The following is a 55,092-nucleotide window of genomic DNA, read 5'->3' as shown; positions in this document are numbered from 1 at the left end:
TTCTCCAGGCTGGCTTTGACGATGGTGACGGGGGTCTGCGGAACGTTCTGGTGCATGCCGCGGTTGCCGGTGGGCACCGCGCGAATCTTGTCGACCACGTCCATGCCGGCGACCACCTTGCCGAACACGGTGTAGCCGTGGCCGTCGGGCGAGGGCGCGTTGAGGCCCGGGTTGTTCACGACGTTGATGAAGAACTGCGAGGTGGCCGAGTCGGGGTTGCCGGTGCGCGCCATGGCGATGGCGCCGCGGTCGTTCTTCAGGCCGTTGCCGGCCTCGAGCGGCACGGGCGCGCGCGTGGGTTTTTGCTGCATGTCGGCCGTGAAGCCGCCGCCCTGGATCATGAAGTTGCCCATCACGCGGTGGAACACCGTGCCGTCGTAGTGCTTGTCCTTGACGTACTGCAGGAAGTTCTCGACCGTCTTCGGCGCCTTGGCGGGGTCGAGCTCGACGACGATGTCGCCGAGCGAGGTGGACAGGCGCACGCGCGGTGCCTTGCTGTCCTGGGCCCGGGCGGTGAAGGCCAGCGCGAGCGCCAGACTGGTGGTCAGGGCGGTGGCCAGGCGGGCGAAGCCGCGTCGGTGCAATGTCATGGGAGAAATCCTCAGCGGGGGGTGGTGGCCAGCAGGCTCTGCACGGCTTTGAGTTTGGGTGCCAGGCGCGGGTTCTGCGCGTCGACGTCGCGCGCGCGCTGCCAGGCGCGCTCGGCCAGCCGCGCATACACGTCGCCCAGGTTCTCCAGCGCCACGGCGTAGCGCGGGTTGGCGCGGATCGCGGCCTCCAGCGCGACGCGGGCTTCGTCGTAGCGGCCGGCCGCGGCGTGCAGCACGGCCAGGTTGTTGTGCGGCTCGGGCAGCTCGGGGTTGTCCTGCGTGAGGTTGGTGAAGGTCTCGAGCGCGGCCGCGCTGTCGCCCTTCTGGTTCTGCGCCACGCCCAGCAGGAAGCGCATCTGCGGGTCGCGCGGGTTGCCGCGCAGGTAGTCCTGCGCGCGGCTCAGGGCCTGGTCCAGCTGCTGGGCGCGCATGAGGCGCGAGACCTCGTCATAGGCCGAGGGCGCGGGGATGCTGGGCGACTGGGCCTGCGCCAGCCAGGGCAGGGCGGCGGCCAGGCCGACCAGCAGCGCTCGGGTGAAACCACGGAAACAAGCGAGGACGGCGCGGTCCAGCGGTGAAGCTCGGTGAGACATGGAACCTCATGGGATGCGCCGGGCGAAGCGGATGCCCGACCAGTGGCGCCCTTCGGTGCGTGCGTGCGCGGGATGGGCGTCGATATACTGACGCATTGTATCTGAGGGGTACCGGCGAGCCGGTCGTTTCAGACCGTGCCTGCGGGGCGCCGGACCCGTGAGGCGCCGCGCTGGCGAGCGTGGTTGGAAGCGGTCGGCACCGCGCCTGCCCTGCGCCTTGCGATGACCCTGCATATCCACAACACCCTCACGCGCCGGCTCGAGCCTTTCGCGCCCATCGAGCCCGGCCACGTGCGCATGTACGTTTGCGGCATCACGGTCTACGACCTGTGCCACGTGGGCCACGCCCGCTCCAACATCGCCTTCGACGTGGCTCGCCGCTGGCTCGAGGCCAGCGGCTACCGCGTCACCTTCGTGCGCAACATCACCGACATCGACGACAAGATCATCCGCCGCGCGGTGCAGAACGGCGAGACGGTGCGCGGCCTCACCGACCGCATGATCGCCGCCATGTACCAGGACTTCGATGCCCTGGGCATCGCGCGCCCCACGCACGACCCGCGCGCCACCGACTACGTGCCGCAGATGCTCGACATCGTGCGCACGCTCGAAGACAAGCAACTGGCCTACCGCGCGGCCGACGGCGACGTGAACTACGCGGTGCGCCGCTTCCCTGGCTACGGCAAGCTCTCCGGCAAGACGCTCGACGAACTCCAGGCGGGCGAGCGCGTGGCCGTGGCCCAGGGCAAGGGCGACCCGCTGGACTTCGTTCTCTGGAAGGCCGCCAAGCCCGACGAACCCGCCGACGCCCAGTGGGACTCGCCCTATGGTCGCGGCCGTCCGGGCTGGCACATCGAGTGCTCGGCCATGGCCTGCGCGCTGCTCGGCAAGACCTTCGACATCCATGGCGGCGGCGCCGACCTGCAGTTCCCGCACCACGAAAACGAGATCGCGCAGAGCGAGGGCGCCAACGGCGTGCCGCTGGCCGCGGTGTGGATGCACAACGGCTTTGTCAACGTCGACAACGAGAAGATGTCCAAGAGCCTGGGCAACTTCTTCACCATCCGCGAGGTGCTGCAGAAGTACGACGCCGAAACGGTGCGCTTTTTCATGCTGCGGGCCCACTACCGCAGTCCGCTCAACCACAGCGACGCCCACCTGGACGACGCGCGTGCCGCGCTCAAGCGCCTGTACACCGCGCTGTCGGTGGTGAACGCGGCGGACGTTTCCATCGACTGGAGCGAGCCCTTCGCCGCGCGCTTCAAGGCCGCGATGGACGACGACTTCAACACGCCGGTGGCCTTGAGCGTGCTGTTCGAGCTCGCGAGCGAGGTCAACCGCGGCAAGGACCCGCGCCACGCGGGCCTGCTGCGCGCGCTGGGCGGTGTGCTGGGGTTGTTGCAGGCCGATCCGATGGCATGGTTGCAGGGCGGGCCATCTAGGCATCATGAAGCGTCTGGCGCCCTTGTTGGTCAGGGCGCCTACGTCTCTGGCAATGCCCATGTGACATCGGGCTTGGACGAGCCCGCGATCGCCGCGCGCATCGCCGCGCGCGCCGCCGCCAAGAAAGCCCGCGACTTCGCCGAAGCCGACCGCATCCGCAACGAGCTGCTCGGCCAGGGCATCGTGCTGAAAGACAGCGCCGCGGGCACCACCTGGGAGCGCGCCTGATGAGCGCCGTGCTGACCGTGCCCGAGCCCGCGTATTGGCAGGACGCCTGCAAGCACCTGATGAAGCGCGACCGCGTGATGAAGAAGCTCATCCCGCGCCACCCCGACGTGTGCCTGCAGTCGCGCGGCGATGCCTTCGTCACGCTGGCGCGCAGCATCGTGGGCCAGCAGATTTCGGTGAAGGCCGCCCAGTCGGTATGGGACCGCTTCGAATCGCTCACCCGCAAGATGACGCCCGCGCAGGTGCTCAAGCTCAAGGTGGACGACATGCGAGCCGCCGGCCTGTCGGTGCGCAAGGTCGAGTACCTGGTGGATCTGGCGCTGCATTTCTCGGACAAGCGCGTGCGCGTGAACGAGTGGCCGCACATGGACGACGAGGCCATCATCGCGGAGCTGGTGGCCATCCGCGGCATCGGCCGCTGGACGGCCGAGATGTTCCTCATCTTCCACCTCATGAGGCCCAACGTGCTACCGCTGGACGACATCGGCTTGCAGAACGGCATCAGTCAGGCCTATTTTTCGGGTGAGCCCGTCAGCCGCAGCGAGATCCGCGAGGTGGCCGGCTCCTGGGCCCCGTTCTGCAGCGTGGCCACTTGGTATATTTGGCGGTCGCTCGATCCGCTCCCCGTGAGCTATTGAGCCGCCTGAGCAAAGGAGCCTATCTTGGCCAAAAAGAATTTTCTCGACTTCGAGCAACCGATCGCGGAACTCGAATCCAAGATCGAGGAACTGCGCTACGTCCAGACCGAATCGGCGGTCGACATCTCCGAAGAGATCGACAAGCTGGCGTCCAAGAGCCTGCAGCTCACCAAGGACATCTACAGCAACCTCTCACCCTGGCAGATCACCAAGATCGCGCGCCACGCCGACCGGCCCTACACGCTGGACTACGTGCGCGAAATCTTCACGCACTTCGTCGAGCTGCACGGCGACCGCCACTTCTCCGACGACCTGTCCATCGTCGGCGGCATGGCGCGCTTCAATGGCCAGCCCTGCGTGGTCATCGGCCACCAGAAAGGCCGTGACACGAAGGAGCGCGGCCTGCGCAACTTCGGCATGACCAAGCCCGAGGGCTACCGCAAGGCGCTGCGGCTCATGAAGCTGGCCGAGAAGTTCAAGCTGCCGGTGTTCACCTTCGTCGACACGCCGGGCGCCTATCCGGGCATCGACGCCGAAGAGCGTGGCCAGTCCGAGGCCATCGGTCGCAACATCTTCGAGATGGCGCAGCTCGAGGTGCCCATCATCTCCACCATCATTGGCGAGGGCGGCTCCGGCGGCGCGCTGGCCATTGCCGTGGCCGATCAGGTGCTGATGCTGCAGTACTCGGTGTATTCGGTGATCAGCCCCGAGGGCTGCGCCTCCATCCTCTGGAAGACCAGCGAGCGCGCGAGCGACGCGGCCGAGGCCCTGGGCATCACGGCGCACCGCCTCAAGGCCCTGGGCCTGGTGGACAAGATCGTCAACGAGCCCGTGGGCGGCGCGCACCGCGACCACAAGCAGATGGCCGCCTTCCTCAAGCGCGCCCTGGGCGATGCCTACCGCCAGGTGGCCGACCTCAAGGTGAAGGAACTGCTGGAGCGCCGCCATGCGCGCCTCGATGGCTATGGCCGCTTCACCGACACCAAGGCCGAGGCCAAAGACCGCCGCTGAGGCGGACGCTTTCCCCGGTGCCGCCGAGCTGCAGCGCTGGGCGGCGCGCCATTCCCTCGATCAGGACACCACGCCGATCGGCATCGCCTGCAGCGGCGGCGCCGACTCGGTGGCCCTGCTGCTGGCCGCGCACGCGCGCTGGCCGGGGCGCTGCGTGGCACTGCATGTGCACCATGGCCTGCAGGCCGCGGCCGACGGCTTCGAGGCCTGCGTGCGTGAGGTCGCGGCGTCCCTGGGCCTGCCCGTGCACGTGGCCCGCGTCGACGCCCGGCACGCACCGGGCCAAAGCCCCGAGGACGCGGCCCGTCTCGCGCGCTACGCCGCGCTGGCGGGCCTGGCGCGGGACCGGGGCATCGGCTGGGTGCTGCTCGCGCAGCACGGCGACGACCAGGCCGAGACCGTGCTGCTTGCGCTCTCGCGGGGCGCGGGCCTGCCCGGCCTGTCCGCCATGCCCGAGGCCTTCGAGCGCCATGGCCAGCGTTTTGGCCGGCCCTGGCTCGGCGTGCCCGCGCACACGCTGCGTGAAGCGCTGATCGCGCGCGACCAGCGCTTCGTTGACGACCCCAGCAACGGCGACGAGCGCTACACGCGCAACCGCATCCGCGCGCAGTTGATGCCGGCCTGGGCGCGCGCCTTTCCGGGCTACCGCGCGGCGCTCGCGCGCTGCGCGGCGCACGCGGCGCAGGCGCAGCGCCTGCTGGACGAACTGGCGGCGCTGGACCTGGCGGCCACCGGCGAGCCGCCGCGCATCGTGGCGCTGCAGGGCCTGTCGCGCGACCGCCAGGCCAACACCCTGCGGCACTGGCTGCGCCGCGCGCACGGCGTGGCGCCGAGCGCCGCGCAGCTCGACGAACTGCTCGACCAGGTCGGGGCCTGCCGCACGCGCGGCCACGCGATCCGGCTCAAGGTGGCCGAGGGTTTCGTGGTGCGCGACGGCGCGTGCCTGGCCTATACCCCCTAGGTATAATCCCGCGGTTCTGCCCGGCCCCAGTGGCTGTGCGGCGCGCGCCCCGACGAAGCCCTGAAGGACGCGCCGCGCCGCGTCCTTCTTCCCTTCCAATGGCCCTCATCGTTCACAAGTACGGCGGCACCTCCATGGGGTCGACCGAACGCATCCGCAACGTCGCGCGTCGCGTCGCCAAATGGCACAAGGCCGGCCACCAGATGGTGGTGGTGCCCAGCGCCATGAGCGGCGAAACCAACCGCCTGCTGGCGCTCGCCAAGGAAGTCGCGCCCGCCAAACCGGGCAAGTCCTATGGCCGCGAACTCGACATGCTGGCGGCCACCGGCGAGCAGGCCTCGTCCGCGCTGCTGGCCATCGCGCTGCAGGCCGAAGGCCTGGAGGCGGTGAGCTACGCGGGCTGGCAGGTGCCGATCAAGACCAACGACGCCTACACCAAGGCCCGCATCGAATCCATCGACGACGCGCGCGTGCGCGCCGACCTGGACGCGGGCAAGGTGGTCATCGTCACCGGCTTCCAGGGCATCGACGACGGCGGCAACATCACCACGCTGGGCCGCGGCGGCAGCGACACCTCGGCCGTGGCCGTGGCCGCGGCGCTCAAGGCCGCCGAGTGCCTGATCTACACCGACGTCGATGGCGTCTACACCACCGACCCGCGCGTGGTGCCCGAGGCGCGCCGCCTGTTGCGCGTGAGCTTCGAGGAAATGCTGGAGATGGCCAGCATGGGCTCCAAGGTGCTGCAGATCCGCTCGGTGGAGTTCGCGGGCAAATACCACGTGCCGCTGCGCGTGCTCTCCAGCTTCACGCCCTGGGACATCGACCTGGCCGAAGAAGCGGCCTCCGGCACCCTGATCACTTTTGAGGAAGACGAAGACATGGAACAAGCCGTCGTTTCCGGCATTGCCTTCAACCGCGACGAGGCCAAGGTCTCGGTGCTCGGCGTGCCCGACAAGCCCGGCATCGCCGCGCAGATCCTGGGCGCGGTGGCCGACGCCAACATCGAGGTCGACGTCATCATCCAGAACCTGAGCAAGGACGGCAAAACCGACTTCAGCTTCACGGTGCACCGCAACGAATACCAGAAGACGCTGGACCTGCTCAAGTCGCAGGTCGTGCCCGCGCTGGGCGCCGCCGACGTGGTGGGCGACAACCGCATCTGCAAGGTCAGCATCGTGGGCATCGGCATGCGCAGCCACGTGGGCGTGGCCAGCCGCATGTTCCGCTGCCTCAGCACCGAAGGCATCAACATCCAGATGATCTCCACTTCGGAGATCAAGACCTCGGTGGTCATCGACGAGAAGTACATGGAGCTGGCCGTGCGCGCGCTGCACCGCGAGTTCGATCTCGACCAGGCCGCCGACACGATCAGCGCCTGAGAGGGCCTGGCCCGCTTGTGCTTTGGGGCATAATGCGGGCTTCGCGGAGTGATGACCGAGTGGCCGAAGGTGCTCCCCTGCTAAGGGAGTATGGGGTGTAGAGCCTCATCGAGGGTTCGAATCCCTCTCACTCCGCCAGATGTTCACATCGACAAGGCGCCCTGCGGGGCGCCTTTGTTTTTTGCCCTCCTGCTGTTGTTGCCGCCGGACCCGCCATGTCTCAGAGCCTGTCGCGCACCGCGTTCGCCACCCTGTTGCTCATCGCCTTCATGATGGGTGCCAACCACGTGGCCGCGCGCCTGGCCTTCGACCACGGCGTGACCGTGGCCACGGCCGTGACCTTCCGCAGTGGCATCACCGCGCTGGTGGTGGCCGGCATTCTGTTTTTCTACCGCGTGCCCCTGGCGCTCACCGCGCGGCACCGCAAGGCGCTGCCCGCCATCGGCCTGCTGGTGGGCGTGCAGAGCCTGTGCCTGTACGCGGCGGTGGCGCGCCTGCCGGTGGCGCTGGCGCTGCTGGCCTTCAACACCTACCCGCTGTGGACGGCGCTGTGGTCGCGCATCGTCTATGGCCAGAAGCCGGCACCGCACCTGCTCAAGGCCATGCCGCTGATGCTGCTGGGCCTGGCGCTGGCGCTGGACGTGTCGGGCGCGGCCTCGGGCCTGGGCGCGGGTGGGCACTGGGCGCGCATCGGTGTGGGCGTTGGCTTCGCGCTGGCGGCCGCCGCGAGCTTCGGGTTGGCGCTGGTGTTCACGCAGCACGAGGCGGGCGATCTCGACGGCCGCCTGCGCACCGCCACCACCATGGGCATCGTCGCGGTGATCGCGCTGGCCGCGAGCGCCACGCAGGGCGGGCTGCATTTCCCGAACGCCCTGCCGGGCTGGTGGGGGCTGCTGGGCCTGACCTTCCTCTATGGCACGGCCTTCACCATCATGTTCACGGTGCTGCCGCGCCTGGGGGTGGTGGGCAACTCGGCCATCATGAACATCGAGCCCATCTTCGCGCTGGTGCTGGCCTGGGTGTTCCTGGGGCAATCGATCGCGGCCATTCAGGTGGCCGGCGGCCTGATCGTCGTGGCCACGGTCATGTGGCTGGGCCTGCGCAAGGGCTGAGGCCGGCGCGCGGGGCCAGGTTCATTCGCTGCCGTCGTCGTCGAGCGACGCGCTCCAGCGGTCTCCCCAGTCCTTGAGCGTGCGCCGGTCGCGCTTGGTGGGGCGTCCCATGGGTTGGCTCAATGCCGGTTCGGGCGCCAGGCGCCGCTGCTCGGCCGCGGCCAGCCGGCGCGCCACCGACTCGGGCGTTTCCTCGTAGAGCTGCTGCGCCACGGGTGCCGGTCCGCGCACCGCGCTCAGGCCCCGCACGATCACCACGCGCGCCTCGCTGCCCTGGCGGAACTCGATAGTGTCGCCCACGCGCGGCTCGCGCGAGGCCTTGGCCGCCTGGCCGTTGACGCTCACGCGGCCCTTGTCGATCGCCTCGGCGCTGAGCGCGCGGGTCTTGAAGAAGCGCGCGGCCCAGAGCCATTTGTCCAGGCGCACGCGCGCGGGTTCGGTTGGTGTTGTCATGCGGTCGCTGGTATCAGGGGCAGGCGCACCGTGGCGTCGAGTCCGCGCACGCTGCCGCCGTCGGTGCGGTTGTCCAGCTCGATCTGGCCACCGAGCGATTGCACGATCTCCCGGCAAATGGCGAGCCCGAGGCCCGAGCCCGAGAGGCTGGGGCCCGCGCGGTGGTCGGTGGCGAATGGCTGGAACAGGCGCTCGCGCAGCGCCGGCGCGATGCCGGGGCCGCTGTCGCGCACGATCAGTGCCGCCGTGCGCTCGTCGCTCAGCAGGCCCACGCGCAGCGCGCCACCCGGCGGCGAGTGCTTGATGGCGTTGTGCAGCAGGTTGCGTGTGAGCTCGCGCAGCGCCCATTCGTGCGCGCGCACCGGCGCGGCCTCGCCGACGTCGAGCGCGAAGTCGAGCGACCGGTCGGCGATCAGCGCCGACAGGTCCAGCGCCACCGCGCGCACCACGGCGGCCCAGTCGCTCACCGGCACGTCGCGGTCCTGGCGCAGCTGCTCCACCTTGGCCAGGGCCAGCATCTGGTTGGCCAGTTCGGTGGCGCGGTCCACGGTGTGCGCGATCTCGTCCAGCGCCTGGCGCGGCTCCACGTCGCCGCGCCGCGCCGATTGCACCTGCGTCTTCAGCACCGCCAGTGGCGTGCGCAGCTGGTGCGAGGTGTCGCGCACGAAGCGCTTCTGGTGTTCCAGCAGCTGCGACAGTCGCTGCATGTGCTGGTTGGTGGCGTCCAGCAGCGGCAGCAGTTCGCGCGGCGCGTCCTGGCCGGGCAGGGGCGACAGGTCGTTCTCGCTGCGCGAGGCCAGGGCGCGGCTGATGTCGCGCACCGGCCGCGTGGCGCGCTGCACCACCAGCACCACCACGAAGGCGATCACGGCCAGCAGCGCGGCCTGGCGCCACAGCGTGTCCACCAGGATCTGGCGCGCCAGCGTCTCACGCAGCTCCAGGGTCTCGGCCACCTGGATGGTGGCCATGCCCTGGCCCTGCACGCCGGCCACCGGCTGCAGCAGCACGGCCATGCGCACCGGCATGTCGCGGTAGTGGTCGTCGTAGAAGCTCACGAGCGCCGCGTAGATGTTGTCCGAGGGCGCGTGGCGCCGCGGCGCGGGCATGTCGGCGAAGCCCGAGACCATCTCGCCCTGGAAGCCGCTCACGCGGTAGAAGAGGCGGCTGCGGTTGTCGGCCTCGAAGGCCTCCAGCGCGGAGTACAGCACCGTGGCCTGCACGTGGACCTCGCCGCCCTGCGACGTGACCTGCAGCTGCTCGCCCAGCGATTTGGCGGTGGCCAGCAGCGTGCGGTCGTAGGCGGTGTCGGCGGCCGCCAGGGCCTGGCGGTACAGCACCACGGTGTTGAACACCACGTAGCCGAACACCGGCAGCAGGATGCCCAGCAGCAGGGTGCGGCGCAGCGAGGTCGCGCGCGGCTTCATGGCTGGGCCTTGATGAGGTAGCCCAGGCCGCGCAGGGTGACGAGTTGCGCGCCGGTGTGCGCGATCTTCTTGCGCAGCCGGTAGGCCACGACCTCGATCGCTTCCGGCTGCACGTCGGGTTCGCCGGGGAAGACGAGTTCGAACAGGCGCTCCTTGGCGATGGCGTGGCCCGGGCGCGCGAGCACGGCGCGCAGCAGGGCGAGCTCGCGCGGCGGCAGCTCCAGCGGCTGGCCCAGGTGGTACACGGCGCCGCTCTCGCGGTCCACGGCCATGCCGCACCAGGCGGCGGGCGCGGCGTCGGCGTCGCCCGCGCGGCGCACCAGGGCGCGCACGCGGGCCTCCAGCTCGTCCAGGTCGAAGGGCTTGGGCAGGTAGTCGTCGGCGCCGGTGTTCAGGCCCAGGATGCGATCGCCCACGGTGCCGCGCGCGGTGAGGATGATCACGGGCGTCTTCAGGCCGCTGCCGCGCGCCTGGGCCAGCACCTCCAGGCCGTCTCTGCCGGGCAGCGACAGGTCCAGCAGCACGGCGTCGGGCTGGGTGTCGCGCCACACCGCCAGCGCGCGCTCGCCGTCGTCGCAGGTCACCACCTGGATGCCGCGCCGCTCGAAGGCGCGGCTCAGCGTGGCCTGCATGGTGGTGTTGTCTTCGACGAGCAGGAGTTTCATGGGGGGACCGATTATGGGGACGCGCGCGCCTCAGGGTTTATCCCAGGGCGCCCGACAGCCAACTGACAGCCCGCCACCCGACCATTCGCGGCGTCGTTCCCATCAACCACGGAGACAAGCCATGCGCCGCGATACCTTCCTCAAATCCCTGGCCGCCCTGGCCGCCGCTGGCGCCCTGCCGAACGCGGCCTGGGCCAGCGCCAACATCAAGATGATGATCCCCGCCAACCCCGGCGGCGGCTGGGACGGCACCGGCCGTGCGCTGGGCGACGCCCTGCGCGACGCCGGCGTGGCCTCCTCGGTGACCTTCGAGAACAAGGGCGGCGCGGCCGGCGCCATCGGCCTGGCCCAGTTCTTCAACGCCAGCAAGGGCGACCCGAACGCGCTCATGGTGATGGGCGCCGTCATGCTGGGCGGCATCATCACCGGCAAGCCGCCGGTGTCCATCACCCAGGTCACGCCCGTGGCGCGCCTCACCACCGAGTACAACGTTTTCGTGCTGCCGGCCGAGTCGCCGCTCAAGACCATGAAGGACGTGGTCGAGCAGCTCAAGAAGGACCCGGGCAGCGTCAAATGGGGCGGTGGTTCGCGTGGCTCCACCGAGCACATCGCGGCGGCGCAGATCGCGCAGGCCGTGGGCGTGCCGGCCGCCAAGATCAACTACGTGCCCTTCCGTGGGGGCGGTGAGGCGGTGGCGGCCATCCTGGGCGGCAACGTCACCGTGGGCGGCAGCGGTTACAGCGAGTTCCAGCCCTACATCGAGAGCGGCAAGATGCGCGCCATTGCCGTCACCTCGGGCAAGCGCCTGGACGGCATCAACGTGCCCACGCTGAAAGAGCAGGGCATCGACGTGGAGATCGGCAACTGGCGCGGCGTGTACGGTGCGGCCGGCATCACCCCCGCGCAGCGCGACGCGCTGGTGGCCATGGTGGTGAAGGCCACGCAGAGCAAGTCCTGGGCGGAGGCGGTGAAGAAAAACAACTGGACGCCCGCGCTGCTGACCGGCAAGGCCTTCGAGGAGTTCGTGGACCGCGACTTCTCCTCCCTGCGCGCGACCATGGTGCGCGCCGGCATGGTCTGACCCAGGCCTGGTCATGAGCGAGCAGATGCAGCAGCCCGCGTCCACGGACGCGGGGCAGGTGGCCATCGGCCTGGGCGCGCTGGGCGTGGCCGTGGTGCTGGCGGTCGGTGCCTGGCAGATTCCCTCGGCCGCGGGATACGCGGGCGTGGGCCCCGACTTCCTGCCCTGGGTGATGTGCGCGGCCATGGCCGTGTGCGGCGCGCTGCTGCTGTGGCAGGCGCTGCGCGGCGGCTGGCGCCATGTGGAAGCGCCCTCGGGCGCCGAGCGCGGCGACTGGCGCGCGCTGGCCTGGGTGGCCGGCGGCGTGGTCGCCAACGCCTCGCTCATCACCACCATCGGCTTCGTGCTGAGCTGCACGCTGTGCTATGCCCTGGCCGTGCGCGGCCTGCGCCTGAGCGAAGGCCGCGCGGCCGGCGGCGTGCGCACCACCTTCATCGACCTCGTCACCGGCGTGCTGATCGCGGCGCCGGTGTTCTGGGTGTTCACCAAGGTGCTGGCGGTGAACCTGCCCGGCATCAGTCCCAGCGGCTGGATCTGAACATGAACCCCCACGCTCCTCACTTTGTGTATTCGCTGCCCCCCGAGGGGGCGCAGCCCGCCCTTGGGGCGGCCCGGCGGGCGGTCTGACATGGGCGACATCCTTGCTCAACTCATGGGTGGCTTTGCCACCGCGGGCACGCCCATCAACCTGCTGTGGGCGCTGGCCGGCTGCGCGCTGGGCACGGCCATCGGTGTACTGCCGGGCCTGGGCCCGGCCGTCACGGTGGCCATGCTGCTGCCCATCACGGGCCAGGTGGAGCCCACCGCCTCGATGATCTTCTTCGCGGGCATCTACTACGGCGCGATGTACGGTGGCTCCACCACCTCCATCCTGCTCAACACGCCGGGCGAAACCGGCACCATGGTGACCGCGCTCGAAGGCTTCAAGATGGCCAAGCACGGCCGCGCGGGCGCCGCGCTGGCCACGGCGGCCATCGGCTCCTTCGTGGCCGGCACCATCGCCACCGTGCTGGTCACGCTGTTCGCGCCCATCCTGGCCGACTTTGCCGTGCGCCTGGGCCCGCCCGAGTACTTCTGCCTGATGCTGCTGGCCTTCACGACGGTGAGCTCGGTGCTGGGCCAGAGCGCGCTGCGCGGCCTGGCCGCGCTGTTCCTGGGCATCTCGCTGGGGCTGGTGGGCATCGACCAGATCACGGGCCAGGTGCGGTACACGGCGGGCATTCTGGAGTTCATGGACGGCGTGGAAGTGGTGCTGGTGGCCGTGGGCCTGTTCGCGGTGACGGAGGCGCTCTACAACGCGCTGTACGAAGGCCGCATGCAGACCACGATGAACCACCTCAACAAGGTGCACATGACGCGCGGCGAGTGGCGGCGGTCCTGGCCGGCCTGGCTGCGCGGCACGGCGATCGGTTTTCCTTTCGGCACCATTCCCGCCGGCGGCACCGAGATCCCCACCTTCCTGAGCTACGCGACCGAGCGCAAGCTGGCCGATCCCGAGGCGCGGCAGCAGTTCGGCACCAGCGGCGCGATCGAGGGCGTGGCGGGGCCGGAGGCGGCCAACAACGCGGCCGTCACGGGCACGCTGGTGCCGCTGCTGACGCTGGGCATCCCGACCTCGGTGACGGCGGCGATCCTGCTGTCTGCCTTGCAGAACTACGGCATCAACGCGGGTCCGCAGCTGTTCCAGACGTCTTCCGCCCTGGTGTGGGCGCTGATCGCTTCGCTCTACATCGGCAACGTGATGTTGCTGGTGCTGAACCTGCCGTTGGTGGGCCTGTGGGTGAAGCTGCTGAAGATCCCGCGCCCGCAGCTCTACGCGGGCATCCTGATCTTCGCGACGGTGGGCGTCTACGGCATGCGCCAGAGCGCCTTCGACCTGTACCTCATGCTGGGCATCGGCCTGCTGGGCGTGCTGATGCGCCGCTTCGATTTCCCGGCCGCGCCGGTGATCGTGGGCCTGATCCTCGGGCCGCTGGCCGAAGCGCAGATGCGCAACGCGCTGTCGATCGGCGAAGGCAACTGGCTGATCTTCGTGCAGCGGCCGATGTCGTTGGTGCTGCTGCTCGTGGTGGTGGGGGTGCTGGTGGTGCCGAGGCTGCTGGCGCGGCGGCAACGGAAGCTGGCCACCGCCTGAACCACCCCAACTGCGCTGCGGCGGCTCGCGGACCTCAGGCCGCGAGCCGCTTCTTGCTTTTCATCATTGCCTGAACCCGCCGATTCGAGGGCATCGCTGTCCGGGGTGCTCGCCTAGAGTCGCCCGCTTCTTCGCCTGTGCCGAGACGCGAGCCATGAAAGCACTCCCTTGGCGGCTGTATGCCGTCGCCTACCTGGTGGCCTATCTGACAACGGTCCTGGGTACGGCGTTGTCGATTTTTCTTTGGGCAGCGCCAATGGATTCGTGGCCTGATATCTGGCGAGGGCTGCTCTGGAAAGCCTTGCCGCACGCCGTGCCGCTGGCATGCATCCTGCGCATCGCATGGAACAAACGACGTCAGCCCAAGGGTTGAGACAAGGCGGGACAGAGACATGAATGGTGATGGGTTGGGTGGGGTGGCATTGGGTCTGACCTTGGCCGTGTTGCTGGTGCGGCCAAAGCCCCGCCATCAACTGCTGCTGCTGGGTGCCAGCGCAAGCCTCTGCCTGTTGAGGGCCGCCCTGGAGGGACGATGGTCGCTGCTGGCCTGGCAACTGGGCGCGGCAGCGGTGGTGCTCGGGATGGCAAGCTGGGCGAGTCGATCGGAATAAGGCCGCTTTCTCTCGCATACCCACCCCGGGTACCATCCCGGGCATGACCCGCGACGACCGCCTGCCCCGCGACGCGCAGAGCATCCTGGAGCTCGCCGCGCGCTCCATGTTCGATCTCTTCGCCAACGCCAGCGAGGGCATGCTGCTGGTGGACCGGCACGCGCGCGTGGTCTGGATCAACGACCAGTACCGGCGCTTCCTGCCCGCCCTCGGCTTCGACCGCGAGGAAGACTTCGTCGGCCAGCCCGTCAGCAACGTGGTGCACAACACGCAGATGCACCGCGTGCTGGAGACCGGCAAGCCCATCCTCATCGACCTGCTCACCAACCGCGCCGGCACGTTCGTCGTCACGCGCATTCCGCTGCGCGACGACGCGGGCGAGGTCATCGGTGTGCTTGGCATCGTGCTGTTCGACCATCCCGAGACCACGCTGCAGCCTCTCATCACCAAGTTCGCGCGGCTGGAGCAGGACCTGAACGACGCCCGCCGCGAGCTCGCCCACCAGCGCCGAAGCAAGTACACCTTCGCCAGCTTCGTCGGCACCAGCGCGGCGGCGGTGGAGGTCAAGCGCCAGGCGCGCCGCGCCGCGCTCTCCAGCAGCCCGGTGCTGCTGCTCGGCGAAACGGGCACCGGCAAGGAGCTGCTCGCGCACGCCATCCACGCCGCTTCGCCGCGCGCGGGCCGGCCCTTCGTCAGCGTGAACATGGCCGCCGTGCCCGAGACCCTGCTGGAGGCCGAGTTCTTCGGCGTCGCACCCGGCGCCTACACCGGCGCCGACAAGAAGGGCCGCGACGGCAAGTTCAAGTTGGCCGACGGCGGCACGCTGTTCCTCGACGAACTGGGCGACATGCCCATGGCCATGCAGGTCAAGCTGCTGCGCGCCCTGCAGGAAGGGGAGATCGAGCCCCTGGGCTCGAACCAGCTGGTGCCTTTCGATGTGCGCGTGGTGGCCGCCACCTCGCGCGACCTGCCGCTGATGGTGAGGGAAGGGCGCTTCCGCGAGGACCTGTACTACCGCCTCAACGTGCTGCCCATCCGTGTGCCGCCGCTGCGCGAGCGCCAGAGCGACGTGCCCCTGCTGATCGAGGCCTTGTGCGAGGACATCGCCGCGCGCGGCGGCGGTCCGCAGCTGGAGTTCGGCCCCGAGGCCCAGGCCCTGCTGGCCGCGCAGGCCTGGCGCGGCAACATCCGCGAGCTGCGCAACGTGCTGGAGCAGCTCGCGCTGCGCACCGACTCGGCCCTCATCGATGCCGCGCAGGTGGACGAGGTGCTGCGCGAGGCCGGCCTGCCCGCCCTGGCACCGGTGCGCGAGACGCCGCCCGCCGCGCCCGCGCGGCAGGACGCTCTGCGCCCGCTGGCCGAGCAGATCGCCGAGCTCGAACGCCGGGCCATCGCGCAGGCGCTGGCGGCCACGGGCGGCAACCGCAGCGCGGCGGCCAAGCTGCTGGGCATCTCGCGCGCCAGCCTGTACGACCGGCTCTCGACGCTGGACGGTCTGTCTGAAATTCCGGCGTCTGTCTGAATTTCAGACAAATTGAGCGCAATCGATTGTCTGAAATTCAGGCATTCGATCGAGGGGCAGAAGAAAATTCCTTTGGCATCAAGGCCTTGCCGGGTTGGCACGGCATGTGCAAAAGAGGCGCACGGCGCACCGCGCTGTGCCAGCAACCATCAGGAGACAAGCATGTTCGACACCACCCGCCGCCTGGCGGTGATCGCCCTGGCCTGCACGGCCACCCTGGGTTTCGCCCAAGCCAACAAGGGCGAGATCCGCATCGCCCACATCCACAGCAAGACCGGCCCGCTGGAGGCCTACGCCAAGCAGACCCAGGCGGGCCTGATGATGGGCCTGAACTACGCCACGGGCGGCACCATGATGGTGGCCGGCAAGAAGATCGTGGTGATCGAGAAGGACGACCAGGGCAAGCCCGACGTGGGCAAGAGCCTGCTGGCGGCCGCCTACGCCGACGACAAGGTCGACCTCGCCATCGGCCCCACGGCCTCACCCGTGGCGCTGGCCATGCTCCCGGTGGCCGAGGAGTACCGCAAGATCCTGCTGGTGGAGCCCGCCGTGGCCGACTCCATCACCGGCGACAAGTGGAACAAGTACATCTTCCGCACCGGCCGCAACAGCAGCCAGGACGCCGCCGCCAACGCCGTGGCCCTCGATGCCCCGAACAACGTGATCGGTGTGCTGGCCAACGACAACGCCTTCGGCCGCGACGCCGTGAAAGCCTCCAAGGACTTCACCAAGAAGGCCAAGATCGTGCACGAGGAGTACCTGCCCGTGGGCACGACGGACTTCACCGCCGGCCTGCTGCGCCTGGTCGACAAGCTCAAGGACCAGCCGGGCAACAAGTACATCTCGGTGGTGTGGTCGGGCGCACCCACGCCCTTCCCCAAGATCGCCGAGATGGAGCTGGACAAGCGCTACGGCATCAAGCTCGCCACGGGCGGCAACATCCTGCCGGCCATGGTGGCCTACAAGCAGTTCCCGGGCATGGAAGGCGCGCTGTACTACTACTTCGGCATCCCCAAGAACCCGGTCAACGACGCCATGGTGGCCGAGCACTACCGCCAGTTCAAGCAGCCGCCGGACTTCTTCACCGCCGGCGGCTTCTCGGCCGCCATGGCGGTGGTGACCGCGCTGAAGAAGACCAACGGCGACACCAACAGCGAGAAGCTCATCCAGACCATGGAAGGCATGAGCTTCGAGACGCCCAAGGGCACCATGACCTTCCGCAAGGAAGACCACCAGGCCATGCAGAGCATGTACCACTTCAAGATCAAGGCCGACCCGGCCTTCGCCTGGGGGGTGCCTGAACTCGTGCGTGAGATCAAGCCCGAGCAGATGGCGATTCCGATTCGGAATCGCCGGTGATCCCCCTGCGCCGCTGACGCGGCTTCCCCCTTGAGAAGGGGGACAACACCGACGGCCCGGCAAAGCCGGTTCCGTGGTGTTCCTGGAAGGTCGCCGCACCTGCGGCGACCGACTCCCCCTCTTTCGTCGCGGAGTCTTGATGCTGCAAACCTCGAACCTCACGGTCCGCTTCGGCGGGCACGTGGCGGTGAACGCTGTCTCCTGCGCGTTCGCGCCGGGCACGCTCACGGCCATCGTCGGCCCCAACGGCGCGGGCAAGACCACCTACTTCAACCTGATCTCGGGACAGATCAAGGCCACGGCCGGCACGGTCACGCTCGAGGGGCGCGAGCTCACCCCGCTGAGCGCGCCGCTGCGCACGCGCGCCGGTCTGGGCCGGGCCTTCCAGCTCACCAACCTGTTCCCGCAGCTCAGCGTGCGCGAGAACGTGCGCATGGCCGTGCAGGCGCGCGCGGGCGCGGGGCTGGACTTCTTCCGCATCTGGAGCGACCGCAAGGACCTGCTGGACCAGGCCGATGAGATCCTGCGGACCGTGGCCCTGGCCGACAAGGCCGAGGCGCGCGCGGCCAGCCTGCCGCACGGCGACCAGCGCAAGTTGGAGGTGGGCATCCTGATGGCGCTGGACCCCAAGGTCTACATGTTCGACGAGCCCACCGCCGGCATGAGCGTGGACGAGGTGCCGGTGATCCTGAACCTGATCCGCCGCCTCAAGGCCGACAAGAGCAAGACCATCCTGTTGGTGGAGCACAAGATGGACGTGGTGCGCGAGCTGTCGGACCGCATCATCGTGCTGCACAACGGCGAGCTCGTGGCCGATGGTGAACCCGAGGCGGTGATCGCCTCGCCGGTGGTGCAGCAGGCCTACCTGGGCATCAACCCCGAAGAGGAAGTGAGCGCATGAGCGACGCCGCACTGCTGCGCCTCGAAGGTGTGCACACGCACATCGGCGCCTACCACATCCTGCACGGCGTGGACCTCACCGTGCCCGCCAACCAGCTCACCATGCTGCTGGGCCGCAATGGTGCGGGCAAGACGACCACGCTGCGCACCATCATGGGCCTGTGGCACGCGAGCCGGGGACGGGTCACGCTCGCCGGTCAGGACATCACCGCGAAGGCGACGCCCGACATCGCGCAGAGCGGCGTGGCCTACGTGCCCGAGAGCATGGGCATCTTCGCCGACCTGAGCGTGAAGGAGAACATGCTGCTGGCCGCGCGCGGCGCGCGCGCCATCGACGACATCGACCCGAAGCGCCTGGCATGGATCTTCGACATGTTCCCGGCGATGAAGAAGTTCTGGCTGCACCCGGCGGGCAAGCTCTCGGGCGGGCAGAAGCAGATGCTGGCGGTGTCGCGCGCCATCGTCGAGCCGCGCCAACTGCTGCTCATCGACGAGCCCAGCAAGGGCCTGGCGCCGGCCATCATCCAGAACATGATCGAGGCCTTCCGCGAACTCAAGGCCGCGCAGACCACCATCCTGCTGGTCGAGCAGAACTTCAACTTCGCGCGCCAGCTCGGCGACAGCGTGGCCGTGATGGACGACGGCCGCGTGGTGCACAGCGGCGCGATGGCCGAACTCGCCGAGGACAGCGCGCTGCAGGCGCGCCTGCTCGGCCTCTCGCTGGGAGCGCATCAATGAAGGCCCTGACGGACTTCGACTGGAAACCCGTGGCCCTGGTGCCGCTGCTGGCGGCATTGGCGCTGCCGGCCGTGGGCAGCGGCCCGACCTGGCTCACGCTCACCGTGGCCGGACTGGCCATGGGCTTGATCGTCTTCATCATTGCCTCCGGCCTCACGCTGGTGTTCGGCCTGATGGACGTGCTCAATTTTGGCCATGGCGTGTTCATCGCGCTGGGCGCCTTCGTCGCGGTCAGCGTGTTCGGTGGCCTGAACGCCTACGCCATCGCCGACAGCTTCTGGCTCAACCTCGCGGCCCTGGTGCCGGCCATGCTGGCCGCCATGGTGGTGGCCGGCGCGGTGGGCCTGGTGTTCGAGCGCGTGATCGTGCGCCCGGTGTACGGCCAGCACCTCAAGCAGATCCTCATCACCATGGGCGGCATGATCATCGGCGAGGAGCTCATCAAGGTGATCTGGGGCCCGGGCCAGCTCGCGCTGCCGCTGCCCGAGACGCTGCGCGGCAGTTTCCTGCTCGGCGACGCCTCGATCGAAAAGTACCGCCTGCTCGCCATGGCCGTGGGCCTGGCGGTGTTCGCCGCCATGGTCTGGACGCTCAACCGCACCAAGGTCGGCTTGCTGATCCGTGCCGGCGTGCAGGACCGCGAAATGGTGGAGTCGCTGGGCTACCGCATCCGGCGCCTGTTCGTGGGCGTGTTCGTGGCGGGCAGCGCACTGGCCGGCCTGGGCGGCGTGATGTGGGGGCTGTACCAGCAGACCGTGCTGCCGCAGATGGGCGCGCAGGTCAACGTGCTGATCTTCATCGTCATCATCATCGGCGGCCTGGGCTCCACGCTGGGCGCGCTGGTGGGCGCGCTGCTGGTGGGCCTGATGGCCAACTACACCGGCTTTCTCATGCCCAAGGTCGCGCTGTTCTCCAACATCGCGCTGATGGTGGCCATCCTGCTGTGGCGTCCGCAGGGCGTGTACCCCGTGGCGAACAGATGAACACCCCCCGCGCCGCCTTCGGCGTCACCCCCCTGAAGGGGGGCGCAGCCAGTGGCCCGGCACAGCCGGTTCCGCGGCTGCCGCGCCTGACGCCCGCCCCCGTTCTTCGGTCCTGAGAGGCTCGATCCACCATGTTTTCCCGTCTGCTATCCCACGACCTGCCGCGCAGCCGCTGGCTGGCGCTGCTGCTCACGCTGCTGGTGCTGGGCCTGGCCTTCGCGCCTTTCCTGTTTCCCGGCGTGAAGGCGCTCAACGTCGCGGCCAAGGTGCTGATCTTCATCGCGCTGGTGGTCAGCTTCGACCTGCTGCTGGGCTACACCGGCATCGTCAGCTTCGCGCACACCATGTTTTTCGGCATCGGCGCGTATGGCATCGCCATCTCGGCCAGCGCGCTGGGCCCCACCTGGTGGGCGCTGGTCGTGGGCGCCGTGGGCGCGCTGCTGCTGTCCTTTCTGCTGTCGCTGCTCATCGGCCTGTTCTCGCTGCGCGTGCGGGCGATCTTCTTCGCCATGATCACGCTGGCCGTGGCCTCGGCCTTTCTCACGCTGGCCTCGCAGCTGTCGGACATCACCGGCGGCGAAGACGGCCTGACCTTCCGCCTGCCCGAGCTGCTGTCGCCCGGCTTCGCGCTGATGGAGGAGGATTTCCAGGGGCCCTTCGGCGCCGTGCCACTCAACGGCCGCTTCATCACCTACTACCTGCTGTTCGTGAGCGTGGCGGCCATGTTCCTGGTGATGCTGCGCATCGTGAACTCGCCCTTCGGCCGCGTGCTGCAGGCCATCCGGGAGAACGACTTCCGCGCCGAGGCCCTGGGCTACCGCGTGGTGGTCTACCGCACGCTGTCCAACGTGATCGCCGCGTCCTTCGCCACGCTCGCGGGCTGCCTGCTCGCGCTCTGGCTGCGCTACAACGGGCCGGACACTTCGCTGTCCTTCGAGATCATGCTGGACATCCTGCTCATCGTCGTGATCGGCGGCATGGGCACGCTGTACGGCGCCATCATCGGCAGCGTGGTCTTCCTGGTCGCGCAGAGCTACCTGCAAGACCTGCTGCGCTGGCTCGGCGGGCTCTTCGAGGGCCTGCCGCTGCTGCCCGCGCTGCTCACGCCCGACCGCTGGCTGCTGTGGCTGGGCTTGCTGTTTGTGCTGTCCGTCTACCACTTCCCCACGGGTGTCGTCGGCAAGCTGCGCGAGCGCGCGGCGCACCAGGCGACGAAGGAGTCGACATGAACTTCGCCGCTCTCGAACCGCGCTCGCGCTACATCACCTGCGAGGAGCGCGAAATCCACTTCATGGACTGGGTGCCCGCGCAGGCCGGTGGCCCGGTGGTGGTGGCCTGGCACGGCCTGGCGCGCACCGGGCGCGACATGGACCCGCTGGCCGCGCACCTGTGCGCCCAGGGCTGGCGGGTGATTTGCCCCGACACCATCGGGCGCGGGCTGTCGCAGTGGAGCCCGGACCCGAAGGCCGAGTACTGTCTGGACTTCTATGCGCGCCTGGCGAAGTCGCTGGTCGACCAGCTGGGCCTGAAGCAGTTCCATTGGGTGGGCACGTCCATGGGCGGTGCCATCGGCATGGTCTGCGCGGCCGCAGCGCTGCGTGGGCGCATCGAACGGCTGGTGCTCAACGACATCGGCCCACAGCTCGCGGCGCCGGCGGTGCAGCGCATCCGCAGCTACGCGGGCAGTCCCTCGGCCTTCAACACCATGCGCGAGCTGGAGCAGTACTTCCGCGCCGTCTACAAGCCCTACGGCCACTTGCCCGACGCGCAGTGGCGCCTGCTCAGCGAAAGCTCCATGCGCCGGCTGCCCGACGGCCGCGTGACGCCGCACTACGACCCGGCCATGGTGCAGCAGTTCGAGCACCACCCCGAGGACTACGAGCTCTGGCCGGTGTTCGACACCATCGATGTGCCCGTGCTGTGCCTGCGCGGCGCGGAGTCCGACCTGCTGCTGGCCGAGACCGCCGAGGCCATGCGCGACCGCGGACCGCGCGCCCTGGTGGTGACCATCCCCGGCTGCGGACACGCGCCCGCGCTCAACGTGCCCGATCAGCTGGAGCTGGTGCAGCGCTTCCTGAGCGATCCGCGCGCGCACTGAGCGCGCGGGCTCAGTCCTTCGCGCCCAGGGCCAGTGCGCGCTCGCGGCTGGCGGCCCGCTCGGCCTCGTCGGCGGGCGCCGTGGGCCAGCCCTGCAGGTGCCGCGCGGCGATGTCGCCCAGCGCCTGGATCCACTCGGGGCGGTCGTTGAGGCAGGGGATGTAGGCGAAGCGTTCGCCGCCGGCCTGCAGGAAGGCGGCGCGCGCTTCCATGTCGATCTCTTCCAAGGTCTCGATGCAGTCCGCCACGAAGCCGGGGCAGATCAGGTCCACGCTTTTCACGCCCTGGCCCGCCAGCTTCACCAGCGTGGGCTCGGTGTAGGGCTGCAGCCATTGGGCCTTGCCGAAGCGGCTCTGGAAAGTGACGACGAAACGCTCCGGCGCCAGGCCCAGCGCCTGCGCCAGCAGCCGCGCGGTCTTGTGGCACTCGCAGTGGTAGGGGTCGCCGAGGTGCAGGGTGCGCTCGGGCACGCCGTGAAAACTCATCACCAGCCGCTCGGCCTGGCCGTGGGCCTGCCAGTGCTGGCGCACCGAGCGCGCGAGCGCCTCGATGTAGCCCGGGTCGTCGTGGTAGCGGTTGACGAAGCGCAGCTCGGGCACGGCGCGCTGGCGCGCGCTCCAGGCGTTCACGGCGTCGATGAGGCTGGCGGTGGTGGCCCCGCTGTACTGCGGGTAGGCCGACAGCATCAGCACGCGCGTGGCGCCCTGGGCCTTGACCTCGTCGAGCACCGAGGCGATGGAGGGATGGCCGTAGCGCATGGCGTGGCGCACCAGCACCGCGTGCCCGCGCTCGCCCAGGTGGCCCAGCAGGCGCTTGGCCTGCTTCTCGGTCCAGACCTTCAGCGGCGAGCCCTCGGGGGTCCAGACGCTGGCGTACTTGGCGGCCGACTTCGCGGGCCGCACGCGCAGGATCACGCCGTGCAGGATGGGCCACCACAGCAGGCGCGGGATCTCGACCACGCGCGGGTCGGCGAGGAACTCGGCCAGGTAGCGCCGCAGGGCGGCGGGCGTGGGCTCGTCGGGGGTGCCCAGGTTGCACCAGATCACTGCCGTGCGCTCGGCGCGGCCATGGGGGAGGGGCGGTTCGGTCGCGAAGGGCATGCGCTATTCTCTCGCAAGCATGAAAGACGATTCCTTGAGTCTGGAGCCCGCCGGGTCCGGCGCCGCCGCGCTGGAGCCGTCGCGCGTGCGCGCGATCAGCATCGACCTCGACGACACCCTCTGGCCCATCGCGCCCACCATCGAGCGCGCCGAGGCCGCGCTGCTGGCCTGGTTCCGCGAGCACGCGCCGGCCGCCGCCATCCTCGCCGCCAACCCGCAGTCGCTGCGCGAGGCGCGGCACTTCCTGCAGATCAAGCGGCCCGATCTGTCGCACGACCTGAGCGCGCTGCGCCGCGAGTCCATCCGCTTCGTATTGCTCAAGGCCGGCGACGACCCCGAGCTCGCCGAGGAGGCCTTCGACGTGTTTTTTGCCGAGCGCCAGCGCGTGGAGCTGTTCGACGACGCCTTGCCCGCGCTCGAATGGCTGGCCGGGCGCTACCCGGTGGTGGCCCTGTCCAACGGCAACGCCGACGTGCAGCGCATCGGCCTGGGCCAGCACTTTCGCGCGGCCATCAGCGCGCGCGAGTTTGGCGTCGCCAAGCCCGACGCGCGCATCTTTCACGCGGCGGCCAGCGCGGCGGGCGTGCGCCCCGGCGAGGTGCTGCACATCGGCGACGACGCGCAGCTCGACGCGCTGGGCGCCTTGGTGGCGGGCCTGCAGGTGGCCTGGCTCAACCGCGACGGCCACGCCTGGGACCACGCGCCGCTGGCGCCGCACACCACCGTGGCCGACCTCATGACGCTGTGCAACCAACTGGCCTGAGGTCGCTCGCCCCATGAGCCTCACCATCCACGGCATTCCCGCGTCGCGCGCCCTGCGCCCGCTGTGGGCCGCGGCCGAGCTGGGCCTGGACGTCGCGCACGTGCCCACGCCTTACGCGGACGGCAGCACGCGCACGCCGGCGTTTCTGGAACTCAACCCCAACGGCCACATCCCGGTGCTGATCGACCGCCGCCCCGAAGGCGAGGTGGTGGTCTGGGAGAGCATGGCCTGCACCCTGTACCTGGCGCGCGTGCACGGCCGGCCCGATGGCCGCGGCATTGCGCCGGCGACGGCGCGCGAGGAAGCCGAGGCCCTGCGCTGGTCGTTCTGGGTGGTCAACGAGGTGGAGCGCGACGCGCTCACGGTGCTGGCGCACCTGCACGCCATGCCCGAAGAGCGCCGCAAGCCCGAGCTCGCGCTGGCGGCCGAGCGGCGCCTGGCGGTGCCCTTGCGCGTGCTCGAACAGCACCTGAAGCGGCAGCAGGCCGCGGGACAGGACTGGCTGGCGGCGGGGCGCTTCACCGTCGCCGACCTGTGCGTGGCCAGCGTGCTGAACTGGGTGCGCGTGTCGCGGCCCCTGCTGGGCGCGCACCCGCTGATGCACGAATGGGTGCGGCGCTGCCTGGAGCGGCCAGCCTACCTGCGCGTGCGCGAGAGCGGCTGAGTTCACGGACGGGAGCGGGCGCATGGCACTCGATTGGCGGCACACCACCGAAGGCATCGATTGGGATGAGCTGAGCGCGCTCTACCGGGACGCTCCGCTGGGCGACAAGCCGCCGGATCTGTTGCGAACGGTGTTCGGCAACAGCCTGTTCAAGTGCTTCGTGTTCGAGGGCGGCCGCCTGGTCGGCGCCGGCCGGGCGCTGGCGGACGGCGCCGACTGCGCCTACCTCTGCGACATCGCCGTGCTGCCCAGCCACCAGGGCACGGGCCTGGGCAAACAGATCGTTGCCCACCTCGTGGAGCGCTCACGCGGCCACAGGAAGATCATCCTGTACGCGGTGCCCGGCAAGGAGCCGTTCTATCGGAAGTTCGGCTTCCTGCGCATGAAGACGGCCATGGCCATCTTCTCGAACCCGCAGCAGCAGCTGGAGCGGGGCTACCTCAGCGAGGACTGAGCGCCCGCCCGCGCTTCACCAGCCCCAGACCAGGCGCTCGGACACCCAGCCCGACTCGCCCGTCTCACGCTCCACGCGCACCCAGTCGCCGCGCTTTTCCAGGGTTTTGAGCAGCTCGCCGTACTGGGCCTGCACCACCACCTCGTTGTTCAGGCCGGGGCCGCTGCGCACGTTGAGGATCTTGCTGGTGACGATGTGGTGCGGTTCGTCGCCGGTGAGCGAGCGCGCCACCCAGCCGGTGTCGCCCTCGAAGTCCTTTACCTCAAGCCAGTTGCCGCGCCGCTCGGTCACCTGCAGCGGAAAGCCGCGCCGCAGTTCCCACAGCACGGTGCTTTGCAGGCTGGGGCCATCGCGCATGTTCACGGTGCTGCCGCTGATGCTGACCATGTTCTGGGCATGGGCGCTGATGGCGGCCACACCCAGACTCAGGGCGAACAGGCCGCGGAACAGGGATCGTGCAACGGTGTTGACCGGCATGGCGATGGGCTCCTTTCCTCGGGTCAAGAAACAACAAAGGGGGTGGGAGCCGCTCGCGCGGCCCAGGTTCCCCCGAGGGGCCAAGGTTAACAGCCCCGATTCGCCGTGCCGAGGGGCGAAGCGGTCCATGAGACCGCCGTACGTCACGGATGGGGCGTTTTCAGCGCCCGCGCGCGGCCGCCTGGCCCGCCGCCTGGCCGCTGCGCACCGCGCCTTCGATGGTGGCGGGGTAGGGGCCGTCGACGTGGTCGCCCGCGGCCCAGAGCCCGGGCGCCACCGCGGCCGGCGGGCGGCGCAGGCCGGGCGTGCAGGCGAAGGTGGCGCGCCGCTCGGTGATGGTGCGCAGCGGGATCAGGCCCTGCAGGCCGAGTTGCGCGCGCGCCTGCTCCAGCGTGGCGGCCTGCAGGTCTTCGCGTTCGCCGTGGCTGTCGCTGAGCACGAAGGCCAGCACGCCGGTGTCGGTGGCGCGCAGTCGGCCGCGGTCGAAGGCGAACTGGGCGGGGCCGCCGCGCAGCGACACCATGGGCGCGGGCAAGGGCGGGTGCTCGCGCGGCCCCAGGGCGTAGACCGTGGTGATGGCGGTGTGGGCCAGCGCGGCCGCCGTGCCGGCCCAGTCGGGGGCGATGCCACGCAGTGTGTCGGCCGCCACCGCTGCGGGCGTGGCCCAGACCACGCGGTCGAAGCGCTCGCTCCGGCCTTCGCCGCTGAGGCGCCAGCCCTGCCCGTCCGCCTCGATGCGTTCGATGCGCCGGCCCAGGTGCACGGCGTGGCCGCGCTCGCGCAGCCAGCGCGCGGTCGGGTCGGGGCCGAGTTCGGACAGGTCGTGGCGCGGCAGCAGCAGGGCCGAGGGCGCGAAGCCCGGCGCGCCGCGGCCGAACAGCGCGTCGCGCATCACGCGCAGGAAGGTGGCGCCGCTGGCCTGGTCGGGTGGCAGGTTCAGGGCCGAGACGCACAGTGGCCCGATCAGCTCGTCCATCACGCGCGGGGGCAGGCCGTTGCAGACGGTGGCCACGGTGTCCGACGCGCCGCAGGCAAAACCTTGCGCGCGCCAGCGCAGCGACACGCGCAGCAGGGCCAGCCGCTCGGTGGTGCGCCAGCCGCGCGCGCCGAGCATGGCGGCCAGCGCGTCCAGCGGCGCGGGCCAGCGCGCGGCCCAGCGCGGCACCGCCAGGCCCTGGCCGTCGGCGAAGCGCAGCGACAGCGGCAGCGCCAACAGGGCCTCGCGCGGGTTCACGCCGACGGCGCGCATGAAGGCCAGGGTGGCGGTGTAGGCGCCAATGAGGATGTGCTGCCCGTTGTCCAGCGGCAGGGGCGCGCCGTCGGGGTGGGCGATGTCGACCCGGCGGGCGCGCCCGCCCAGGGTGTGGGTGATCTCGAACAGCGTGACCCGGGCGCCGCCTTGCACGGCGGCCACGGCGGCGGCGCAGCCGGCCCAGCCGCCACCGACGATGGCGACGCTGGGGCCGCTGCCCACCGACGCCCCGTCGCTGGCGGCCTCGGCGCGGGCGCCTTCGGGCGGCCGGACGGCGCCCCCGCCGGTCACAGCCGCCCCAGCGCCTGCACCTTCCAGGCGAGCCAGAACTTGCGCAGCGGCGTCAGGCTCACGCGGCGCGTGAGCACCAGCAAGGGCTCGGCCGCGATCTCGCGCAGCAGCGTGCGGTAGATGCTGGCCATCATCAGGCCGGGTTTCTGGCTGCGGCGGTCGGCGTCGGGCAGCAGGGCCAGGGCCTCGTCGTAGGTGGCCAGTGCGCGTTGGCATTGGAAGGCCATGAGCGCGGTGAAGCGGCGCTGAAAGTCGGCCGTCTCGCCACCCGGCGCTGCGCCGCGGCGCAGCAGCTCGTGCGCCTTCACGTCGAAGCGCTGCAGCTCGTCGATGGGCAGGTAGATGCGCCCGCGCACCGCGTCCTCGCCCACGTCGCGCACGATGTTGGTGAGCTGGAAGGCCAGGCCCATGCGGTGCGCGTACTCGGTGGTGCGCGCCTGCGTCTGGCCGAAGATGCGCGCGGCGACCTCGCCCACGAGGCCGGCCACCAGGTGGCAGTAGCGCTGCAGGTTGGCGAAGTCGAGGTAGCGGCTCTGTTCCAGGTCCATCTGGCAGCCGTCGATGACGCCCAGCAGGTGGCGCGCCTCGATGCCGTAGGTGGCGGTCAGCGGCATCAGGGCTTGCGTCACCGGGTGGCTGGGCTGGCCCGCGAAGGCCTGCGCCACCTCGCCGCGCCACCAGGCCAGCTTGGTCTGCGCCACGCCCGGATCGCTCACCTCGTCGACCACGTCGTCCACCTCGCGGCAGAAGGCGTAGAACGCGGTGATGGCGGCACGCCGCTCGGGCGGCAGGAAGAGGAAGGCGTAGTAGAAGCTGCTGCCGGAGGCGGCGGCCTTCTGCTGGACGTAGTCTTGCGGGCTCATGGGGTGCCACGAGTGTACGCATGGCGCCCCAGGGCCTCGGGGCGCGCCGTGTGCGCCGCGCCCGGCGTCAGCCGGCGAAGGGCGGTGGCTCGGTGGCCGGCGTGTCGGTCGCGGGCAGGGGGGCGGTGGCCTCGGGCCGTTCGGGGACCCGCGCCCGCCAGGCCGCCTGCAACAGGCCCAGGCCTTCGGGCCGCTGCAATGGCGTGAGGTGTTGCGGGTCGGGCTGCAACAGCGCGCGGCCGAACAGATCGACCGGTGCGGCCTGGCGGCTCGATGGCTCGCGCCGGTCCAGCCGCAGCAGGGTGGGGTGCAGCGCGCGGGCCAGTTCGGCGCAGGCCTCCTCGGCCATGGCGGTGTGCTCGGCGGGGGGAACGACGGCATCGACGACGAAGCGCAGCAGCTCGGGCGACTGCAGGCGGGCGGCGCCGTGGTCTTGCTCCAGCCAGGCGATCAGCAGCCCTTGGGCCAAAGGGCGCCACTCGGGCACGTCGGCGACGCCGCTCTTGTCGAGCCTGTGCAGCACATGCGCCATCACCGCCTCGGGCTTGGTGCCTTTGGCCAGTTGGTTCAGGCCGAAGCACAGGGCGCCAACGGCCTCTTGCTCGGTTCGGGTGCCACTCGACAAGGGCCCCCGCTCCAGCCAGAGCTTCAGCAGCGTGGCCCTGGGCAGCGGCGCGCGCAGCACCAGGGCGATCAGGCGCCCGCGCTGGGGTGTGGTCCATGGGGTGCCGCTGGACAGGGCCTTCAGCAGTTGGGTCAGGCGCTCGGTGAGCGGGGCGCCGTCCAGCCGGTCGAGCAGGCGCAGCGCGCCGTCGATGGGCGTCGAGGTCGGCGCGGGAAAGGCGCTGAGGGTGAACTCCACCAGCCGCTCGATGAGCTTGCGGGGGGGCTGGGGGCCGTTCGCGAGATCCTCGATGTATTGCACAAGCTGCCTCTGGCGCCGCCGCATGAGCTTGGTCGAGGCCGCGTCGTCGCGCGACAGGTAGAGGCGCACCGCGCCGTCCACCGGGTGCTTGTCGAAGGATGGCAGCCAGGACGCCATCGCCTCGCGCGTGTCGTCGATGCCTTGTTCGAGCGCGAGTTGCTGCGGGGTCTTCTGACCCATGGCGTCCAGGGCCGCTTGCACGGCCTTGGCCTGGGCGTCGTTCCCACAGACGGCGTGCAGCGTTCGCATCAACGCCAGGGCGCTGCTGCCGTCCAGGCCATGGGCGCCCAGCAGGCGGTGGACCTTCTCGATGTCGAGCACCAGCCGCGCCGCGAGTGCCTGCCGCTCCTCTGCCGCGCCCATGGCGCCCAGGCGCTGGATGTCCAGCCTGATGCCCCGCAGGCGAAGCCCGGCCACGCAGCCCGGGGCCTGGTGCTGTTGGGCAATCGATTCAAAGGTCTGCAGCCATTCGGCGGGGAGCGCGCCACGGGCGACCAGTTCGCCAACGCGTGCGCACAGCGCCTTCAACACCCCGCGGGGCAGGGCGCCGGCCCGCGCGGGCCGGGCGCGGCCGTGGGGCGGTGGGGTGAGCCGGCCGAGCAGGGCCCTGCCGCAGCTTTCGATCAGGTCGATTTCCCGGCCACCCTGGTGGTGGGCGGCCAGGCTCAGGGCCGCGAGCAGGTCGGCCGCGCCGGGAATCTGCAGTGCCTGCAACTGGTGGGCGAACCAGACCAACTGGTCGAAGCGCCCCCCACGCTCGTCGCCCGGAGGCACGAGGCAGTGCCGGCAGCCGCCCTCGTCCCACACCGTGAGCGCTGGGGGCTCGCCCGACTGCAGGGTGTCGAACGCCTGCCGCAGGTCGTCGCGCTCCAGGGCCTGGCGGCGCTGCTCGGCGCTGGCGCCGAGCTGGTCCAGCAGGGCGTCGAAGGCGGGGTGGGGCGGCGCTTCCTTCTCTGCTGAAAGGAACAGCGCGAGTTCATCGTGCGACAGCCGGTTCGCCTGGGCGCAGTCGCTGGCCAAGCCCTGCAGGGCCTGCAGCAGGTGGGGGTCGATGGCTTCGCTCGACTGGCGAACGGCCTGGCCGCAGGCGAGCATGAGCCTGGGCATGTGGGGGTGGTGAGGGTCTTTCAGTTGCAGCACGGTCGCCGACAGCACGAACACGGCCGTCCTCTGTCGGTGCTGGAGCAGAAACTGGCCGAGGTGCAGCAGGTGCTCCACCTGCTGCGCATTCGCTGGCGTGGCGCTGCAGTGCCAGCCGCCGTTGCCATCCCAGACGCGCAGCACCGGGGGGCGGCTGTCGAGCAGGGCATTGAGCGTCGACTCCAAGGCCTGCGTGGCCTGCGCGAGGACCCGCTGGTCCTGGATGTTCAGCGCTTCCTCCAGGAACCGCGCGTTGCGTCGGTTGGCTTCGTTGCGGCTGGAGGGCAGGGGTTTGACGGTGGCCTCGGTGCCGCTTCGGTTGATGAGGGGTTTGTGCTCGGCGCGGGGGATGAACGGTGGCTTGGGGGTCGAGAAGAAGAAGGAGGAGAAGCGTTGCATGTCGAGGGAAAGCGCGAGCGGATGGGAAGCGCCTTCAGTAACCTCCACGTCCTGCGCGGCTCATCACTTTTTCCTCACCTCAGTAGGTCACCGTCAGCACCACGCTGTCGCTGTAGCTGCCGGCCGGCACGCTCTGGTTGGCGGGGATGCGGCCATAGAGGGTGTGCGACTTGCTGCCTGGCAGGCACACCAGGTTGAGCAGGCTGGTGGTGATGGTGCCGCCGGTGGTGGGACCGCTGGCGCCGCCATCGCCCCAGGGCTGCTGGCGCAGGCTGTCGCTGAACAGGCCGTAGGCCAGGCGGCCCGCGCCGGCGGCCATTTGCCGCTGGGCGCCGCTGGCGTGGTCGCCCACGGACAGCGAGAGCGTGTAGCTGCTCTTGCAGGCGAGCAGCAGGTACTGCGGCGTGCAGGTGACCAGCACGGCCGCGCTGCTGTCGGCGCGCGCGCCGCCGGGCGAGGTGTAGTTGCCGAAGGCCAGGGCCGTGGCGCTCACGCCGCAGCTCTGCGCCCGGGCGGCGGTGCCGCAGAGCAGGCCGGCCAGCAGGAGCAGTGCGCGCAGGAGGGGCTTGGTGTTCATGGTGTGCAGGTCAATGGGCCCAGGGTGGCGGCGGCGCCCTGGTCCGGCGGGAGCGCAAAGCGCACCCGGCACAGGCCCTGTGGGCCTTCGACGCGCAAGGTGTTGAGGTCCCCGAGATCGGTGAGCCAGACCTGGCCACCGTGGGCGAAGGGCGCGCCTTGGTCGCTGGCCGGGGCGCCAGCGGGCATGCGGTAGGCGCGCGCGCCCGGAGGCACGGGGCTGCCGTCGGGCAGGCGCACGCTGACCAGCGCCGAGCGCGTGCGCCGGGCAGGAAAACGCACGCGCACCACGGTCTGCGCGGGCGGGCGCACTTGCAGCTCGGGCACGCCCAGCACCACGTCCAGCGGCAGTACGTCGGCGGCCACGCCCAGGGTGTTTTCTTGCCAGGGCTGCAGGCCCCAGACCCAGGCCCGACCTTGGGCGTCGGTGACGGCGGTGTCGCGGTGGTTGAGGCGCACGCCCACGCCGCCCATGCCCTCGATGTCCACGCGCGCGGCGGCGGCCTCGCCGATGGTGCGGCCCAGCATGGGCTGGCCGCCGATCCACAGCACGCCGCCCTGCGCCGCGACGCGCAGATGGGCCTCGGGGTCGTGGCGCCATTTCGTGGCCTGCGCTTCCACGCGGCCGAGTGGGCCCAGCCAGCTCACGCCGGCCAGGGCGCTCAGCGCGTCGCTGCCCCCCTGCAGGCGCCAGCCCAGGCCGCCGGCGTCGGGCTCGCTGCGCTGCGCCTGCACGGTGAGGCCGGCGTCGCCACCGGCCTGCGCGCGCGCGGCCAGCGTGGTGTCGGGGCTCAACGCGCGCGTGAACAGCACGGCCGCGCTGAGCTGGCCGTCGCGCCGGTACAGGCTCAGGCCCGCGTGCCAGTGCGCACCCAGGCGGCGCTGCAGGCCGGCCGTGAGCACGCGTGTGTCCTGCCCCTGCGCGCCGCGCTGCCAGACCAGGCCACCGGACACGCTGGTCTGGCCGATGCTGGTGCCGGCGAACAGGGTGGCGCGCCGCTGCGGCAGGCGAGCACCATCGAGCGAGCGGAAGCCGGTGCCGGCGGTTTCGATCGTGGCGCTCAGGCTACCGGCGCGCGCCACGCGCTCGAAGCCGATGGCCGTGCGCTGGCCGGCGCCAGCGCCGTCGGCCTGGCTGCGCCCGAGCTGCAGGCTGAGCACGCCCGCGCCCGCCACCACCCAATGCGCGCCCAGGTGCACGGCGCGCACGGCCTGGCCCACCTCGGCGCGGCCCAGCAGGGTGAGCGTGTCGCTGAGGCCGTGGCGCAGGCTGCCGGCGACAAAACCGCCACCGTAGGTGTCGCTGGCCGAGGCGTAGCCGCGGCGCAGCACGCCGGCTTCCACGCAGTGCTCGCGCAGGTCCTGGCGCAGCAGGCGCGGGCTGCTGTAGTAGGGCACCACCTGCACGCGCTCCACGCCCAGCAGGTCGCGCTGCACCACGCGGATCTCGCCCGCGCCGGTCACGCCGGGCAGCTGGTCCAGGGTGTAGTTGCCCGGGCCCACCTGGGCGCTGCCGACGGGGCGGTTGTCGATCAGCAGGTCCACGCCGCTGGGCACCTGCGCGCTGCCCGACACCGAGGGCAGGGGCTGGGTGACGAGGTCGGGGCGCAGGCTGAAGTCGGTGCCGTATTGCGCGCCAGCGAAGCGCAGCGCGGGCGCGAGCTCGCCGCCACAGGTGATGGCGTCGCCCAGGCTGGCGCGCCACAGGCCGCTGGGGTCGCTGTGCTGCAGGCTGGTGTCCAGCCGCTGCCAGCGTGGCAGTCCGGCCGGGTTGGCGCCGGCGCGCAGCACGCCGCTGGCGCGCGCCAGGCCGCCGGTGCTCCAGCCGAAGCCGCGCAGGTCGAGCAGGGCGGCGGTGCTGCTCTGGCCGCCGCTGCGTTCGGCGTTGACGCTGTAGTCCATGGCCAGGCCGGGCAGGGGTTCCATCAGCGGCGCCTCGCTGTCGGTTCGACCGTCCAGGCGCAGGCGCTGGGCCAGGAACTGCTCGGGCGGCGCCTGCAACGCCAGCCGCTGCTGGGCCTTGTCGAAGCGGGGCGACCAGTCCTGCAGACCATGGTGCGCCACGCCGGCGATGGTGCGCGGCGGATCGGCAGGGCGCAGGCGCCAGCGCGCCAGGGTGTCGGCCGTGGCATACCAGCGGCCGTCATCCTCCATCAGGGGAGCGAAGCCGTCGACGCGTTCGCCATTGAGCCAAACCTCCAGCAGGCGCGGCGCGGGTTCGGCGCGCGCGGGCGTGATCGCGCCGCACAGGCCGAGGGTGAGCAGCAGGGCCTCAACGCGGCGCCACCGCATCGACCACCCCGCGAAGCGGCCCCGCGCTGGTGTCGGCGTCGTAGCGCGTGGTGGCGGCCGACCAGCCGGCCGGCAGCGTCCAGCGGCACAACTGGCCGGGCAAGGCGTAGCAGGGGCCGAAGCGGGTGCTGCCGCCCTGGTCCGACACGAGCTGCAGGCCATGCACGTGCAGGTGGCGCCCGCCAGCGTTGTGCAGCTCCAGCGTGTCGCCGTGGCGCTGCCATTGCGGTTGGGCGGCGGGCGTGGCCACGCCGGTGACGAACACCGGCAGGCTCACGCGCAGCAGCAGCTGCACGCCGTCGTCCGCGTCCCCGGGCGTGGGCACCTGGCTCAGCCAGAGGCGGTGGCTGCGCTCCACGCCCGACTCCACCGCCTGGCGCAGGCCCACGCGCACCACCTGGGTGGCGCCCGGCGCAAGCTCGAAGATCGGCGGGTTGACGATGAGCGCCTGCGTGGGCTTGAGCTGGTCGGCCCCGCCGTCCTGGCTCCAGTCGAAGGCCTCGGCCTGCAGCAGCAGGGGGCGGGTGGTGGGGTTGTGCACCGTCAGTTGCGAGGCCGTGGCGCGGCTGCCCAGTTCCAGCCGCACGGGCCGCACCTGGAAGGCCAACGCGGCCGGCGGGAAGGCCAGCGCCAGAACCACTGGCGCGAGCAGCGGCGCGAGCAGGCGCTTCATGCCGCACCGCGCCTCAGTAGGTGGCGGTCACGGTGATGGTGTCGGCGTAGACACCCACCGTGGCGGTGGCGCTGGACGGGACCCGACCGTACACGGTGAAGGACTGCAGCAGGCCGGTGCCGGTGCTGCTGTTGAACACAGTGCCGTTGGTGCCATCGCCCCAGAGCTGGGTGCGCCCGGCGTCGCGGTAGAGGCGGTAGGCCAGGGTGTCCGTGCCACTGGTCATGCGCCGGTCGGCCACCGTGGCGCCACTGCCGGTGCCGGCGTCGAGCGAGAGGCTGTAGGGCGTGCCCACGGTGCAGGTGGCGGTGACGACGGTGCTGCTGTCGGCCTGCACGCCGGGCGACACGATGCCGAACGCCAGGGGGATGCCTCCGACCACCGTGCAACTGGCCAGCACGGTGGCCGTGACGCCGAAGGTGGCGCTGCTTTGCGCGAGCGCGGGAAGCGTGGCCAGACACAGGCTGGCGGCGGCCAGGGTGCGGCGAATGGGGGTGTGACAGCGGGACATGGGGACCTCCTGTACAGACATCGAGACCTCAGCCGCACGGTCCGGGTGGGGTGCGTGCCTGTCTGCGATCTCGGAGGCCCGCAATCTATCTTTAGAGCGCGCGGGTTTCGGGCTCAGGTTTTCTTGAGGTTTGACCGCAAGTCGCAAGCTTTCCCGGCACGGGGCGGCGCGCGCTGTCAAGCTTTCCCGGCAGGCCGGGCGGCGCGGCTCAGCTCGCCTGGCGCAGGGCCTCGGTGCGCTGCGCGAACTCCTGGCGCAGCTGCTTGCGCACGCGCGCCGCGGCCTGGCGGCGGTGTTCGTCGGGCGTGGCGGGCTTGAGCGGCGGCACCGGCACGGGCTTGCCGCCGTCGTCCACCGCCACCATGGTGAAGAAGCAGCTGTTGGCGTGGCGCACCACCTGCGAGCGGATGTTCTCGGCCACGACCTTGATGCCGACCTCCATGGACGAGGTGCCGGTGTGGTTGATGGAGGCCAGGAAGGTGACGAGTTCGCCCACGTGGATGGGCTGCAGGAACATCACCTGGTCCACCGAGAGCGTGACCACGTAGCGCCCCGCGTAGCGGCTGGCGCAGGCGTAGGCCACCTGGTCTAGCAGCTTGAGGATGGTGCCGCCGTGCACATTGCCCGAGAAGTTGGCCATGTCGGGCGTCATGAGCACGGTCATGCTCAGCTGGTGGGTGGGGAGGTCCATGGCCGGTTCGATGGGGTGCACGCGGGGTGCGCCAATGTACACGGCATGGGGGCCCCCGCCGGCGCGGGGCCGGCGGGGGCGGGCGGCCTCAGGCCAGCGCGGCGCTGGGGTTGGGCGCGGCGCTGGTGTCCGTGCGGGCGGCGCCGCGCAGCAGCGCCACCAGCGCGCGCGCGTCGGCGGGCACCGTGTCGCCGCGCCAGACCACGTGCTGGTCGGGCCGGCACAGCAGCAGGGCGTGGCGGTACTCGGGCGGGCGCTGCGCTTCGCGGGAAACGTCCAGCACCGTCAGCGGCACGCCGGCCTCGGCGGCGGCGTCGAGCAGGGGCTGGGCCTCGGTGCCGGCCTGCGTGAGCAGCAGCGTGTAGCCGGCGCCGAAGGCGTCGTACAGCGATCGGCCGTCGGCCAGCCAGAAGTGCGGCGCGCGGCAGCCCGGCACCGTGGAGGGCGTGAAGTCGCCCATGGTGTAGGCCGGCGGGGCCTCGCCATCGGCCGCGATGATGGGCGAGCCGCTGTAGTAGTAGCCGTAGTTCAGGCCCGCGCAGCAGAACTGCTGCACGTTGAGCTGGTAGGCCTCGTCGCCGATGAGGGCGCGCGCCGCCGCGCCGGCCGCGTCGGCGGCTTCGATGTTCGGCGGCACCGCGCTGCGCGCCTTGATCATCTTCTGCGCGTGGTCCATGGCGAAGCGCGACACCTGCTCGGTGATGGGCTGGCGTTCGGCCTCGTAGGCGTCGAGCATGGACGGGTCGGCCCAGCCCTGCACTTGAGCGGCCAGCAGCCACGACAGGTTGAGTGCGTCGGCGATGCCCGCGTTCATGCCGTAGCCGGCATAAGGCACCCACAGGTGGGCGGCGTCGCCGGCGATGAAGACGCGCCGGTCGCGGAAGCGGTCGGCCACCAGGCGGCGGCCCACCCAGTCCTCTTTGGAGATGACCTCGTACTGGAAGTCGTCGCCCACGCCCAGGATGTGGCGGATGCTCTGGTCGCGGTCCACCGAGTCGAACTCGGTCTCGTGCGGGTTGAGGTGGTTGTGCACCAGCCAGGTCTCGCGGCCGTCGATGGCGAAGGCCGTGCCGCAGCGGCGCGGGTTCACCGAGTAATAGCACCAGGCGGGCTTGCCGGGCAGGCGGCCCAGCAGGTCCTTGGCGCGGATGTAGGTGGACTGCACGCGCTGGATCACGGCCGTGCCCTCGAAGCGCGCGCCGATGGCCTTGCGCACGCCGGAGGCGCCGCCGTCGCAGCCGACCAGGAAGCGCGCGCGCACGCGGCGCGTGGCGCCACCGTCCAGGCCGACGAGCGTGGCCGTAACGCCATCGGCGTCCTGTTCGAAGCCGTCCACGCGTGTGCGGTTGAGCAGGGTCACGTTCGGCAGCGCCGCCGCGTGTTCCAGCAGGATGGGCTCCAGGTAGATCTGGTTGATGCGGTGCGGCGGCTCGGCGGTGGGCCACCAGGTGTCGGGGCCGCCGTTGTCGACGAAGCGCTCCAGCCGGTTCGGGATGGGGATGCGGGTGAGCTCGATGCCCGTCATGGCGGTGCGGAACACCACGTCGTTGGGGTGTTCGTCGGGCAGGCCCGCCTGGCGCAGCCGGTTGGCCACGCCAAGCTGGCGGAAGCGTTCCATGGTGCGCGAGGCCACGTGGTTGCACTTCACGCTGGGCGGCTCCTTGTAGGCACGCAGCTCGGCGATGGTGACGCGCACACCGCGTCCGGCGAGGTCCATGGCGAGCGTCAGGCCCACGGGGCCGGCGCCCACGATGAGCACATCGGTGGTGGGCACGCCGGTCGTATCGGTCAGGGGGGAGGAGGGGCTCATTCGAGTTTGATGCCAGCGGTGCGGATCACCTTGGCCCACTTGGTGGTTTCGGACTTGATGTAGTCGCCGAAGGCTTTGGGCGTGGTCGGCGCGGGCTCCACGCCGAGGCCGCGGATGGTGGCCTGCGTGGCGGGGTCGTTGAGCGCCTCGACCAGGGCCGCGTTGAGCTTGTTGACGATGGCGTCCGGCGTGGCCGCGGGCGCGACGATGCCGAACCAGCCCACCGATTCGTAGCCCGCCAGACCGGCCTCGGCCACGGTGGGCACGTCGGGCAGGGCGGGCACGCGCTTGTCGCTGGTGACGGAGAAGGCCTGCAGCTTGCCGGCGCGGATGTGCGGCAGCGCGGCGGGCAGGTCGGTCACGGCCAGCGGGATCTGGCCCGCCAGCGCGTCCACGGCGGCGGGCCCGGAGCCGCGGTAGGCCACCTGCACGATCTTCGTGCCCGCCATCTGGTCGAACAGCGAGGCCGTGAGGTGCATGGCCGTGCCGTTGCCGCCGTGGCCGATGGTCAGCTTGCTCGGGTCGCGCTTGGCCAGGGCGATGAGTTCGGCCTGCGTGCGCACGCCCACCGAGGGGTGGCCCACGAACACGAAGGGGATGGCCGCCACCAGCGAGACCGGCTTGAAGTCCTTCACCGGGTCGTAGGGCATCTGGGGGTAGAGGCTGACGTTGGCCGACAGCGCGCCGGCCGCGCCCAGGCCCACGGTGTGGCCATCGGGCTCGGCCTTAGCCACGGCGGTCAGGCCGATGTTGCCGCCCGCGCCGGGGCGGTTCTCGATCACCAGCGGCTGGCCCAGCTTCTCGCTCACGCGCGGGCCGATGGCGCGCACGATGGCGTCGGCGCTGCCGCCGGGCGGGAAGGTCACGATCACGCGGATGGGCTTGGTGGGCCAGGCGGCCTCGTTGGCCAGCGCGGGGGCGGCGAGCGCGAGCAGGGCGCTGGCGCCAAGGGCGGCGCCCAGCGCGCGCCGGAGGGCGGAAGGCTTCATTGACTTGTCTCCTGTTTCTGGTGGTGCTTGTCCGCCCGCGATTCAACCCGCTCTCGATTCATGCGTAAAGTAAAACTTATCGAACCATTTATTATTTGAACTCATGAATACAGACGCCCGTTTCCTCCCCAGCATGCGCCAGCTGCGCGCCTTCGCGGCGGTCTACCACCTGCGCAAGGTGAGCGCGGCGGCCGAGCAGCTGTCGGTCACGCAGTCGGCGGTGAGCCTGTCGCTGCGGCAGCTGGAAGAGGGCCTGGGCGCGCGCCTGTTCGACCGCACCACCCGCACCCTGCAGCCCACCCAGGCCGCGCACGAGGCCATCGTGCTGGCCGAGCGCATCCTGCGCGACGCCGAGGCCCTGGGCGCGGGCACGCTGGAGCTGTCGCAGCTGCGGCGCGGGCGCGTGAGCGTGGCCGTCACGCCCACGCTGGCCGAGCTGCTGCTGCCGGCGGCGGTGGTGCGCTTTCGCGAGCGCCACCCGGGCATCCACGTCGACATCAACGATTGCGCGCCCGACCAGTTCGTGTCGCGCGTGGTGGGCGAGCAGGTGGACTTCGGCATCGGCGTGCCCGAACAGGCCGGTGCCGACGTGGACACCGACACCCTGGTGCGCGACCACCTGGCGGTGGTCTGCCCGGCGGGGCATGCGCTGGCGGGCCGCTCGCGCCTGCGCTGGGCCGACCTGGACGGCCAGCCGGTGATCACCGTGCGCCCGGGCTACGGCGTGCGGCCGCTGATCGATGCCAGCGCGGCGCGCGCGGGCGTGCGGCTGCGCGTGGTGCACGAGGTGACCTTCCTCTCCACCGCGCTGTGGATGACGCGCGCCGGCATGGCCATTGCCATCATGCCGGCGGCGTATGCGCGCGCGGCGCGGCCGCAAGAACTGGCGGTGCTGCCGCTGAGCGCGCCGCGCGTCTCGCGCGACATCTGCATCGTGACCAAGCGCGGGCGCGCGCTGTCGCTGACGGCGCAGGCGCTGGTGCGCGAGGTCCGTGCGGCGCTGCGGGCCTAGCGACCCGCGCCGGTGGTGGCCGCAGCGGATGCCAGGCCTCAGCGCTCGCGCAGGCGCTGTCCCTCGCGCACCCCGTTGCCCGGGTACAGCACCACCCGCTCGCCGGCGCGCAGCCCATCGGTGGCGACGGCCTGCTCGGTGCCGCGCGGCCCCAGGGTGAGGGCGCGCGCCCGCGCCCGCCCGTCCCCGTCCACCACGAAAACCTGCCAGCCGGTGGGCGTGCGCACCAGGGCCGCGTTCGGCACCAGCAGCGCGTCGGCCTGCGCCAGCGTCACGATGCGGGCCTCGACGCGGTAGCCCTCGCCCAGCGGCAATTGGCCGGGCCAGGGGGCGGCCGGCTCCACGTGCACGTTGACGCGCTGCTCCTCGATGCCGAGCGCGGACACCTTGGTGAAGGCCACCGGCTCCACGCGTGTGACGCGCCCCGGCAAGGCCGGCAGGCCGCTGCCCGCCTGCAGCGTGACCGCCGCGCCCGGCGGCACGCGCGCCGCGTCGCCCGACAGCAGGTCCACGATGGCTTCCAGCCGCGTGGTGTCGCCCAGCTCCATCAGGGCCTGCCCTGCGCCCACCGGGCCCGCGCTGTCGCGGTGCACCGCGATCACGCGGCCCGCGATCGGGCTGCGCAGCGTCCACAAGCCCTCGCTGGCGTCGCTGCCGCCGTCGGCGCGCGCTAGTGCCGCGCGCGCCTCGCTCAAGCCGTGTGCCGCCACGCGCTGCTCGGCCTGCGCACCGGCCAGGGCCTGGCGCGCCGCCGTGAGGTTGAGCTGGGCCTGTTCGCGCGCCGACGGCGCCACGAACTGCGCGCGCGCCAGTTCCTCGCTGCGCCGAGCGTCCAGCTCGGCCTGGGCCAGGGCGGCCTGCGAGCGCGCAGCCTGCGCCCGCGTGGCCGCCAGAGCGGCCTCGGCGCTGCCCACGCGCTGGCGCAAGACCTCGCGCGTGCGGCTGTCGATCATCGATGGCGCCGCGGGCCGCAGCACGGCCAGCGGCTCACCCTCGGCGACGGTGTCGCCCACCTTCAGGCCGGGCCGCAGCAGCTCGCCGGCGGTGGGTGCCGCCACGGTGTAGCGCTGCAGCAGGCGCAGCACGCCGTCCTCCTCGATGGCTTGCTCGAAGTCGCCGCGCTGCACGGTGGCGATCTCCACCGGCAAGGCCGCGGGCCGCAAGGCCCAGGCGAGCAGGGCGGCGATGGCCAGGGCCACGGCCGTGGCGGCGGTGATGAGGCGCACGCGGCGCCTGCGCGGGGTTGTGTCGTCGTTCATTCGCGCACCTTCAGAACAGCCACCAGGTCGAGCCGATCGACGTGGCGGCGCACGAGCAGGGCACTGGCCGCGCCCGCGGCCAGCACGATGAGCGCCGCCCACGCGTAGGTGGACGGCGCGATGATCACGGGAAAGTCGATGTTGTCCGATGACATGAGGCGCATGAGCAGGCCGGCCAGCGCGCGCCCCGCGAGCAGGCCCAGCGGCAGCGCCAGCAGCAGCTCCACGGCGAGCTGGCCCAGCAGCAGCACCGAGACCTCGGCGCGCGTCATGCCCAGCACGCGCAGGCTGGCCAGGTCCCAGGCGCGTTCGGACAGCGCGATGCGCGCGGCGTTGTAGGTGATGCCCACCGCCATGGCGATGGCGAACAGCGTGAGGATGGCGCTGAAGGCCCCCATGTTGTGCTGGGTGCGCTCGTCGAAGGTCTGTTGGACCGAGCGCTTGTCGAACACCCCGCCGATCGAGGGCGCGGCCTTCACGGCCGACCAGAACGCCGGCATCGAGGCCGGGTCCACCTGCAGCACCGCTTGCGACAGGCCCGCGCCATCGCGCGTGAGGCGCTGCAGGGTGGACAGGCGCATGTAGGCCTGCTGGCCCATGAGGGCGTGCACCTCGGCCACCACGGGCAGGTCGACCTGGCGCCGGTGGCCGGTGCGAAACACCACCGTCACGGTGTCGCCCACGCGCGCGTCCAGGGCGCGCGCGAGCAGGTGCGACAGCACGAGGCCCTCGTCGGGCAGTTCCACCGCGCCGAGCGGATCGTCCACCACGCGCAGCAGCCGCGCCCCCGGCGGCATGCCGCCGACGCTGGCGTCTTTCCAGCGCGCGCCGTGGTGCACGCGCACGGCCTCGTTGCGGTAGCCCTCGGCCTGCAGCACGCCGGGCAGGCGGCGCAACTCGTGCAGCACGCCCTCGGGCGCGCGCGGCTCGAACTGCAGCGCCACGTTGCCGGGCTGCACCTGGCGGAACTGCACGTCCACGATGTGGGCGATGGCGTCGAGCCAGAAGGCGCCCGAGATCTGCAGCGCCATGGCCATGGCCACGCCGCCGATGGTGAAGGCGGTACGCCAGGGCCGGTGCTGCACGTCGCGCAGTACCAGCAGCGGCGCGGCGCGCACGCGCCGGCCCGCCAGGCGCTCCAGCAGCGTGCGCCGGTAGTGCGGCGGTGCCGGCGGCAGCATGGCCTGGGCCGGGCGCAGCCGCACCACGGCGCGGATCGAGGCCCAGGTGCCCAGGCCGGCCGCCAGCAGCGACAGCAGCACCGACACGCCCACGGCGGCGGCCGTGGTGCGGTAGGCCAGGGCATCGAAGCGGAACACCGGCTCGTACAGGCCCAGCATGAGCCGGCCGATGACGGCGCTGAGCAGCAGCCCGCCGAGCACGCCCAGGCCAGCCACCACCAGCGCCAGCTGCAGGTAATGCCTGCCGATGACCGCGTCGTCGTAGCCCAGGGCCTTGAGCGCGGCGATCTGCGGGCGCTGCGTGGCCACCTGGCGCGCCAACACGCCATTGAGGATGAACATCGCCACGCCAAGAAAGATGGCGGGCAGCACCGTGCCCATCACGCGCAGCTGGTCGAGTTCGTCGTCCACCACGCGCGCCGAGAGCTGGTCGGCGCGCGCCACCGCGCCCAGCGAGCCATAGGGTTCGAGCAGGCGGTCCAGCGCGTCGATGACGGCCTCGCTGGAGGCGCCGCTGTCCAGCCGCAGCGCGGCCTGGTTGAAGGCGCCTTGCAGGTCCAGCAGCTCGCCCAGGCGGCGCGCGTCGGTCCACCAGATGCCGAAGCTGCGCTCGTCGGGCGCGGCGCCGCCGGAGGCGAACACGTACTCGGGCGAGATCGCCAGGCCGACGATGCGCACCGTCTGCTGCCGGCCGTTGAGCACGGCCCGCGCGCTGTCGCCGGGCTTGAGGCCGCGCGCCTTGGCAAAGGCCTCGCTCACCAGCGCTTCCAGGGTGGTGCCCGCCTCGGGCCAGCGCCCCTCGCGCAGCCGCAAGGCGTTGAGCCCCTGTTCGCCGCGCTGCACGCGCGCCAGGTCCAGCGCCACGAAGCGGCCCGTCACGGGCGGGCCGGGGTCGCCCAGGTCGACGCGCGCGTCGAAGGCCAGGCCGGTCTTCACCTCGGCCACGCCGGGCAGGGCGGCGATGCGCTCGCGCAGCGCCAGCGGCGCGCGCTTGAGCGCGACGAACACGTCGGCCAGGCGGTGGCTGGCGTAGAACCGGTCGCGCGCGTCCAGCAGGGACGCGTGCACCGAGAACAGGCCGACGAAGCCGCCCACGCCGATGGCCACCACCATGGCGATGGTCAGCACCTGGGCGCGCAGGCGCCACAGGTCGCGGCCCAGCTTGATGTTCAGTGCGCGCATGGGCCCGGCCTCGCTGGTCACCAGCTCAGCGCCGCGGCGGCGAGCTTGCTCGGGTTGGCCTGCACCGAGGCGATGCGCCCGTCGGCCAGGCGCAAGACGCGATCGGCCATCTGCGCGATGGGCGCGTTGTGTGTGATGACCACGGTGGTGGTGCCCAGTTCGCGGTTCACCCGCTCGATGGCTTCCAGCACGCGCACGCCGGTGGCGCAGTCCAGCGCGCCGGTGGGCTCGTCGCACAGCAGTACCTCGGGGCGCTTGGCGATGGCGCGCGCGATGGCCACGCGCTGCTGCTCGCCGCCGGAGAGCTGGGACGCGAAATGGTCCAGACGCCCTTCCAGGCCCACGAGCGCGAGCGCTTCCTCGGGCGCCATGGGGTCGGTGGCGAGGTCGGTCACCAGGGCCACGTTCTCGCGCGCGGTGAGGCTGGCGATGAGGTTGTAGAACTGGAACACGAAGCCCACGTGCTCGCGCCGGTAGCGCGTGAGCTCGGCGTCGCTGGCGCCCGCCAGCTCGTGGGTCTCGCCAGCGTGCGTCCAGCGCGCCGAGCCGCCCGAGGGGGAGTCGAGTCCGCCCAGGATGTTGAGCAGCGTGCTCTTGCCGCTGCCCGAGGCCCCGAGCAGCACGACGAACTCGCCCGGCATGACGTCCAGGTCGACGCCGCGCAGGGCGTGCACCGCGGTGGGGCCTTCGCCGTACACCTTGGTGAGGGCGCGCGCGGAAAAGACAGGCGTGGCGGGCATGCCAGGGATTGCAGCATGGGGGCGGGCCCGGCCGCTTGACGAACGTCAAGCGCGGGCCTCAAGCTGGCGGACCGGGGGCCGATGGGCACACCGCTTGCCGGTCGCCCCACGGTCGCCAAAACGGCCACCCGATGCCAGGACGACGCCATGAACCCACCTTCGCCTTCGCCCCGCACCGAACACGATGCCTGGGGCGAGATCCAGATCCCCGCCGACGCCCCCTGGGGCGCGCAGACGCAGCGGGCCATCGGCCACTTCGCCATTTCCACCGAGAAGATGCCGCCCGAGCTGCTGCACGCGCTGGCGCTCATCAAGCGCTGCGCGGCGCGCGTGAACGCCAGCCTGGGCACGCTGGAGCGGCCCGTGGCCGATGCCATCGCGCAGGCCGCCGCCGAGGTGGTGGATGGCCGCTGGCCCAACGCGTTTCCCCTGTCGCTGTGGCAGAGCGGCTCCGGGACCCAGAGCAACATGAACATGAACGAGGTGATCGCGCACCGGGCCTCGGCGCTGCTGGGCCGGCCGGTGCACCCGAACGACGAGGTCAACCTCGGCCAGTCGTCCAACGACACCATTCCCACCGCCATCCACCTGGCCGCGCTGCTGGGCGTGGAGCGCGCCTTGCAACCGGCGCTGCGCGCCCTGCGCGACACGCTCGCCGCCAAGGCCGAGGGCGTGCGTGGGGTGATGAAGACCGGCCGCACCCACCTGCAGCACGCGCTGCCGCTGACGCTGGCCGACGAGCTGCTGGCCTGGGTGGCACAGCTCGATCAGGCTGGGGCCGCGCTGGCGCCGGCGCTGCGCGCGGTGCTGGGCCTGGCCATCGGCGGCACGGCGGTGGGCAGCGGCGCCAACGCCCACCCCGACTTCGGCCTGCGCATGGCCGAGGCCTTGAGCGAGGCCACCGGCCTGCCGCTGCGCCGCGCCGACAACCCCTACGCGGCCCAGGCCGCGCACGACGCGCTGCTGCAGCTGCATGGCGCGCTGCGGGGGCTGGCGCTGGCGCTGTGCAAGATCGCCGACGACCTGCGCTGGGAGGCCAGCCCGGGGTTGGGTGAATGGCGGCTGCCGGCCAATGAGCCCGGCAGTTCCATCATGCCGGGCAAGGTCAACCCCACGCAGTGCGAATCGCTGCTCATGGTGTGCGCGCAGGTGATGGGCAACGACGTGAGCATCGGCGTCGGCGCCACGCTGGGGCAGTTCCAGATGCACGCCGCCAAGCCGCTGCTGGCGCACAACCTGCTGCAGAGCATCCGCCTGCTGGCCGATGGCATGCGCAGCTTCGAGGAACATGCCGTGCGCGGCATGGAGGCCGACCGCGAGCGCATCGCGGCCACGCTCTCGCCCGCGATGCTGCAGGCCACGCTGTTGGCCAAGCGCATCGGGCACGAGGAAGCGGCCCTGCTGTACCGCGAGGTGCAGGCCTCGGGCCGGCCGCTGCGCGAGCTCGTGCTCGAACGCGGGCTGGCCAGCGCCGAGCAGTTCGACGCCTGGGTGAAGTGAACGCCCAGGCGTGCGGACTGGGCGCCGTCAGACCTTCTCGACGATCACCGCGATGCCCTGGCCCACGCCGATGCACATGGTGCACAGCGCGTAGCGCCCGCCCGTGGCGTGCAGGCGGTTGACGGCCGTGGTGGCCAGGCGGGCGCCGCTGGCGCCCAGCGGGTGGCCCAGGGCGATGGCGCCGCCCCAGGCGTTCACGCGCGCATCGTCGTCCTTGAGGCCGAGCATGCGCAGCACCGCCAGGCCCTGGGCCGCGAAGGCTTCGTTGAGCTCGATCACGTCCATCTGCTCCAGCGTGAGGCCGGTGAGCGCGAGCACCTTCTCGGTGGCGGGCGCGGGGCCGATGCCCATCACGCGCGGGGCCACGCCGGCCGTGGCCATGCCGACCACGCGCGCCTTGGGCGTGAGGCCGTGCTTGGCCGCGCTCGCCTCATCGGCCAGCAGCAGGGCGCAGGCGCCGTCGTTCACGCCGCTGGCGTTGCCGGCGGTGACGCTGCCCTCGGGCCTGACCACGCCCTTGAGCTTGGCCAGCGCCTCCAGGCTGGTTTCGCGCGGGTGCTCGTCCTTGTCGACGATGACCGGCTCGCCCTTCTTCTGCGGGATGGTCACCGGCACGATCTCGCGCGCCAGGTGGCCGGCCTTCTGCGCGGCCACGGCCTTGAGCTGGCTGGCCAGGGCCATGCGGTCCTGGGCCTCGCGCTCGATCTTGTGGTCAACCGCCACGTTCTCGGCCGTCTCGGGCATGGAGTCCACGCCGTACTGCGCCTTCATGAGCTTGTTGACGAAGCGCCAGCCGATGGTGGTGTCGTACACCGCGTTGGCGCGGCTGAAGGCGCTCTCGGCCTTGGGCATGACGAAGGGCGCGCGGCTCATGCTCTCCACGCCGCCGGCGATCATCAGACCCGCCTCGCCGGCCTTGATGGCGCGCGCCGCGCTGCCCACCGCGTCCAGGCCCGAGCCGCAAAGGCGGTTGATGGTGGCGCCGGGCACCTCGATCGGCAGGCCCGCCAGCAGCGCGGCCATGCGCGCCACGTTGCGGTTGTCCTCGCCGGCCTGGTTGGCGCAGCCGTACAGCACGTCGACCACGGCGGCCCAGTCCACGGTCGGGTTGCGCTCCATCAAGGCCTTGATGGGGATCGCACCGAGGTCGTCGGTGCGCACGCTGGACAGCGCGCCGCCGTAGCGGCCGAAGGGGGTGCGGATGGCGTCGCAGATGAAGGCTTGGCGGGTGCTCATGGGTTCTCCGGAAAAGTGAAGGGGTTCAGGCCGGCGTGGCCGGGGCGGCGATGGGCAGGCCCACGAGGCGCTGCAGTTCGTCGAGAGAAAGGCCTTCGACCGTGTCGATCAGGCGCAGGCCCCGGGGCGTGCATTCGAGCGTGGCCAGGTCGCTGTAGATGCGCTTGACGCAGCCGATGCCGGTGAGCGGGTAGCTGCATTGCGACACCACCTTGCTCGCGCCTTGCTTGGTGAGCAGGTCCATCATCACCCAGGTCTGTTTGGCGCCGATGGCCAGGTCCATGGCGCCGCCCACGGCCGGGATGCTGCCGGGCTCGCCGGTGCTCCAGTTGGCCAGGTCGCCGGTGGCCGAGACCTGGAAGGCGCCCAGCACGCAGATGTCCAGGTGGCCGCCGCGCATCATGGCGAAGCTGTCGGCGTGGTGGAAGAAGGCACCGCCGGGCAGCAGGCTCACGGGCTGCTTGCCGGCGTTGATGAGGTCGTAGTCTTCTTGGCCGCTGGCCGGCGCCGGGCCCATGCCGAGGATGCCGTTCTCGCTGTGCAGGATTACCTCGATGCCGGGCGGCAGGTGGTTGGCCACCAGCGTGGGCTGGCCGATGCCCAGGTTGACGTAGGCGCCGTCGTGGATGTCCTGCGCGACGCGCTTCGCGAGCGCGTCCTTGGTTCTGCGCTGGTAGCTCATGCCGCCTCCTTGAAGCCGCCGGCCTGCGTGGCCACGCGCGCTATCTTCACCACCGCGCTGACGTGGATGCCAGGGGTGACGATGGTCTCGGGGTCGAGCGAGCCGAGTTCGGCGATGTCGAACACGCTGGCGATGCAGCGCCTGGCCGCGGTGGCCATCACTGGGCCGAAGTTGCGCGCGGCCTTGCGGTAGACCAGGTTGCCCCAGCGGTCGCCGCGCTCGGCCTTGATGAGCGCCACGTCGCCGTGGATGGGGTACTCCAGCACATAGGGCCGGCCATCGATGACCCGCGTTTCCTTGGGCGAGCCGTCGGCGTTCTTCGCCAGTTCGGTGCCATAACCCGTGGGTGTGAAGAAGGCGCCGATGCCCGCGCCCGCGGCGCGCAGGCGCTCGGCCAGGTTGCCCTGCGGCACCAGTTCGAGTTCGATCTGCTTCGAGCGGTACAGGCCGTCGAACACCTGGCTGTCGGCCTGGCGCGGGAAGCTGCAGATGATCTTGCGCACGCGCCCGGTCTTGAGCAGTGCGGCCAGACCGTGTTCGCCGTTGCCGGCGTTGTTGTTCACCACGGTGAGGTCGCGCGCGCCTTGTTCGATCAGGCCGGCGATGAGTTCGTTGGGAATGCCGGCGGTGCCGAAGCCGCCGATGAGCACGGTGGCGCCGTCGCGCACGCCGTGCAGGGCCTCGGCCACCGAGGAAGCGATCTTGTTGATCACGGGGATTGGTCTCCGGACAGAACGCTGAAACAGCGGGGAGGGGCGCTTGCCGTGCCGATCGTCAAATGTTCTAATGACGAACACTTGTTCGATTGACGAATCATTCTAATCGTCCACCAAAGCCCATGGCAACCCACGCCCGTCGCGCACCCGACGCCCCCACGCCCGGCGATGGCTACGTGCAGTCCTTCGCGCGTGGGCTGGAGGTGATCCGTTCCTTCAGTGCCGAAGCCTCGGAGCAGACCCTGTCGGAAGTGGCGGCGCGCAGCGGGCTCACGCGCGCCGGGGCGCGGCGCATCCTGCTCACCCTGCAGACCCTGGGCTACGTCGACAGCGACGGCAAGCTGTACCGCCTCACGCCCCGCATCCTGGACCTGGGCTTTGCCTACCTCACGTCCATGCCGATCTGGAACCTGGCCGAGCCGGTGATGGAGCGCCTGGCCGATGCGGTGGGCGAGTCGTGCTCGGCGGCGGTGCTGGACGGCAGCGACATCGTCTACGTGCTGCGTGTGCACACGCACAAGATCGTCTCGCTCAACCTCAATGTGGGCACGCGCCTGCCGGCCTACTGCACCTCGCTCGGCCGTGTGCTGCTGGCGGGGCTGGACGACGCCGAGGTGAAGGCGCGACTGAAGGCCAGCGAGCGGCGCGCGAACACGCGCCACACGGCCACCGAGCCGGCCGAGATCCTGGCGCGAGTGCAGCAGGTGCGCCGCCAGGGTTGGGCGCTGGTGAACCAGGAGCTGGAGGAGGGCCTGATCTCCATCGCGGCGCCGGTGAGAAACCGCGCGGGCGCGGTGATCGCGGCGCTCAACGTGTCGGGGCAGGCGAACCGCACCTCGGCGACGGTGATGAAGGAGCAGCTGCTCCCGAAGCTGCGGGCGGCGGCGGATGAGGTGTCGTCTTTGCTGGGGCGTGCCGGGCGGGGGTGAGTCGGTGACGTGGTGGGCAGGGCGAGGGCATCGCTCGGCCTCGGCTGGTGAAGGGCGGGCGGTCGCCGGGAAACGATGGCGGGAATGCGTCCTGGCTCGAATGGGGGGGCGCGTCGACTAGGATGGCGGCTCACGGCCAGAAGTGGACGTTCGCCAAGGGCAGCCTTTGAGGGGAAGCTACGCAATGCGCTTCGATAATTCGCTCAATCGGCTGCGCCTTTTTGGCTCTCTGCGCGCTGCGTACTACGGCGCTGAGTACCTCCATCGCTAGGGGCACGGATGCTCCTCTACAAGTACCGTAACTGCGCCCAACGGACGTGGGAGCTTCTACTCAATCGGAAGCTCTTCTTCGCCACACCGGAGCAACTCAACGATCCACTAGATTCCTCGATCGACATCCAGTCGGAGTACGAGCGGGCAAAGAAGTTGGTGCACGATTCGGATGACCACCCCGAGCGCCGCAAATCATTCTTGATCTTCTTGCTTGATGGATACCACCGCTTCAACGATCCAACTACGGGTAAGCAGACCCGTATCTGCTTTTCTATCTACGCTGGAACGAGTAGCGCAGTCCGGGCAGGTGGGAAGCCCGCTTTGGGCCCCAAGCGGGCACCTGAAAACGAAGCAGTTGCCCCGGTGGTGCACCAAGGCATCCGCCGTCAGGGGAGGCGCCCTGTGCGGGACGGCGCCTGTGCAGTGCCGAGAAGCGCAGGGTGGGTGGCCCGCGCGCGCAGCGCGCTTCGTGAACCGACTCGCGGCATCTGTTTGAACGGAGCGCGCCAGGCGCGCGCAGTGAGTTATGCCGCGTGGCCGCTCACCCGAGCATCGCAGGGAACCCCTCGCGCAGCGAGGGGCGCTGCAGTGAAGCCGTCCCGCACAGGGCGCCTGCCCTGACACCCGCCAACCCGCGTTCCCTCACCTCACCCCACCCCACCCAATACCTTCCTCGGCGCCCGCCCGAACTGTTTGGCGAACATCTTCCCGAAGGCCGAGGCGCTGGCGTAGCCGAGCTCGTCCGCCAACTGCCCGATGTTCATGCCCTGGTCGCTCAGCGCGAAGGCGCGCATCAGCCGCGCCTGCTGGCGCCAGCGGTGCAGGCTCAGGCCCGTTTCCTGCGGGAACAGCCGGATCACGCTGCGCTCGGACAGGCCCACCTCGCGGCCCAGTTCGGCGATGGAGGCGGCCTCGCCCGGGTTCTCGATCAGCCATTGGCACAGGCGCGCGAGGCGCTTGTCCTCGGGCAGCTTCAGCGACAGGGGCCGGGGCTCCAGCCAACCCACCTCGTCGACGATCAGGTCCATCAGGCGCGCGTCGGCGCTGTCGAGCGCGTAGCGCGGCGGGATCGTCATCGCGCGCAGGATCAGCTCGCGCAGCAGGGGCGTGATCGCCAGCACCTGGCAGTCGCGGCCCTGGCCGGTGACGGTGCCGGGCTGGAAGTACAGGGTCCGCATCTCCACCTCGGTGTCCATGCGGATCTGGTGCACGGTGTGCGCGGGCATCCACATGCCGTGGCTGGGCGGCAGGGTCCAGATGAAGCCCTTGGCGCGGATCGTCATGACGCCGCGGATGGCGTAGATCAGCTGGTCGCGCGCGTGCAGGTGCGGGGCGATTTCCGTGCCGGCGGGGTCGGAGCGCGCCAGCGCGGCCACGGGGCGCGGCACCCGGTTGGCGGCCTGCGCATCGGCGCTGGGACCCCGGCGCAGCACGCCGGGGCGGCTTGGCGGTTTTGGACGCATTTCTGGCGGTCTTGAATTTCTCCCGCGCAGCTTAACCGGCGATGATCGCCCCCATGCACAACAAGACCACCCAGACCCTGTTGAACGTGGGCCACGCCATGGACCACATGATGCTGCTGATCTTCGCCACCGCCGTGACCAGCATCGCCGCCGAGTTCGGCCTGGCGCGCTGGGAGGACCTCATGCCCTACGGCGTGGCGGCATTCTTCTTCTTCGGCATCGGCTCGCTGCCCGCGGGCAAGCTGGGCGACCACTGGGGGCGCCGCAAGATGATGCTGGTGTTCTTCTTCGGCATGGGCCTGGCCTCGCTGCTCGTGGCCGCCACGAACACGCCGCTGCAGATGGCGTTCGCGCTGGCGCTGCTGGGCGCCTTCGCGTCGATTTACCACCCGGTGGGCATTCCCATGCTGGTGCAGGGCGCGCCGCGCCCGGGTTGGACCATCGGCGTGAACGGCCTGGCGGGCAACCTGGGCGTGGCCTTCGCGGCCATCGTCACGGGCTTTCTCGTGAAGTACGCCGGCTGGCGCGTGGCCTTCGTGGTGCCCGGGCTGGTCTGCCTGGCCTGCGGTCTGCTGTTCGCCGTCTACGGCTCGCGCGAGAGCGCGGCGCCGGCCAAGAAAAAGGGCGGCGCGGCGCAGGTGACCGGGGTGCCGATGGCGCGGCTGTTCCTCATCATGACCATGGCCGCCACCAGCGGCAGCCTGCTGTTCAACTTCTCCACCAACGCCAACTTCGAGCTGCTGACCGATCGCCTGCGCGAGGTCTCGCAGGACCCGGCGCGCATCGGCACGCTGCTGGCGCTGGTCTACGCGGTGGCCTCGGTCACGCAGCTGATCGTGGGGCACCTGATCGACCGGCACTCGCTCAAGCGGCTCTACGTCGGCGTCATCACCCTGCAGGCGCTGCTGCTGGCACTGGCCACCACGCTCGACGGCTGGGCCTTCCTGTTCATTCAGCTGCTGTTCATGTCGGCGATCTTCGGCGCCATCCCCTTCACCGACGCGATGATCGTGCGCTTCGTCGACGACGGCATGCGCTCGCGCGTGGCCGGCATGCGGCTGGCGGTGTCGCTGGGCGCCAGTTCGGTGGCGGTGTGGCTGATCGGGCCGGTCGTGAAGGCCGCGGGCTTCACCGCCCTGCTGGGCGTGATGGCGGTGACCTCGGTGGTCACGCTGCTGGTGCTCACGCAGATGCCACGCACGCCGGCGCCCACGCCGGCCCCGGTGGGCTGAACCGGCCGGCGCGGCGACCCCGACTCGCGGGACTAGAACGCCAGGTGCCGTGAGCCGGGTTCGAGCCAGGCCACGGCCGCCAGGGCCTCGCGGTCCACGTCCACGCTGAGCACCGTCACCTGGCAGGCCTGGCCCGACACCGGCACGGTGGTGGTGCGTTGCTCGGGCGTGGTGCCGGCCTCGAACAGGCCGGGCTCGATCGACAGCCCGCTGCCGATGGCCTTGAGGCAGGCCTCCTTGCGCGTCCAGCAGCGCAGGAAGGCGCGCAGGCGCCCGGCCTCGGGCAGGGCCAGCAGTTCGCGGCACTCGGTGGTGGTGAAGTTGCGCTCGGCCAGGGCCATCAGCTCGCCCATCTCGCGCGGTGCCTCGATGTCCACGCCGATGGGCGCCTGCCCGCCGATGCCGATCAGGGCCCAGCGCCCGCTGTGGCTCATGTTGAAGGCCGGTGCGCCGGGCAGGTCCAGGCGCGGCTTGTCGTGGCGGCCCGCCCCGAAGCGCAGGCCGGCCGCCGCCACGCCCGTGCGCTGGGCGAGCAGGTGGCGCAGGGCGGTGTGGCTGGCGCGGTAGCGGTGGGCGTCGCGCTCGAAGTGGAAGCGCGCGGCGCGGGCACGCTCGGCTTCGTCCAGCCAGTCGCCGGGGGCGGGCGCCTCGTGTTCTCGCGCCGGGACCTCGAGGTCCACCAGCCACAGTTCGATGCCCGGGGCCGCGAGGGGCGCCTGTTGGTTGATCCGCATCCTTGGTTACACCCTCGTGGGCCGTTGCGTGAATATTTACTACCTATCTTCGGCCGGTGCCCGTCTAATCGCCTGCCGGCCTCGGCCGACATTCTGTAACGGGTATTCGGAGGCCTCCGGATTTCACCAGTTCTTCTCTCTGTGCGCGGTGCTCGCACGTAACTTGATACAGGTAGAGGAAGGAACGTGATGAAAGGCACTGAAATAGGGGGTCGGCGGAGCCGTCCGAGACGATACATTCGGTAACATCGAAGGCCAAAAACCCATACGTTCCCTCTACATGAGGAACAGGTTCGTCCACCAGGGCGTGCCAGAGGAAGTCATCATGCAACGCAGGGTCGCACCAGCCGTCGACGCTCAGGTCTCCAGCCGCCGGACCGCGCCATGAACAGCCCGTGGTTCCAGCGCTTCGTTCCCCGCCCCGGCGCGCGCCTGCGCCTCTTTTGTTTCGCCCATGCGGGCGGTAGCGCGGCGGTCTATCGGCCCTGGTGCAATGCCCTGCCCGATGCGGTGGAACTGATCGCCATCCAGCTGCCCGGGCGGGCCAATCGCCTGAACGATCCGGTGGTCACGCGGCTGAACGCCATCGTCGAGGCCGTGGTGGCCGCCTTGAGGCCGCACCTGGACCGGCCCTACGCGCTGTTCGGCCACAGCATGGGCGCCGTGCTGGCCAACGAAGTGGCGCGCGCGCTGCGCCATGAGGGCGCGCCCCAGCCCGGCCACCTGTTCGTTTCGGGCCGGCGCCCGCCGCACTGGCCCAACCCCGACCCGCTGCTGCACGTGTTGTCCGACGCCGACTTCGTGGCCGAGATCCAGCGCCGCTACGGCGGCATTCCGCCCGAGGTGGCCGAGCACGAGGAACTGATGGCCATGCTGCTGCCGTCCCTGCGCGCCGACATCCACGCGCTGGAGACACACGCGCCGCCCGCCGGGCGCGCGCCGCTGGCCTGCCCGCTGTCGGTGTTCGGCGGCTCACACGATCCGCTGACGCCGCGCGAACACCTGGAGGGCTGGCGCAGCGAGTCCAGCGGGCCCTTCCGCTTGCGCGTGCTGCCGGGCGACCACTTCTACCTCAACGCCCAGCGCGACGCGCTGCTGGCCGAGGTGTCGGCCAGCCTGGCGCCGCTGCTGGGGAGGGTGGTGGCATGAGCCCCGCACGGCCGCCCGAAGGGGCTCGCACCGCAGCGCATGGCGCGCAGGTGTTTCGAATTCGCCCCGCACGGCCGCCCGAAGGGGCTCGCACCGCAGCGCATCGCGCGCAGGTGGCCGAATGAGCCCGACCCCACCGATGCCCATCGCCGTCGTCGGCATCGGCTGCCGCTTTCCCGGTGGCGTGACCGACCCGGCGGGCTTCTGGCGCCTGCTGGCCGAAGGGGTCGACGCCATTGGCGAGATCCCCGCCGACCGCATCGACCTCGGCCATTACTTCGACCCGCGCCCGGCCACGCCGGGCCGCATGATGACGCGCTGGGGCGGCTTCCTCGACGGCATCGACCGCTTCGACGCCGGCTTCTTCGGCATCTCGCCGCGCGAGGCAGAGCGCCTGGACCCGCAGCAGCGCCTGCTGCTGGAAACCGCCTGGGAAGCGCTGGAGGACGCAGGCCTCGATGCGCGCGCGCTGGAGGGCTCGCGCACCGGCGTGTTCGTGGGCCAGTGGCTCAGCGACTTCGAGGCCCGGCTGTTCGCCGACCCCGAGGGCGTGGATTTCTTCATGACCACGGGCAGCGGCCGCTACGCCAGCTCGGGGCGGCTGTCCTACCTGCTGGGCCTGCGCGGCCCCAGCCTCACGCTGGACACGGCCTGCTCATCGTCCCTGGCCGCGGTGCACCTGGCGGCGCGCAGCGTGCGCAGCGGCGAGAGCGAGATCGCCATCGCCGGCGGCGTGAACATCATCCTGCAGCCGCACATCAGCGTGGCCTACTCGCAGAGCCGCATGATGGCGCCCGATGGGCGCTGCAAGTTCGGCGACGCCCGCGGCGACGGCTATGTGCGCAGCGAAGGCGCGGGGCTGGTGGTGCTCAAGCCACTGGACAAGGCCCTGGCCGATGGCGACCGCGTCTACGCCGTCATCCGCGGCAGCGCGCTCAACAACGACGGCCGCGCCAGCGGATCGATGGGCACGCCCAGCCAGGCGGGCCAGGAAGCCCTGCTGCGCAGCGCCTGCGAGGACGCGGGCATCGACCCGGCCCAGGTGGGCTACGTGGAAGCCCATGGCACAGGCACGCGCGCGGGCGACCCGGTCGAGCTCGGGGCCATCGCCGCCGTGCTGGGCGCCGGGCGCGACCCCGCGCAGCCAGTGCGCGTGGGCTCGGTCAAAACCAACATCGGCCACACCGAGGGCGCGGCCGGCGTGGCCGGCCTCATCAAGGCGGCGCTGGCCCTGCACCATGGGCGCATCCCGCAGAGCCTGCACTGCCAGCAGCCCAACCCCGCCATCCCCTGGTCCGACATTCCCGTGGTGGTGGCGCGCGAGGCCACGCCCTGGCCACGCGGCGCCCAGCCGCGCCTGGCGGGGGTGAGCGCCTTCGGCATCGCCGGCACCAACGCGCATGTGCTGCTGCAGGAAGCGCCCGCCGCCACCGGCACGCCCGCGCCGCGCGTGGCGCCGGCGGGCGAGGCGGCGCTGCTGGTGCTCAGCGCCCGCGACGAAGGCGCCTTGCGCGCCCAGGCGCGGCGCTTCGCCGACGTGTTGTCGGCGGGTGCGCCCCTGGCCGACCTGTGCTGGAACGCCGCCACGCGCCGCACCCCGCACGAACACCGCGCCGCCTTCGTGGCCGGTGACGCCGCCGCCATGGCCGAGGCCCTGCGCCAGCACGGCGATGGCCAGGCGGCCGCGGCCGAAGGGCGCGCGCCCGAGGCCCACCCGCGCATCGCCTTCATCTGCCCCGGGCAAGGCGCGCAGTGGGACGGCATGGCCCGCGAACTCATGGCGCGCGAGCCCGTGTTCAAGGCCGCGCTGGAGCGCTGCGACGCGGCCGCGCGGCCCTTCGTGGATTGGTCCATCGTCGAGCAGCTGGCGCTGGAACCCGGCGATCCGAAGCATCTGCTGGAGCGCATCGACGTCATCCAGCCCGTGCTGGTCGCCATCGCCCTGGCCTACGCCGAGCTGTGGCGCTCGCTGGGTGTGCGGCCCGACGCGGTGGTGGGCCACAGCATGGGCG

51 protein-coding genes and 1 tRNA gene (2 of these 52 cut by a window edge) are annotated in these 55,092 nt (G+C 71.1%); 27 read left to right on the top strand and 25 right to left on the bottom strand.

Annotated features, from left to right (window positions below; translation table 11 throughout):
• Both BHU06_RS05205 and BHU06_RS05200 read right to left on the bottom strand, forming a co-directional pair.
• Window positions 1-590 carry the 5' portion of a peptidylprolyl isomerase gene (locus tag BHU06_RS05205; RefSeq protein ID WP_070398073.1) on the bottom strand. 4 nt of this gene lie to the left of the window's left edge, so the window shows 590 of its 594 coding nt (coding positions 1-590); its start codon is at window positions 588-590; its stop codon lies beyond the left edge, outside the window.
• Between the two features lie 11 nt (window positions 591-601).
• Entirely contained in the window at window positions 602-1,183 is a 582-nt protein-coding gene (locus tag BHU06_RS05200) for a tetratricopeptide repeat protein (protein ID WP_070398072.1), read from the bottom strand.
• Window positions 1,184-1,405: 222 nt separating this feature from the next.
• On the opposite strand from BHU06_RS05200, the gene cysS reads away from it, so the two are divergent.
• From cysS to BHU06_RS05165, 7 genes are all read left to right on the top strand, one after another.
• Window positions 1,406-2,854: a cysteine--tRNA ligase gene (gene cysS, locus BHU06_RS05195; protein WP_070398071.1), complete on the top strand. Its 1,449-nt coding sequence runs from the start codon at window positions 1,406-1,408 to the stop codon at window positions 2,852-2,854.
• Window positions 2,854-3,492, top strand: a complete 639-nt coding sequence (locus BHU06_RS05190) for a DNA-3-methyladenine glycosylase (protein WP_070398070.1) — start codon at window positions 2,854-2,856, stop codon at window positions 3,490-3,492. Before cysS ends, BHU06_RS05190 begins: the two co-directional genes overlap by 1 nt.
• A 24-nt stretch (window positions 3,493-3,516) precedes the next feature.
• A complete protein-coding gene (locus BHU06_RS05185; RefSeq protein WP_070398069.1) occupies window positions 3,517-4,503 on the top strand; it encodes an acetyl-CoA carboxylase carboxyltransferase subunit alpha in 987 nt (328 codons plus the stop codon).
• The gene (tilS, locus tag BHU06_RS05180) at window positions 4,439-5,464 is read left to right on the top strand and encodes a tRNA lysidine(34) synthetase TilS (RefSeq protein ID WP_254668116.1); all 1,026 of its coding nucleotides are present in this window, start codon (window positions 4,439-4,441) and stop codon (window positions 5,462-5,464) included. Before BHU06_RS05185 ends, tilS begins: the two co-directional genes overlap by 65 nt.
• A gap of 98 nt (window positions 5,465-5,562) precedes the next feature.
• A complete protein-coding gene (locus tag BHU06_RS05175) occupies window positions 5,563-6,843 on the top strand; it encodes an aspartate kinase (RefSeq protein ID WP_070398068.1) in 1,281 nt (426 codons plus the stop codon).
• A gap of 45 nt (window positions 6,844-6,888) precedes the next feature.
• Window positions 6,889-6,981 (top strand) — tRNA-Ser (locus BHU06_RS05170).
• Between the two features lie 77 nt (window positions 6,982-7,058).
• Entirely contained in the window at window positions 7,059-7,955 is an 897-nt protein-coding gene (locus tag BHU06_RS05165) for an EamA family transporter (protein ID WP_070398067.1), read from the top strand.
• 21 nt (window positions 7,956-7,976) lie between these two features.
• Here the strand turns inward: BHU06_RS05165 and BHU06_RS05160 are convergent, their stop codons facing one another.
• The 3 genes from BHU06_RS05160 to BHU06_RS05150 are packed head-to-tail and all read right to left on the bottom strand — an operon-like array spanning window position 7,977 to window position 10,497.
• Complete coding sequence (locus BHU06_RS05160) at window positions 7,977-8,408, bottom strand: RNA-binding S4 domain-containing protein (RefSeq protein WP_070398066.1); 432 nt, start codon at window positions 8,406-8,408, stop codon at window positions 7,977-7,979.
• On the bottom strand, window positions 8,405-9,832 hold the full coding sequence (locus BHU06_RS05155) for a sensor histidine kinase (protein WP_070398065.1): 1,428 nt from the start codon (window positions 9,830-9,832) through the stop codon (window positions 8,405-8,407). Before BHU06_RS05155 ends, BHU06_RS05160 begins: the two co-directional genes overlap by 4 nt.
• Window positions 9,829-10,497, bottom strand: a complete 669-nt coding sequence (locus BHU06_RS05150; protein WP_070398064.1) for a response regulator transcription factor — start codon at window positions 10,495-10,497, stop codon at window positions 9,829-9,831. Before BHU06_RS05150 ends, BHU06_RS05155 begins: the two co-directional genes overlap by 4 nt.
• 121 nt (window positions 10,498-10,618) lie before the next feature.
• Here BHU06_RS05150 and BHU06_RS05145 point away from each other — a divergent pair, with 121 nt between their 5' ends.
• The 11 genes from BHU06_RS05145 to BHU06_RS05100 all read left to right on the top strand — a co-directional run bounded on the left by BHU06_RS05145 (window position 10,619) and on the right by BHU06_RS05100 (window position 21,923).
• Complete coding sequence (locus BHU06_RS05145) at window positions 10,619-11,578, top strand: tripartite tricarboxylate transporter substrate binding protein (RefSeq protein ID WP_070398063.1); 960 nt, start codon at window positions 10,619-10,621, stop codon at window positions 11,576-11,578.
• 13 nt (window positions 11,579-11,591) lie between these two features.
• Entirely contained in the window at window positions 11,592-12,116 is a 525-nt protein-coding gene (locus tag BHU06_RS05140) for a tripartite tricarboxylate transporter TctB family protein (protein WP_083292955.1), read from the top strand.
• A gap of 90 nt (window positions 12,117-12,206) precedes the next feature.
• Window positions 12,207-13,712 (top strand): tripartite tricarboxylate transporter permease, encoded by a 1,506-nt coding sequence (locus BHU06_RS05135; protein ID WP_070398061.1) that lies wholly within the window; start codon window positions 12,207-12,209, stop codon window positions 13,710-13,712.
• 154 nt (window positions 13,713-13,866) lie between these two features.
• Entirely contained in the window at window positions 13,867-14,085 is a 219-nt protein-coding gene (locus BHU06_RS22375; protein ID WP_139146957.1) for a hypothetical protein, read from the top strand.
• Between the two features lie 281 nt (window positions 14,086-14,366).
• On the top strand, window positions 14,367-15,845 hold the full coding sequence (locus tag BHU06_RS05130) for a sigma-54-dependent Fis family transcriptional regulator (RefSeq protein ID WP_070398060.1): 1,479 nt from the start codon (window positions 14,367-14,369) through the stop codon (window positions 15,843-15,845).
• Between the two features lie 162 nt (window positions 15,846-16,007).
• Complete coding sequence (locus BHU06_RS05125) at window positions 16,008-17,204, top strand: substrate-binding domain-containing protein (protein ID WP_070398059.1); 1,197 nt, start codon at window positions 16,008-16,010, stop codon at window positions 17,202-17,204.
• A gap of 139 nt (window positions 17,205-17,343) precedes the next feature.
• Complete coding sequence (locus BHU06_RS05120; RefSeq protein ID WP_070398058.1) at window positions 17,344-18,105, top strand: ABC transporter ATP-binding protein; 762 nt, start codon at window positions 17,344-17,346, stop codon at window positions 18,103-18,105.
• Window positions 18,102-18,842, top strand: a complete 741-nt coding sequence (locus BHU06_RS05115; protein ID WP_070398057.1) for an ABC transporter ATP-binding protein — start codon at window positions 18,102-18,104, stop codon at window positions 18,840-18,842. The genes BHU06_RS05120 and BHU06_RS05115 overlap by 4 nt, the downstream gene beginning before the upstream one ends.
• Window positions 18,839-19,825 (top strand): branched-chain amino acid ABC transporter permease, encoded by a 987-nt coding sequence (locus BHU06_RS05110; RefSeq protein WP_070398056.1) that lies wholly within the window; start codon window positions 18,839-18,841, stop codon window positions 19,823-19,825. The genes BHU06_RS05115 and BHU06_RS05110 overlap by 4 nt, the downstream gene beginning before the upstream one ends.
• Window positions 19,826-19,956: 131 nt before the next feature.
• Window positions 19,957-21,054 (top strand): branched-chain amino acid ABC transporter permease, encoded by a 1,098-nt coding sequence (locus BHU06_RS05105; protein ID WP_070398055.1) that lies wholly within the window; start codon window positions 19,957-19,959, stop codon window positions 21,052-21,054.
• Window positions 21,051-21,923, top strand: coding sequence for an alpha/beta fold hydrolase (locus tag BHU06_RS05100; RefSeq protein WP_070398054.1), 873 nt, complete (start codon window positions 21,051-21,053; stop codon window positions 21,921-21,923). Before BHU06_RS05105 ends, BHU06_RS05100 begins: the two co-directional genes overlap by 4 nt.
• Before the next feature lie 10 nt (window positions 21,924-21,933).
• Here BHU06_RS05100 and hemH read toward each other — a convergent pair whose 3' ends face one another.
• A complete protein-coding gene (gene hemH, locus BHU06_RS05095) occupies window positions 21,934-23,022 on the bottom strand; it encodes a ferrochelatase (protein WP_070398053.1) in 1,089 nt (362 codons plus the stop codon).
• A 19-nt stretch (window positions 23,023-23,041) separates the two neighbouring features.
• On the opposite strand from hemH, the gene BHU06_RS05090 reads away from it, so the two are divergent.
• From BHU06_RS05090 to BHU06_RS05080, 3 genes are read left to right on the top strand one after another with little or no spacing between them, the layout of a single operon-like run.
• On the top strand, window positions 23,042-23,785 hold the full coding sequence (locus BHU06_RS05090; protein ID WP_139146956.1) for an HAD family hydrolase: 744 nt from the start codon (window positions 23,042-23,044) through the stop codon (window positions 23,783-23,785).
• A gap of 13 nt (window positions 23,786-23,798) precedes the next feature.
• Window positions 23,799-24,449, top strand: coding sequence for a glutathione S-transferase family protein (locus BHU06_RS05085; protein WP_070398051.1), 651 nt, complete (start codon window positions 23,799-23,801; stop codon window positions 24,447-24,449).
• A gap of 22 nt (window positions 24,450-24,471) precedes the next feature.
• Complete coding sequence (locus BHU06_RS05080; protein ID WP_070398050.1) at window positions 24,472-24,903, top strand: GNAT family N-acetyltransferase; 432 nt, start codon at window positions 24,472-24,474, stop codon at window positions 24,901-24,903.
• Window positions 24,904-24,918: 15 nt separating this feature from the next.
• On the opposite strand, the gene BHU06_RS05075 is transcribed toward BHU06_RS05080, so the two are convergent.
• The 11 genes from BHU06_RS05075 to BHU06_RS05025 all read right to left on the bottom strand — a co-directional run bounded on the left by BHU06_RS05075 (window position 24,919) and on the right by BHU06_RS05025 (window position 37,792).
• The gene (locus tag BHU06_RS05075) at window positions 24,919-25,380 is read right to left on the bottom strand and encodes an SH3 domain-containing protein (protein ID WP_070398049.1); all 462 of its coding nucleotides are present in this window, start codon (window positions 25,378-25,380) and stop codon (window positions 24,919-24,921) included.
• Window positions 25,381-25,540: 160 nt separating this feature from the next.
• The gene (hpnE, locus tag BHU06_RS05070) at window positions 25,541-26,854 is read right to left on the bottom strand and encodes a hydroxysqualene dehydroxylase HpnE (RefSeq protein ID WP_070398259.1); all 1,314 of its coding nucleotides are present in this window, start codon (window positions 26,852-26,854) and stop codon (window positions 25,541-25,543) included.
• Between the two features lie 65 nt (window positions 26,855-26,919).
• A complete protein-coding gene (hpnD, locus tag BHU06_RS22370) occupies window positions 26,920-27,786 on the bottom strand; it encodes a presqualene diphosphate synthase HpnD (RefSeq protein ID WP_070398048.1) in 867 nt (288 codons plus the stop codon).
• Window positions 27,787-27,853: 67 nt separating this feature from the next.
• On the bottom strand, window positions 27,854-30,250 hold the full coding sequence (locus tag BHU06_RS05060) for a hypothetical protein (protein ID WP_070398047.1): 2,397 nt from the start codon (window positions 30,248-30,250) through the stop codon (window positions 27,854-27,856).
• A gap of 79 nt (window positions 30,251-30,329) precedes the next feature.
• A complete protein-coding gene (locus BHU06_RS05055) occupies window positions 30,330-30,827 on the bottom strand; it encodes a spore coat U domain-containing protein (protein ID WP_070398046.1) in 498 nt (165 codons plus the stop codon).
• Complete coding sequence (locus BHU06_RS05050) at window positions 30,824-33,118, bottom strand: fimbria/pilus outer membrane usher protein (RefSeq protein WP_070398045.1); 2,295 nt, start codon at window positions 33,116-33,118, stop codon at window positions 30,824-30,826. The genes BHU06_RS05055 and BHU06_RS05050 overlap by 4 nt, the downstream gene beginning before the upstream one ends.
• The gene (locus BHU06_RS05045) at window positions 33,099-33,791 is read right to left on the bottom strand and encodes a molecular chaperone (protein ID WP_070398044.1); all 693 of its coding nucleotides are present in this window, start codon (window positions 33,789-33,791) and stop codon (window positions 33,099-33,101) included. Before BHU06_RS05045 ends, BHU06_RS05050 begins: the two co-directional genes overlap by 20 nt.
• 13 nt (window positions 33,792-33,804) lie before the next feature.
• Window positions 33,805-34,302 carry a spore coat U domain-containing protein gene (locus BHU06_RS05040; protein WP_070398043.1) on the bottom strand — a complete coding sequence of 166 codons (498 nt, stop codon included), beginning with the start codon at window positions 34,300-34,302 and terminating at the stop codon, window positions 33,805-33,807.
• 208 nt (window positions 34,303-34,510) lie between these two features.
• Window positions 34,511-34,993: an acyl-CoA thioesterase gene (locus BHU06_RS05035; RefSeq protein ID WP_070398258.1), complete on the bottom strand. Its 483-nt coding sequence runs from the start codon at window positions 34,991-34,993 to the stop codon at window positions 34,511-34,513.
• Window positions 34,994-35,081: 88 nt separating this feature from the next.
• Window positions 35,082-36,803, bottom strand: coding sequence for an FAD-dependent oxidoreductase (locus tag BHU06_RS05030; RefSeq protein ID WP_083292947.1), 1,722 nt, complete (start codon window positions 36,801-36,803; stop codon window positions 35,082-35,084).
• Window positions 36,800-37,792 (bottom strand): tripartite tricarboxylate transporter substrate binding protein, encoded by a 993-nt coding sequence (locus tag BHU06_RS05025; protein WP_070398041.1) that lies wholly within the window; start codon window positions 37,790-37,792, stop codon window positions 36,800-36,802. Before BHU06_RS05025 ends, BHU06_RS05030 begins: the two co-directional genes overlap by 4 nt.
• 103 nt (window positions 37,793-37,895) lie before the next feature.
• Between BHU06_RS05025 and BHU06_RS05020 the strand changes: the two genes are divergently transcribed.
• A complete protein-coding gene (locus tag BHU06_RS05020) occupies window positions 37,896-38,804 on the top strand; it encodes a LysR family transcriptional regulator (RefSeq protein ID WP_070398040.1) in 909 nt (302 codons plus the stop codon).
• 38 nt (window positions 38,805-38,842) lie between these two features.
• Here BHU06_RS05020 and BHU06_RS05015 read toward each other — a convergent pair whose 3' ends face one another.
• From BHU06_RS05015 to BHU06_RS05005, 3 genes are read right to left on the bottom strand one after another with little or no spacing between them, the layout of a single operon-like run.
• Window positions 38,843-40,063, bottom strand: coding sequence for an efflux RND transporter periplasmic adaptor subunit (locus BHU06_RS05015; protein ID WP_070398039.1), 1,221 nt, complete (start codon window positions 40,061-40,063; stop codon window positions 38,843-38,845).
• A complete protein-coding gene (locus BHU06_RS05010; RefSeq protein ID WP_070398257.1) occupies window positions 40,060-42,426 on the bottom strand; it encodes an ABC transporter permease in 2,367 nt (788 codons plus the stop codon). The genes BHU06_RS05015 and BHU06_RS05010 overlap by 4 nt, the downstream gene beginning before the upstream one ends.
• A gap of 17 nt (window positions 42,427-42,443) precedes the next feature.
• Window positions 42,444-43,166 (bottom strand): ABC transporter ATP-binding protein, encoded by a 723-nt coding sequence (locus tag BHU06_RS05005; protein ID WP_070398038.1) that lies wholly within the window; start codon window positions 43,164-43,166, stop codon window positions 42,444-42,446.
• 147 nt (window positions 43,167-43,313) lie between these two features.
• Here BHU06_RS05005 and BHU06_RS05000 point away from each other — a divergent pair, with 147 nt between their 5' ends.
• Window positions 43,314-44,666 carry a lyase family protein gene (locus BHU06_RS05000; RefSeq protein ID WP_070398037.1) on the top strand — a complete coding sequence of 451 codons (1,353 nt, stop codon included), beginning with the start codon at window positions 43,314-43,316 and terminating at the stop codon, window positions 44,664-44,666.
• A 27-nt stretch (window positions 44,667-44,693) separates the two neighbouring features.
• On the opposite strand, the gene pcaF is transcribed toward BHU06_RS05000, so the two are convergent.
• The 3 genes from pcaF to BHU06_RS04985 are packed head-to-tail and all read right to left on the bottom strand — an operon-like array spanning window position 44,694 to window position 47,297.
• Window positions 44,694-45,902, bottom strand: a complete 1,209-nt coding sequence (gene pcaF, locus BHU06_RS04995; protein ID WP_070398036.1) for a 3-oxoadipyl-CoA thiolase — start codon at window positions 45,900-45,902, stop codon at window positions 44,694-44,696.
• A 25-nt stretch (window positions 45,903-45,927) separates the two neighbouring features.
• Complete coding sequence (locus BHU06_RS04990; protein WP_070398035.1) at window positions 45,928-46,584, bottom strand: 3-oxoacid CoA-transferase subunit B; 657 nt, start codon at window positions 46,582-46,584, stop codon at window positions 45,928-45,930.
• On the bottom strand, window positions 46,581-47,297 hold the full coding sequence (locus BHU06_RS04985; RefSeq protein ID WP_070398034.1) for a 3-oxoacid CoA-transferase subunit A: 717 nt from the start codon (window positions 47,295-47,297) through the stop codon (window positions 46,581-46,583). The genes BHU06_RS04990 and BHU06_RS04985 overlap by 4 nt, the downstream gene beginning before the upstream one ends.
• Window positions 47,298-47,422: 125 nt before the next feature.
• Here BHU06_RS04985 and BHU06_RS04980 point away from each other — a divergent pair, with 125 nt between their 5' ends.
• Entirely contained in the window at window positions 47,423-48,229 is an 807-nt protein-coding gene (locus BHU06_RS04980) for an IclR family transcriptional regulator C-terminal domain-containing protein (RefSeq protein WP_070398033.1), read from the top strand.
• A 920-nt stretch (window positions 48,230-49,149) separates the two neighbouring features.
• Here BHU06_RS04980 and BHU06_RS04975 read toward each other — a convergent pair.
• Window positions 49,150-49,935, bottom strand: a complete 786-nt coding sequence (locus BHU06_RS04975) for a helix-turn-helix domain-containing protein (RefSeq protein ID WP_175442797.1) — start codon at window positions 49,933-49,935, stop codon at window positions 49,150-49,152.
• A gap of 83 nt (window positions 49,936-50,018) precedes the next feature.
• Here BHU06_RS04975 and BHU06_RS04970 point away from each other — a divergent pair, with 83 nt between their 5' ends.
• Window positions 50,019-51,197 (top strand): MFS transporter, encoded by a 1,179-nt coding sequence (locus tag BHU06_RS04970; protein ID WP_254668115.1) that lies wholly within the window; start codon window positions 50,019-50,021, stop codon window positions 51,195-51,197.
• Window positions 51,198-51,229: 32 nt separating this feature from the next.
• Here BHU06_RS04970 and BHU06_RS04965 read toward each other — a convergent pair whose 3' ends face one another.
• Window positions 51,230-51,931, bottom strand: a complete 702-nt coding sequence (locus tag BHU06_RS04965; RefSeq protein WP_070398031.1) for a 4'-phosphopantetheinyl transferase superfamily protein — start codon at window positions 51,929-51,931, stop codon at window positions 51,230-51,232.
• A gap of 384 nt (window positions 51,932-52,315) precedes the next feature.
• Here BHU06_RS04965 and BHU06_RS04960 point away from each other — a divergent pair, with 384 nt between their 5' ends.
• Window positions 52,316-53,080 (top strand): thioesterase II family protein, encoded by a 765-nt coding sequence (locus tag BHU06_RS04960; RefSeq protein WP_070398030.1) that lies wholly within the window; start codon window positions 52,316-52,318, stop codon window positions 53,078-53,080.
• 121 nt (window positions 53,081-53,201) lie between these two features.
• Window positions 53,202-55,092, top strand: partial view of a type I polyketide synthase gene (locus BHU06_RS04955; protein WP_083292943.1) — the beginning only. It continues 3,530 nt past the right edge of the window; only the first 1,891 of its 5,421 coding nucleotides appear in the window; it begins with the start codon at window positions 53,202-53,204; the stop codon falls past the right edge of the window.

This window comes from Hydrogenophaga sp. PML113 (assembly GCF_001777155.1).
Classification (GTDB): Bacteria; Pseudomonadota; Gammaproteobacteria; order Burkholderiales; family Burkholderiaceae_C; genus Hydrogenophaga; species Hydrogenophaga borbori.
This window is presented reverse-complemented; position numbering and strand designations above follow the sequence as displayed.

Excerpts from the sequence above, each read along its gene's own strand:
- hpnD (WP_070398048.1), bottom strand. The coding sequence starts at position 27,786 with ATGAGCCCGCAAGACTACGTCCAGCAGAAGGCCGCCGCCTCCGGCAGC.
- BHU06_RS05040 (WP_070398043.1), bottom strand. The coding sequence starts at position 34,302 with ATGTCCCGCTGTCACACCCCCATTCGCCGCACCCTGGCCGCCGCCAGC.
- BHU06_RS05130 (WP_070398060.1), top strand. The coding sequence starts at position 14,367 with ATGACCCGCGACGACCGCCTGCCCCGCGACGCGCAGAGCATCCTGGAG.
- BHU06_RS05090 (WP_139146956.1), top strand. The coding sequence starts at position 23,042 with ATGAAAGACGATTCCTTGAGTCTGGAGCCCGCCGGGTCCGGCGCCGCC.
- BHU06_RS05165 (WP_070398067.1), top strand. The coding sequence starts at position 7,059 with ATGTCTCAGAGCCTGTCGCGCACCGCGTTCGCCACCCTGTTGCTCATC.
- BHU06_RS05140 (WP_083292955.1), top strand. The coding sequence starts at position 11,592 with ATGAGCGAGCAGATGCAGCAGCCCGCGTCCACGGACGCGGGGCAGGTG.
- BHU06_RS05020 (WP_070398040.1), top strand. The coding sequence starts at position 37,896 with ATGAATACAGACGCCCGTTTCCTCCCCAGCATGCGCCAGCTGCGCGCC.
- BHU06_RS05085 (WP_070398051.1), top strand. The coding sequence starts at position 23,799 with ATGAGCCTCACCATCCACGGCATTCCCGCGTCGCGCGCCCTGCGCCCG.
- pcaF (WP_070398036.1), bottom strand. The coding sequence starts at position 45,902 with ATGAGCACCCGCCAAGCCTTCATCTGCGACGCCATCCGCACCCCCTTC.
- BHU06_RS05005 (WP_070398038.1), bottom strand. The coding sequence starts at position 43,166 with ATGCCCGCCACGCCTGTCTTTTCCGCGCGCGCCCTCACCAAGGTGTAC.
- BHU06_RS05075 (WP_070398049.1), bottom strand. The coding sequence starts at position 25,380 with ATGCCGGTCAACACCGTTGCACGATCCCTGTTCCGCGGCCTGTTCGCC.
- BHU06_RS05135 (WP_070398061.1), top strand. The coding sequence starts at position 12,207 with ATGGGCGACATCCTTGCTCAACTCATGGGTGGCTTTGCCACCGCGGGC.
- BHU06_RS05175 (WP_070398068.1), top strand. The coding sequence starts at position 5,563 with ATGGCCCTCATCGTTCACAAGTACGGCGGCACCTCCATGGGGTCGACC.
- BHU06_RS05060 (WP_070398047.1), bottom strand. The coding sequence starts at position 30,250 with ATGCAACGCTTCTCCTCCTTCTTCTTCTCGACCCCCAAGCCACCGTTC.
- BHU06_RS05055 (WP_070398046.1), bottom strand. The coding sequence starts at position 30,827 with ATGAACACCAAGCCCCTCCTGCGCGCACTGCTCCTGCTGGCCGGCCTG.
- BHU06_RS05030 (WP_083292947.1), bottom strand. The coding sequence starts at position 36,803 with ATGAGCCCCTCCTCCCCCCTGACCGATACGACCGGCGTGCCCACCACC.
- BHU06_RS05120 (WP_070398058.1), top strand. The coding sequence starts at position 17,344 with ATGCTGCAAACCTCGAACCTCACGGTCCGCTTCGGCGGGCACGTGGCG.
- cysS (WP_070398071.1), top strand. The coding sequence starts at position 1,406 with ATGACCCTGCATATCCACAACACCCTCACGCGCCGGCTCGAGCCTTTC.
- tilS (WP_254668116.1), top strand. The coding sequence starts at position 4,439 with ATGCGCGCCTCGATGGCTATGGCCGCTTCACCGACACCAAGGCCGAGG.
- BHU06_RS05150 (WP_070398064.1), bottom strand. The coding sequence starts at position 10,497 with ATGAAACTCCTGCTCGTCGAAGACAACACCACCATGCAGGCCACGCTG.
- BHU06_RS05050 (WP_070398045.1), bottom strand. The coding sequence starts at position 33,118 with ATGCGGTGGCGCCGCGTTGAGGCCCTGCTGCTCACCCTCGGCCTGTGC.
- BHU06_RS05000 (WP_070398037.1), top strand. The coding sequence starts at position 43,314 with ATGAACCCACCTTCGCCTTCGCCCCGCACCGAACACGATGCCTGGGGC.
- BHU06_RS05080 (WP_070398050.1), top strand. The coding sequence starts at position 24,472 with ATGGCACTCGATTGGCGGCACACCACCGAAGGCATCGATTGGGATGAG.
- hemH (WP_070398053.1), bottom strand. The coding sequence starts at position 23,022 with ATGCCCTTCGCGACCGAACCGCCCCTCCCCCATGGCCGCGCCGAGCGC.
- BHU06_RS04970 (WP_254668115.1), top strand. The coding sequence starts at position 50,019 with ATGCACAACAAGACCACCCAGACCCTGTTGAACGTGGGCCACGCCATG.
- BHU06_RS05025 (WP_070398041.1), bottom strand. The coding sequence starts at position 37,792 with ATGAAGCCTTCCGCCCTCCGGCGCGCGCTGGGCGCCGCCCTTGGCGCC.
- BHU06_RS05115 (WP_070398057.1), top strand. The coding sequence starts at position 18,102 with ATGAGCGACGCCGCACTGCTGCGCCTCGAAGGTGTGCACACGCACATC.
- BHU06_RS05200 (WP_070398072.1), bottom strand. The coding sequence starts at position 1,183 with ATGTCTCACCGAGCTTCACCGCTGGACCGCGCCGTCCTCGCTTGTTTC.
- BHU06_RS05105 (WP_070398055.1), top strand. The coding sequence starts at position 19,957 with ATGTTTTCCCGTCTGCTATCCCACGACCTGCCGCGCAGCCGCTGGCTG.
- BHU06_RS04965 (WP_070398031.1), bottom strand. The coding sequence starts at position 51,931 with ATGCGGATCAACCAACAGGCGCCCCTCGCGGCCCCGGGCATCGAACTG.
- BHU06_RS05035 (WP_070398258.1), bottom strand. The coding sequence starts at position 34,993 with ATGGACCTCCCCACCCACCAGCTGAGCATGACCGTGCTCATGACGCCC.
- BHU06_RS05145 (WP_070398063.1), top strand. The coding sequence starts at position 10,619 with ATGCGCCGCGATACCTTCCTCAAATCCCTGGCCGCCCTGGCCGCCGCT.
- BHU06_RS05190 (WP_070398070.1), top strand. The coding sequence starts at position 2,854 with ATGAGCGCCGTGCTGACCGTGCCCGAGCCCGCGTATTGGCAGGACGCC.
- BHU06_RS05015 (WP_070398039.1), bottom strand. The coding sequence starts at position 40,063 with ATGAACGACGACACAACCCCGCGCAGGCGCCGCGTGCGCCTCATCACC.
- BHU06_RS05045 (WP_070398044.1), bottom strand. The coding sequence starts at position 33,791 with ATGAAGCGCCTGCTCGCGCCGCTGCTCGCGCCAGTGGTTCTGGCGCTG.
- BHU06_RS04990 (WP_070398035.1), bottom strand. The coding sequence starts at position 46,584 with ATGAGCTACCAGCGCAGAACCAAGGACGCGCTCGCGAAGCGCGTCGCG.
- BHU06_RS05010 (WP_070398257.1), bottom strand. The coding sequence starts at position 42,426 with ATGCGCGCACTGAACATCAAGCTGGGCCGCGACCTGTGGCGCCTGCGC.
- BHU06_RS05155 (WP_070398065.1), bottom strand. The coding sequence starts at position 9,832 with ATGAAGCCGCGCGCGACCTCGCTGCGCCGCACCCTGCTGCTGGGCATC.
- BHU06_RS05100 (WP_070398054.1), top strand. The coding sequence starts at position 21,051 with ATGAACTTCGCCGCTCTCGAACCGCGCTCGCGCTACATCACCTGCGAG.
- BHU06_RS05110 (WP_070398056.1), top strand. The coding sequence starts at position 18,839 with ATGAAGGCCCTGACGGACTTCGACTGGAAACCCGTGGCCCTGGTGCCG.
- BHU06_RS04980 (WP_070398033.1), top strand. The coding sequence starts at position 47,423 with ATGGCAACCCACGCCCGTCGCGCACCCGACGCCCCCACGCCCGGCGAT.
- BHU06_RS05160 (WP_070398066.1), bottom strand. The coding sequence starts at position 8,408 with ATGACAACACCAACCGAACCCGCGCGCGTGCGCCTGGACAAATGGCTC.
- BHU06_RS05125 (WP_070398059.1), top strand. The coding sequence starts at position 16,008 with ATGTTCGACACCACCCGCCGCCTGGCGGTGATCGCCCTGGCCTGCACG.
- BHU06_RS22375 (WP_139146957.1), top strand. The coding sequence starts at position 13,867 with ATGAAAGCACTCCCTTGGCGGCTGTATGCCGTCGCCTACCTGGTGGCC.
- BHU06_RS04960 (WP_070398030.1), top strand. The coding sequence starts at position 52,316 with ATGAACAGCCCGTGGTTCCAGCGCTTCGTTCCCCGCCCCGGCGCGCGC.